General features: G+C 45.8%; 51 protein-coding genes, 1 tRNA gene and 2 pseudogenes (2 of these 54 running past the window's edge). 35 read left to right on the top strand and 19 right to left on the bottom strand.

The annotated features are described in order from the left end of the window. Positions 1-962, bottom strand: the 5' portion of a protein-coding gene (locus QUA43_RS04240) for a cation:proton antiporter (protein ID WP_333371302.1). Its footprint begins 1,354 nt before the window's first position; 962 of the gene's 2,316 nt are visible here — the first part of the coding sequence; its start codon is at positions 960-962; the stop codon falls past the left edge of the window. Between the two features lie 628 nt (positions 963-1,590). Between QUA43_RS04240 and QUA43_RS30790 the strand changes: the two genes are divergently transcribed. The 7 genes from QUA43_RS30790 to QUA43_RS04210 all read left to right on the top strand — a co-directional run bounded on the left by QUA43_RS30790 (position 1,591) and on the right by QUA43_RS04210 (position 8,652). Next, entirely contained in the window at positions 1,591-1,740 is a 150-nt protein-coding gene (locus QUA43_RS30790; protein ID WP_445301947.1) for a glutathione S-transferase family protein, read from the top strand. A 35-nt stretch (positions 1,741-1,775) separates the two neighbouring features. Then, positions 1,776-2,837, top strand: a complete 1,062-nt coding sequence (locus tag QUA43_RS04235) for an NADH:flavin oxidoreductase/NADH oxidase (RefSeq protein ID WP_333371300.1) — start codon at positions 1,776-1,778, stop codon at positions 2,835-2,837. Between the two features lie 480 nt (positions 2,838-3,317). Beyond that, positions 3,318-4,223, top strand: a complete 906-nt coding sequence (locus QUA43_RS04230; protein ID WP_333371299.1) for a D-hexose-6-phosphate mutarotase — start codon at positions 3,318-3,320, stop codon at positions 4,221-4,223. Between the two features lie 332 nt (positions 4,224-4,555). Then, positions 4,556-6,082 carry a phosphomannomutase/phosphoglucomutase gene (locus QUA43_RS04225; protein WP_333371298.1) on the top strand — a complete coding sequence of 509 codons (1,527 nt, stop codon included), beginning with the start codon at positions 4,556-4,558 and terminating at the stop codon, positions 6,080-6,082. A 52-nt stretch (positions 6,083-6,134) separates the two neighbouring features. Further along, the gene (locus tag QUA43_RS04220) at positions 6,135-6,362 is read left to right on the top strand and encodes a hypothetical protein (protein WP_333248460.1); all 228 of its coding nucleotides are present in this window, start codon (positions 6,135-6,137) and stop codon (positions 6,360-6,362) included. A 603-nt stretch (positions 6,363-6,965) separates the two neighbouring features. Continuing rightward, a complete protein-coding gene (locus tag QUA43_RS04215) occupies positions 6,966-7,907 on the top strand; it encodes a M23 family metallopeptidase (protein WP_333371385.1) in 942 nt (313 codons plus the stop codon). Between the two features lie 208 nt (positions 7,908-8,115). Continuing rightward, positions 8,116-8,652: a late competence development ComFB family protein gene (locus QUA43_RS04210; RefSeq protein WP_006631395.1), complete on the top strand. Its 537-nt coding sequence runs from the start codon at positions 8,116-8,118 to the stop codon at positions 8,650-8,652. Positions 8,653-9,061: 409 nt separating this feature from the next. On the opposite strand, the gene psb29 is transcribed toward QUA43_RS04210, so the two are convergent. After that, complete coding sequence (psb29, locus tag QUA43_RS04205) at positions 9,062-9,775, bottom strand: photosystem II biogenesis protein Psp29 (protein ID WP_333371383.1); 714 nt, start codon at positions 9,773-9,775, stop codon at positions 9,062-9,064. A gap of 339 nt (positions 9,776-10,114) precedes the next feature. On the opposite strand from psb29, the gene QUA43_RS04200 reads away from it, so the two are divergent. Continuing rightward, positions 10,115-10,735, top strand: coding sequence for a chromophore lyase CpcT/CpeT (locus QUA43_RS04200; RefSeq protein ID WP_333371296.1), 621 nt, complete (start codon positions 10,115-10,117; stop codon positions 10,733-10,735). A gap of 245 nt (positions 10,736-10,980) precedes the next feature. On the opposite strand, the gene QUA43_RS04195 is transcribed toward QUA43_RS04200, so the two are convergent. Both QUA43_RS04195 and hemF read right to left on the bottom strand, forming a co-directional pair. Next, positions 10,981-11,343, bottom strand: coding sequence for an STAS domain-containing protein (locus QUA43_RS04195; RefSeq protein ID WP_006631392.1), 363 nt, complete (start codon positions 11,341-11,343; stop codon positions 10,981-10,983). 57 nt (positions 11,344-11,400) lie between these two features. Next, on the bottom strand, positions 11,401-12,444 hold the full coding sequence (hemF, locus tag QUA43_RS04190; RefSeq protein WP_333371294.1) for an oxygen-dependent coproporphyrinogen oxidase: 1,044 nt from the start codon (positions 12,442-12,444) through the stop codon (positions 11,401-11,403). A 190-nt stretch (positions 12,445-12,634) separates the two neighbouring features. Between hemF and QUA43_RS04185 the strand changes: the two genes are divergently transcribed. The 3 genes from QUA43_RS04185 to QUA43_RS04175 all read left to right on the top strand — a co-directional run bounded on the left by QUA43_RS04185 (position 12,635) and on the right by QUA43_RS04175 (position 15,029). Beyond that, complete coding sequence (locus tag QUA43_RS04185) at positions 12,635-13,705, top strand: Mrp/NBP35 family ATP-binding protein (RefSeq protein WP_333057242.1); 1,071 nt, start codon at positions 12,635-12,637, stop codon at positions 13,703-13,705. Positions 13,706-13,936: 231 nt separating this feature from the next. Next, positions 13,937-14,128, top strand: a complete 192-nt coding sequence (locus QUA43_RS04180; RefSeq protein ID WP_015175937.1) for an NAD(P)H dehydrogenase subunit NdhS — start codon at positions 13,937-13,939, stop codon at positions 14,126-14,128. Between the two features lie 232 nt (positions 14,129-14,360). Next, complete coding sequence (locus QUA43_RS04175; protein ID WP_333061313.1) at positions 14,361-15,029, top strand: HAS-barrel domain-containing protein; 669 nt, start codon at positions 14,361-14,363, stop codon at positions 15,027-15,029. 192 nt (positions 15,030-15,221) lie between these two features. Here QUA43_RS04175 and QUA43_RS04170 read toward each other — a convergent pair whose 3' ends face one another. Further along, complete coding sequence (locus QUA43_RS04170) at positions 15,222-15,476, bottom strand: peptide ABC transporter substrate-binding protein (protein ID WP_333371292.1); 255 nt, start codon at positions 15,474-15,476, stop codon at positions 15,222-15,224. A 115-nt stretch (positions 15,477-15,591) separates the two neighbouring features. Between QUA43_RS04170 and QUA43_RS04165 the strand changes: the two genes are divergently transcribed. Next, complete coding sequence (locus QUA43_RS04165) at positions 15,592-15,828, top strand: helix-turn-helix transcriptional regulator (protein WP_333371290.1); 237 nt, start codon at positions 15,592-15,594, stop codon at positions 15,826-15,828. A 99-nt stretch (positions 15,829-15,927) separates the two neighbouring features. Then, complete coding sequence (locus QUA43_RS04160; protein ID WP_333371288.1) at positions 15,928-16,230, top strand: Rieske (2Fe-2S) protein; 303 nt, start codon at positions 15,928-15,930, stop codon at positions 16,228-16,230. A 103-nt stretch (positions 16,231-16,333) separates the two neighbouring features. Here QUA43_RS04160 and QUA43_RS04155 read toward each other — a convergent pair whose 3' ends face one another. Beyond that, positions 16,334-17,539 carry an ISAzo13 family transposase gene (locus QUA43_RS04155; protein WP_333371286.1) on the bottom strand — a complete coding sequence of 402 codons (1,206 nt, stop codon included), beginning with the start codon at positions 17,537-17,539 and terminating at the stop codon, positions 16,334-16,336. Between the two features lie 162 nt (positions 17,540-17,701). On the opposite strand from QUA43_RS04155, the pseudogene QUA43_RS04150 reads away from it, so the two are divergent. Further along, positions 17,702-18,043, top strand: a pseudogene (locus QUA43_RS04150) (transposase); the annotation flags it as partial. Positions 18,044-18,807: 764 nt separating this feature from the next. Here QUA43_RS04150 and QUA43_RS30785 read toward each other — a convergent pair. Continuing rightward, a pseudogene (locus QUA43_RS30785) lies at positions 18,808-18,990 on the bottom strand (transposase family protein); the annotation flags it as partial. 397 nt (positions 18,991-19,387) lie between these two features. On the opposite strand from QUA43_RS30785, the gene QUA43_RS04145 reads away from it, so the two are divergent. The 4 genes from QUA43_RS04145 (at position 19,388) to QUA43_RS04130 (ending at position 23,935) form a co-directional block, all read left to right on the top strand. Further along, entirely contained in the window at positions 19,388-21,040 is a 1,653-nt protein-coding gene (locus QUA43_RS04145; protein ID WP_333371283.1) for an AarF/ABC1/UbiB kinase family protein, read from the top strand. 345 nt (positions 21,041-21,385) lie between these two features. Then, positions 21,386-22,330, top strand: a complete 945-nt coding sequence (uvsE, locus tag QUA43_RS04140) for a UV DNA damage repair endonuclease UvsE (protein ID WP_333371281.1) — start codon at positions 21,386-21,388, stop codon at positions 22,328-22,330. A gap of 400 nt (positions 22,331-22,730) precedes the next feature. Beyond that, on the top strand, positions 22,731-23,399 hold the full coding sequence (locus QUA43_RS04135; protein ID WP_333371279.1) for an SOS response-associated peptidase: 669 nt from the start codon (positions 22,731-22,733) through the stop codon (positions 23,397-23,399). Positions 23,400-23,548: 149 nt separating this feature from the next. Beyond that, positions 23,549-23,935, top strand: a complete 387-nt coding sequence (locus QUA43_RS04130; RefSeq protein WP_333196216.1) for a VOC family protein — start codon at positions 23,549-23,551, stop codon at positions 23,933-23,935. Positions 23,936-24,063: 128 nt separating this feature from the next. On the opposite strand, the gene QUA43_RS04125 is transcribed toward QUA43_RS04130, so the two are convergent. Continuing rightward, positions 24,064-24,681, bottom strand: a complete 618-nt coding sequence (locus tag QUA43_RS04125) for a CP12 domain-containing protein (protein ID WP_333371277.1) — start codon at positions 24,679-24,681, stop codon at positions 24,064-24,066. A 495-nt stretch (positions 24,682-25,176) separates the two neighbouring features. Between QUA43_RS04125 and glpX the strand changes: the two genes are divergently transcribed. The 3 genes from glpX (at position 25,177) to QUA43_RS04110 (ending at position 30,887) form a co-directional block, all read left to right on the top strand. Further along, on the top strand, positions 25,177-26,214 hold the full coding sequence (gene glpX / locus QUA43_RS04120) for a class II fructose-bisphosphatase (RefSeq protein ID WP_333371276.1): 1,038 nt from the start codon (positions 25,177-25,179) through the stop codon (positions 26,212-26,214). Positions 26,215-26,359: 145 nt separating this feature from the next. Then, positions 26,360-27,652: a glutamyl-tRNA reductase gene (locus QUA43_RS04115; RefSeq protein ID WP_333371274.1), complete on the top strand. Its 1,293-nt coding sequence runs from the start codon at positions 26,360-26,362 to the stop codon at positions 27,650-27,652. Between the two features lie 223 nt (positions 27,653-27,875). Continuing rightward, on the top strand, positions 27,876-30,887 hold the full coding sequence (locus tag QUA43_RS04110; protein WP_333371272.1) for a UPF0182 family protein: 3,012 nt from the start codon (positions 27,876-27,878) through the stop codon (positions 30,885-30,887). A 157-nt stretch (positions 30,888-31,044) separates the two neighbouring features. Here the strand turns inward: QUA43_RS04110 and QUA43_RS04105 are convergent, their stop codons facing one another. The 4 genes from QUA43_RS04105 to QUA43_RS04090 all read right to left on the bottom strand — a co-directional run bounded on the left by QUA43_RS04105 (position 31,045) and on the right by QUA43_RS04090 (position 35,166). After that, on the bottom strand, positions 31,045-31,713 hold the full coding sequence (locus tag QUA43_RS04105) for a hypothetical protein (RefSeq protein WP_333371270.1): 669 nt from the start codon (positions 31,711-31,713) through the stop codon (positions 31,045-31,047). 228 nt (positions 31,714-31,941) lie between these two features. Further along, positions 31,942-32,889, bottom strand: a complete 948-nt coding sequence (locus QUA43_RS04100; protein WP_333371268.1) for a PIN domain-containing protein — start codon at positions 32,887-32,889, stop codon at positions 31,942-31,944. Positions 32,890-33,129: 240 nt separating this feature from the next. After that, positions 33,130-34,758, bottom strand: a complete 1,629-nt coding sequence (locus tag QUA43_RS04095; RefSeq protein WP_333371266.1) for a site-2 protease family protein — start codon at positions 34,756-34,758, stop codon at positions 33,130-33,132. A 334-nt stretch (positions 34,759-35,092) separates the two neighbouring features. After that, positions 35,093-35,166: transfer RNA gene (locus tag QUA43_RS04090), tRNA-Arg, on the bottom strand. Between the two features lie 940 nt (positions 35,167-36,106). Here QUA43_RS04090 and QUA43_RS04085 point away from each other — a divergent pair. The 3 genes from QUA43_RS04085 to QUA43_RS04075 all read left to right on the top strand — a co-directional run bounded on the left by QUA43_RS04085 (position 36,107) and on the right by QUA43_RS04075 (position 39,546). Continuing rightward, positions 36,107-36,781 carry an Npun_F0813 family protein gene (locus QUA43_RS04085; protein WP_333055855.1) on the top strand — a complete coding sequence of 225 codons (675 nt, stop codon included), beginning with the start codon at positions 36,107-36,109 and terminating at the stop codon, positions 36,779-36,781. 551 nt (positions 36,782-37,332) lie between these two features. Continuing rightward, positions 37,333-38,397 (top strand): hypothetical protein, encoded by a 1,065-nt coding sequence (locus QUA43_RS04080; protein ID WP_333371264.1) that lies wholly within the window; start codon positions 37,333-37,335, stop codon positions 38,395-38,397. A gap of 153 nt (positions 38,398-38,550) precedes the next feature. Continuing rightward, positions 38,551-39,546, top strand: a complete 996-nt coding sequence (locus QUA43_RS04075; protein WP_333371262.1) for a hypothetical protein — start codon at positions 38,551-38,553, stop codon at positions 39,544-39,546. A 14-nt stretch (positions 39,547-39,560) separates the two neighbouring features. On the opposite strand, the gene QUA43_RS04070 is transcribed toward QUA43_RS04075, so the two are convergent. Continuing rightward, positions 39,561-39,836, bottom strand: a complete 276-nt coding sequence (locus tag QUA43_RS04070) for a LapA family protein (RefSeq protein WP_333371260.1) — start codon at positions 39,834-39,836, stop codon at positions 39,561-39,563. 451 nt (positions 39,837-40,287) lie between these two features. Beyond that, positions 40,288-41,721 (bottom strand): phosphoglucomutase/phosphomannomutase family protein, encoded by a 1,434-nt coding sequence (locus QUA43_RS04065; RefSeq protein ID WP_333371258.1) that lies wholly within the window; start codon positions 41,719-41,721, stop codon positions 40,288-40,290. Between the two features lie 239 nt (positions 41,722-41,960). On the opposite strand from QUA43_RS04065, the gene QUA43_RS04060 reads away from it, so the two are divergent. Together QUA43_RS04060 and QUA43_RS04055 are read left to right on the top strand one after the other, a co-directional pair. Next, positions 41,961-42,146 (top strand): hypothetical protein, encoded by a 186-nt coding sequence (locus QUA43_RS04060; RefSeq protein ID WP_333371256.1) that lies wholly within the window; start codon positions 41,961-41,963, stop codon positions 42,144-42,146. A 428-nt stretch (positions 42,147-42,574) separates the two neighbouring features. Next, positions 42,575-43,699: a hypothetical protein gene (locus QUA43_RS04055; protein ID WP_333371254.1), complete on the top strand. Its 1,125-nt coding sequence runs from the start codon at positions 42,575-42,577 to the stop codon at positions 43,697-43,699. A gap of 95 nt (positions 43,700-43,794) precedes the next feature. Here the strand turns inward: QUA43_RS04055 and QUA43_RS04050 are convergent, their stop codons facing one another. Continuing rightward, positions 43,795-44,187: a DUF423 domain-containing protein gene (locus QUA43_RS04050; RefSeq protein WP_333371252.1), complete on the bottom strand. Its 393-nt coding sequence runs from the start codon at positions 44,185-44,187 to the stop codon at positions 43,795-43,797. A gap of 895 nt (positions 44,188-45,082) precedes the next feature. After that, the gene (locus tag QUA43_RS04045) at positions 45,083-45,292 is read right to left on the bottom strand and encodes a hypothetical protein (protein WP_445301946.1); all 210 of its coding nucleotides are present in this window, start codon (positions 45,290-45,292) and stop codon (positions 45,083-45,085) included. Between QUA43_RS04045 and QUA43_RS04040 the strand changes: the two genes are divergently transcribed. Further along, complete coding sequence (locus tag QUA43_RS04040) at positions 45,261-45,614, top strand: hypothetical protein (protein WP_333371251.1); 354 nt, start codon at positions 45,261-45,263, stop codon at positions 45,612-45,614. The genes QUA43_RS04045 and QUA43_RS04040 overlap by 32 nt on opposite strands. 83 nt (positions 45,615-45,697) lie before the next feature. Here QUA43_RS04040 and QUA43_RS04035 read toward each other — a convergent pair whose 3' ends face one another. The 3 genes from QUA43_RS04035 to QUA43_RS04025 form a co-directional block, all read right to left on the bottom strand. Beyond that, on the bottom strand, positions 45,698-46,759 hold the full coding sequence (locus tag QUA43_RS04035) for a mannose-1-phosphate guanylyltransferase (RefSeq protein WP_333371248.1): 1,062 nt from the start codon (positions 46,757-46,759) through the stop codon (positions 45,698-45,700). 145 nt (positions 46,760-46,904) lie between these two features. Continuing rightward, complete coding sequence (locus QUA43_RS04030; protein ID WP_333371246.1) at positions 46,905-47,837, bottom strand: trypsin-like serine protease; 933 nt, start codon at positions 47,835-47,837, stop codon at positions 46,905-46,907. Positions 47,838-47,985: 148 nt separating this feature from the next. After that, positions 47,986-48,597 carry a thylakoid membrane photosystem I accumulation factor gene (locus QUA43_RS04025; RefSeq protein ID WP_333371244.1) on the bottom strand — a complete coding sequence of 204 codons (612 nt, stop codon included), beginning with the start codon at positions 48,595-48,597 and terminating at the stop codon, positions 47,986-47,988. A gap of 322 nt (positions 48,598-48,919) precedes the next feature. Here QUA43_RS04025 and QUA43_RS04020 point away from each other — a divergent pair, with 322 nt between their 5' ends. The 8 genes from QUA43_RS04020 to QUA43_RS03985 all read left to right on the top strand — a co-directional run. Further along, positions 48,920-49,822 carry an undecaprenyl-diphosphate phosphatase gene (locus QUA43_RS04020; protein ID WP_333371242.1) on the top strand — a complete coding sequence of 301 codons (903 nt, stop codon included), beginning with the start codon at positions 48,920-48,922 and terminating at the stop codon, positions 49,820-49,822. 186 nt (positions 49,823-50,008) lie between these two features. Then, on the top strand, positions 50,009-50,170 hold the full coding sequence (locus QUA43_RS04015; RefSeq protein WP_333371240.1) for a hypothetical protein: 162 nt from the start codon (positions 50,009-50,011) through the stop codon (positions 50,168-50,170). Positions 50,171-50,173: 3 nt separating this feature from the next. Continuing rightward, on the top strand, positions 50,174-50,380 hold the full coding sequence (locus QUA43_RS04010; protein ID WP_333371238.1) for a hypothetical protein: 207 nt from the start codon (positions 50,174-50,176) through the stop codon (positions 50,378-50,380). A 237-nt stretch (positions 50,381-50,617) separates the two neighbouring features. Then, positions 50,618-50,896: a hypothetical protein gene (locus tag QUA43_RS04005; RefSeq protein ID WP_333371236.1), complete on the top strand. Its 279-nt coding sequence runs from the start codon at positions 50,618-50,620 to the stop codon at positions 50,894-50,896. Between the two features lie 86 nt (positions 50,897-50,982). After that, positions 50,983-53,541: a sigma 54-interacting transcriptional regulator gene (locus QUA43_RS04000; RefSeq protein WP_333371234.1), complete on the top strand. Its 2,559-nt coding sequence runs from the start codon at positions 50,983-50,985 to the stop codon at positions 53,539-53,541. 218 nt (positions 53,542-53,759) lie between these two features. Beyond that, complete coding sequence (locus QUA43_RS03995; protein ID WP_333319609.1) at positions 53,760-54,527, top strand: methyltransferase domain-containing protein; 768 nt, start codon at positions 53,760-53,762, stop codon at positions 54,525-54,527. A gap of 73 nt (positions 54,528-54,600) precedes the next feature. Continuing rightward, positions 54,601-55,986 (top strand): TIGR03279 family radical SAM protein, encoded by a 1,386-nt coding sequence (locus QUA43_RS03990; RefSeq protein ID WP_333371232.1) that lies wholly within the window; start codon positions 54,601-54,603, stop codon positions 55,984-55,986. A 141-nt stretch (positions 55,987-56,127) separates the two neighbouring features. After that, positions 56,128-57,671, top strand: partial view of a TolC family protein gene (locus QUA43_RS03985; RefSeq protein ID WP_333371230.1) — the 5' portion only. The gene runs 301 nt beyond the window's last position; 1,544 of the gene's 1,845 nt are visible here — the first part of the coding sequence; the start codon lies at positions 56,128-56,130; its stop codon lies beyond the right edge, outside the window.

Below are 57,671 nucleotides of genomic sequence, written 5' to 3'. Positions count from 1 at the left end.
AATAGTCGGACGATCGGCGTTATAATCAAGAATTTGCCGACAAATACTATAAATACCAGTCCCAGAATTACTTCTAGATGGTTCCACAGAAACATCGGGTCAATTAACATTCCGATGGTGACAAAAAATAAGGATGCAAAAATATCTCGCAAAGGCTCAACATAAGTTAGAGTTTGGTCGGCATATTCCACCTCCGAAATCATTAAACCCGCCACAAATGCGCCCATCTCGATCGAAAAACCCAAATATTCTGTCAGCAGTGCAATCCCTAAAGCCAAAACCACAACTCCCAGCAAAAACAGTTCCCGACTTTCTGTTTTCGCCAGGTAGCGCAGCAACTGCGGTACCAGCCAAATGCCCGCGACTACAGCACCGATAGCAAATAACCCGATCCGCAGCAGGGCCCACGCTACCGTCATGCCGATCTCTTCTGCTGGCTGATTGAGTGCCGGCAAAACTGCTAGCATTAGCCCCAAAGCCAAATCTTGAACTACTAATATTCCCAGCATGACTTGACCGTGGGAAGTACCGGATTCATTGCGCTCCATCAAGCACTTGAGTACAACCGCAGTCGAGGAAAGCGACAGAATCGCTCCTAAAAACACGCCTTGAGCGGGCGATTCTACCCAGCCTACAGCCAAGGAAATTGCAGTAGTAATGGCGATCGTCAGCACAATTTGCAAGCCCCCCCCGCCCAAACTAATGGTTTTAACTTTCTGGAGTTCGGCGAAAGAAAATTCCACTCCCAAGGCAAACAACAGAAAGGCAACCCCGAATTCAGCCAGGGTGTCTACCTGAATTAATTCTTTAATCAGCCCCAAACCGGCCGGCCCAACTACGATCCCTCCCAGCAGGTAGCCGAGAATTACCGGCTGTCGCAACAGCGATGCAAAGAGTCCTCCTGCTGCGGCAGCAGCGAGAACTAGAACTAAGTCAACGATCAGTCGGAAGTCTTCTTGCACAACTTTATGAAAAAAATATAAAGTTATATTATAGTATCTAATGTGTGGACTATGTTTGGCGCGTTGACTATAGTTGAGCCACAAGCACAATGGCCACCCTTGACTAAGGTATTTTTTCATGGCACAGAGTTCAAGTCTTCACAAAAAGCTTAACCTCTTGCACGTTTATCGAGGGATTGCGGCTGTGTTAGCGGTAATGTTTTACCTTAACGAGATGAGCGCCGAGAGATTAAATCAAGTTACTTTTTTTAAATTTATTTCAGGCTGGGTGGAGCGGTGTTGATTACTTTTTTGTATTGAGCGGTTTTATCATGGTGTATGTTCACCGATCGGCGATCGGTAAAAAAGACCAGTTAAAATCTTTTTTAGTCAAACGTGTCGTGCGGATTGAGCCGATATAGTGGATAATTACTCAGGCACTTTTGTGTCTTTTTCTAGTAATCCCCGGTTTTGCTAACAATAAAGATTTAGGTTTTAGACAAGTAATTTTGTCGTTGCTCTTGATACCTCAAAATGACTTGTCCATTCGGGATGTAGCTTGGAGAAAGCTGCCGTCGCACCTGTCAAGACTGCACTGGAGGCGATCGACTCCCTAACTGTAGGACACCCGTATTAGCTCGGTGACGAACTGAGCATTGCCGATTTCTACCTAATTCCGGTCTTGACCTACCTATCGCAGGCCCCAGAGTACAAAGCAACGATCGCTCAAACTCCGAAACTGCGGACTTGGTGGAATGAGCTCAGTCAACTTCCCAATGTGAAGAAAGTCTGTACTTGACATCTGTGCATTTTATAACTCACGCATTTACAACCATGTCGCATTTATTTGAGCCATTCGATCAACGTGGCGTTACCTTCCGAAATCGCATTGCAGTTTCTCCCATGTGTCAATATTCAAGCGTTGATGGATTCGCGAATGATTGGCATCTGGTTCATCTCGTCAGTCGAGCCGTAGGAGGGGCAGGGCTGGTGATGACTGAAGCAGCGGCAGTCGAGCCTGAAGGACGAATTACGCCACAAGATTTGGGGATCTGGCAAGACGCTCACATTGAAATGTTGGCGCGAATCGTCGAGTTAATTCACCGCAACGGTGCGGTTGCAGGAATTCAACTTGCTCATGCAGGTCGAAAAGGCAGTACAGCGCTTCCGTGGGAGGGCGGCGATGTGCTTTCGGAATCTCAAGGAGGATGGACTTCGATCGCCCCTAGCGCCATTCCATTTGAACCCGGTAGCCCCGCCCCGATAGCTCTGAGTATCGAAGACATTCAGAAGCAGACGACACTCTTTGTGAACGCAGCCCAACGCGCCCTCGAAGCCGGATTTGACGTAATCGAGATTCATGCCGCTCACGGCTATCTACTGCATGAATTTATGTCTCCCTTGAGCAATCAACGGACTGATGACTATGGCGGAAGTTTTGAGCATCGCATCCGGTTCCTATGTGAAGTCGTAGAAGCGGTGCGAAATATTTTGCCGGATCAAACACCGCTTTGGGTTCGCATCTCTGCAACCGATTGGGTTCCAAATGGTTGGGATATTGAACAAAGTATTGCACTCAGCGATAAATTAAAGTCACTGGGCGTTGATTTAATCGATTGTTCATCAGGCGCAATTGTACCGGGTGAAAAGATTCCGACGGGTGCAGGTTATCAAACTATTTTTGCCGATCGCATTCGACGCGAAGCCAACATCGCCACCGGAGCCGTTGGTATGATTACTGCACCCGCGCAGGCTGACCACATCATCCGTACAGGTCAAGCAGATATGGTATTACTTGCCAGAGAACTGCTGCGCGATCCTTATTGGCCGATGCGGGCTGCGAAGCAACTACGTCAATCCGTTCCTGCTCCTATTCAATACGATCGCGCTTGGTAATTAAGCGAATTTGCGATCGTCGGTTTTACACAAATCCACTAGGAATAAATTTTTTAGTGTTTCTGTAAACCAGTCGCTCAATAAAGGCTTTTTTGATGCGGCCTCAAGTACAAGGCAGGTTCCCATTGCCGTGACGTGATTCGATGCGAACGCTAGCGGATGCAGTCACTCGGATAGCGCTCTTTGGCTTGTTTTAGGCGCATTTCTGGCAATTGTCACCTGAAATCACCCTCGAAGAGATGCGGAGTTTGGCGGCTGCGCCGTGTTTTGATGAACTGCTGCATTAGCTGGCTGACGGAGAACTCAGCAAGGCGATGTGCGATCGAACGCACATCGCCTTGCGATCACTTGGCACTCCCAATTCGTTTCTCTGAGTGCATGATTGTGTTGATCGCACCTTCCCCCGTCCAACCCAACAATCTAATCAATCTGGCAACCATAATATCGGATAATTGTAAAGCAATTAACTAAGCTAACAGCATGAGTATTGACCAGTTAAACACAGACTACGGCATTGCCGGCCACCTCACCTTCGCCATGGGAAACGGTGGTTTCCCGATGATTCACATCGACAACGGTCAAGCCAAAGCCTTAATTTCTGTGTATTCCGGTCAAGTGCTCTCCTTTCAACCAGCCACCGAAACCACAGACTTGATGTTCCTCAGCGACAAAGCCTACTATGCAGAAGGGAAAGCCATCAAAGGCGGTATACCCATCTGTTGGCCCTGGTTTGGCCCAGATCCCGAAGCCTTGGGGCGTCCGAGTCATGGGTTTGTGCGGAATCGCCTCTGGAATGTGCTAGAAACCGCCACAACCCCCGACGGCGCCACCAAAGTCACTCTCGGACTCAAGGATACCGATGAAACTAGAGCAATTTGGCCCCAAGCTTTTGAACTGGCGATCGCAATTACGATCGGCACCAGCCTCAGTGTAGAATTAATCACCCGCAATCTAGGCGATAAAGCATTTCCCCTCACCCAAGCTTTCCACACCTATTTCCAAGTCGGGGATATCAACCGCGTGCAGGTTTTAGGTTTAGAAAATAGCCAGTATCTTGATAAAGCGGATGGTGGTGTCGAAAAAACTCAAGTAGGTGCAGTGGTAGTAACAAGTGAAGTCGATCGCATTTATCTCGATGTCACCAATGAATTAGTCATTGACGATAGCGCCCTCAATCGCCGGATTCGCATTAAATCATCGGGTAGTAAATCCGTCGTAGTGTGGAATCCCTGGGTGACAATTTCTGCAAATATGGCCGACCTTGATGATGCAGATTATCAGCGTTTACTCTGCGTAGAAACGACCAATGCAGCTACAGATATTGTGGAAGTTCCCCCTCATGGTGAGTTCCGCTTGCAGGCAATTTACAGCGTTGAACGCGACTAAGAAATTAGAGCTTAAGCTTAGCGGTGATGGGGCCAAAATTCTCAGTAAGCGGTTCAACATTTCAATTGGATATTTTGGGCGTTGCTCAAATCCCACCCACAAGACTGGGATTGTTTCTTTAAATACAACTTAAATGCCGATTAGCTGATTGAATTGAAAAACTCTGTCACCGTAATGACTAATAATACCAAATCCTAGATTTCTCCCGTCTTTATTTCTTAGTCTGTGAAAGAAGTTCGGCGAAGCTGAGTCGAACCGTCTAGCGGCAAACGAAAGTTTGTACGATCACTTTCTACAGCCGACTCCTATTTTTCTACTAACTATCAATTATTATGCAAATCTTCAACTGGACAAAACTTCAAAATGGATCAGACATTCGCGGTATCGCCCTCGAAGGCGTTCCCAATGAAAAAGTCAACCTAACGCCCGAAATTGCGACAATCTTAGGTAAATCCTTTGTCAGTTGGCTGGTGCAAAAAGTCAATAAACCAGCGACAGAATTAACGATCGCGATCGGGCGTGACAGTCGCCTATCAGGGCCAACCTTAATGCAAGCTGTCATGGAGGGAATCGCCTCAGTTGGTGCAACAGTGTACGACTTTGACATGGCCTCAACCCCCGCCATGTTTATGAGTACCATTACCCCGGGTTTTGATTGCGACGGCGCGATTATGCTCACTGCTAGCCATTTGCCATTTAATCGAAACGGCTTAAAGTTTTTCACTGCCAAAGGTGGGTTACAAAAGCAGGATATTACAGATATCTTAACACTAGCCCAAAGCAATTATTTTCAGCCAGCCTCATCGCCCGGTCAGATTACAAAGCATGATTTTATCTCAGTTTATGCTAACCAATTTGTCACAAAGATTAGGGAATCAGTAAATCATCCCGATAATTTTGAGCAACCACTAACAGGATTAAAAATTGTTGTGGATGCGGGCAATGGTGCTGGCGGTTTTTATGTTGATAAAGTCTTAAAACCTTTAGGTGCAGACACCACCGGCAGTCAGTTTTTAGAACCAGATGGTACTTTTCCCAATCATGTGCCAAATCCCGAAGATAAACAGGCAATGCAGTCGATTTGTCAAGCGGTAATTGAACATCATGCTGATTTTGGGATTATTTTTGATACCGATGTCGATCGCAGTGCGGCCGTGGATCAAGTGGGCAAGGAACTCAATCGCAATCGCTTAATTGCCTTGATTTCGGCGATCGTATTAAAAGAACACCCAGGCTCTACCATTGTCACGGATTCTATCACCTCCGATGGCTTGACACAATTCATCGAACAGGATCTAAAAGGGATTCACCATCGCTTTAAACGCGGTTACAAAAATGTGATTGACGAGTCGATTCGCCTCAATGAAGCCGGACAGGAATCATGGCTGGCGATTGAAACCTCTGGACATGGAGCTTTGAAAGAAAATTATTTTCTGGATGATGGCGCTTATTTGGTCAGCAAATTATTGATTGAATTGGCTAAGTCAAAGCTAGCAAACCAATCTTTGCCAGATTTAATTGCGAATTTAAAAGAACCCGAAGAAAGTGCAGAATTTCGGATTAAACTTGGTGTAGATGATTTCAAGGCTCACGGCGATCGCGTTATTGAACAACTGCAACAATTTGTCTCAACGCAAGCAGACTGGAAAATAGTTCCCAATAACTACGAAGGTCTGCGAATTTCCTGCACGTCACCTAGCGAATCCGGCTGGTTTCTGTTACGCTTATCACTCCATGATCCGGTGATGCCTTTGAATGTTGAGTCTAATGTTAAGGGTGGTGTTGCTCACATAGTGGCTCGGCTTTTAGCTTTTTTCCAAACCACAGAATCCCTGGATTTTTCGGCACTATCGATCTAAGTTTTACTCGTGCCAGACTATTACTAAACCCAACCAAAGGAGGAATTTAATCATGTGGCTTTTAATCATAAAATGTTCTGCTGCAAGCTGGGATACCCATTCCAAAGCTTTCAAAGCGATCGCTGATAAATATCCCGCTACGCCTCTTTCTTCCAAAAAGATGAAAGGCGATGCTCAACGCATTATGGAATATCAGCTTGAGGATGTCAATGATGTAGAGGAATTTATGGAAGAATGCTTGACCTTAAATGGTTTCACCGCTACCTTTGAATCCCTATAAATTTAGGTGATAAGATTATAGCCATTCTCAATTTTTATCTCATACAATTTTAGATGTGAGATTTTAAAATAGGGAATCAATACTATTTTGCCAAAAACAGGCTACAATAGACCTCTTGCAAAAATGCTGAGACCCCTCCCCAACCCTCCCCGAAGTCGCGGGGAGGGAGCCTAATTTTTCTTGCTTCCCCCCGCGGCTTCGGGGGGACTGAGGGGGGTGAGTTTTTGACTTTTGCAAGAGGTCTAATAACTAGAGAGTTTGAGGAACATTCTCGGCAAATAAACGGCCAAGAAAGAATTGATTTAACAGCAGAGGAGTTAAAGATAATTCTGTTGTGGCGCCGTGAACTATAACTAATACCAATTATTAAAAGTTATGCAACAGTAGCTAGGACTGATAAAATATAATCCCATCCGCTTAGAGATGAAGAGTGTTTCTGTTGAAACTTGGGTTCTCCTAGATTTGTAGTGGAAACGGTAGTGTGAGCGTCTAACTGAAGCGGGCTTTCCTCCCCGCACTACAGGAATTTTTATTGCGGATTGCTAAAGTTAGTGTAGATAGTTAAAAATATATCAGCGAGAGAAAGGTTAAGGACTGCTAGTGATGGTAATGACTGTGAATCGAGACAACTGCGGGCCAAGTACGGAAATAATTACAGGTCGGATTTTGCGGTGGGGGCAGTTGAAAGCAAACAAGCTAACCGCCAGTTCGATCGGGGGAATTGTTGCTGGCCTTTTAAGTTTTGCCCTGCCGGTACAAGCTTTGCAGGTAGTTGTGACGCCGGCCAATCCCCAACTGGGAGATACGCTGTCAGTAATGATTCAGGTTGACGGTAACGGCGGGGAAACTCCAACAGTTTCTCTACAGCAAAAAAACTACCCCGCATTTCCGATCGGCAACGGCCGCTTTCGGGCCCTGCTGCCGACGACGCCGGTAGAGAAATCCGGTGCTCGCCAAATCCAAGTCGCAGGTGATGGACAAGTGCAGAACTTGAGCGTGCAAGTGCGATCGCGAAATTTTCCCACTCAATCCATCTGGCTACCGCCTGGGAAAGACGAGGAAGGTACAGATGCCGAATTCGATCGCGTAGACGCATTTAAAGCACTGGTGACACCCGAAAAATTTTGGGATGGCAAATTGTTGCGCCCCAACTCCGGCGAAATTACTACTATTTACGGGGTGCGACGTTATTATAATGGGGTATTTGCTCAAGACTACTACCACCGCGGCGTTGATTACGCGGGTGCTTCCGGTTCCCCTGTAGTGGCACCAGCAGCAGGTCGCGTGTCTCTAGTGGGACGTGAATCTCAAGGCTTCAAAATCCACGGAAACGTGGTTGGTATCGACCACGGTCAGGGGGTAGCAAGTATTTTGATGCACCTCAGCCGGATTGATGTCAAGGAAGGCGATGTCGTGAAAGCCGGTCAAGTAATTGGTACTGTGGGGTCAACAGGGGCTTCCACAGGCCCTCACCTGCACTGGGGACTTTACGTGCATGGGCAGTCCGTCGATCCTGTACCTTGGCGGCTTCAGGGAGTTGAGTAGGAGTTTTTACAGGTTTTGACGGATTTATCAGTCAATTATGGGGTAAGTTTGTGGCTGGGGTGTGCAGATAACTGTGATGGGTTATCAGTATTGAGTTAGGATTTGTATAAAATTTCTCAACTCAACTCTCAAAACTCGAATCTCAAGACGCTAACAATCGCGTCTTCACAAAACTTTATTGATGATGCCGTTGAGCGGGGACGCATATATGAGTATTGAAAAAATTGTTGAACAGGCTTTGCAGGATGGCTATTTAACGCCGTCTATGGAAGCTGAGGTGGGACGGATATGCAATACGGCTTCGGAATTGTCGATCGAAGAGTACATGGCTCTCGATCGTCTGATGGGCTCTTTGTTGACTGGCGAAGTTGTGGTTCTGCCACGCAAACAGTTCATCAACGTGATGGAAGAATTGGTGCTCAGCGATGCGATCGCTAGGGTGGCAGAAATTGAGGCGACGAGCGACCTGAGTCTGGATGTGGGAGATATTGCAGCTTATGCTTTAAATAGGCTGCCACCTCTGTACGCTACGACGGAAGAGGGAGCTCACTTTCAAAGGGCTAGGGCTAAAGAGCAACTTCACGATTTGATTTCCAAAGAAGTCAACGCAGCGATCGCCCGCAACTTGGATAGGCCCGACACCCCAAACCCCACAGCTTTGGGCAAGTCTTCGGGAAACGAAGTTCTTTCACAGCTAAGCACTTGGCTGCAAGCTAACGCCACTAATTTTGAGCCACAGCCTTAGTACCACCCCAACAACTCTATTTTGATTAAGTAGATCCCGCTCAATTCAGAAAGCGGGATTTTTAGTTTCTGAGCCAGCAAGATTCATCTGATATCAATTCCGGTTGCACCGTCCGTGATTGTTGACTGTTGACTGTTGACTGTAGAAGGAGGGGTGGAAAAACTGAATGGTTGAGTGTTAACTGTTGACTCGATTTTATTATTTTGATGCAACCGGAAACGATATGAAGGCAGAAGCCAGAAGGCAGAAGCCAGAATTCAAGAACAAAAAATTAAAATTTAAGAGTTTTCTTTATTTCTTACCTAAAACAAAAAATTCTCTCCTCCTTCTTCCTTCTTCCTTCTTCCTTCTTCCTTCTTCCTTCTTCCTTCTTCCTTCTTCCTTCTTCCTTCTTCCTTCTTTCAAACGATTAATTGCTGCTGTCAGAAGACTCAGCCGAAGGGCCAGCGGTAACTTTTGTCTCTCGCTTTTCGCGTTTTTTCCGTTCCGCTTGGATGACATCTTGAAGCACTATTCGCGCTTGAGCCATTTTTTCCAAATTGCTGCGGTACAAATCTAAATCTTTGCTAACTTTGTCTTCTGGGAGGTGCAAGGCCGCACTGACTTTAGCGATCGCGTCGTTTCGCGTTTCTTGGTCTTTTACTAAGTTAGGGTCAGCTTTTTCTAATAGCGAGAACAAACCGATCGCGAATAAGCGGCTGTATTTAAATTGAGGGTTGGTGGCGATCGCCCCTAAAGACGCTTGCAAATCCGCTGTATCTTCAAAGCTGATCGAGCGATCGAGCCACGAGAGCAACTCTTGCCCGGAAAGTCGATCTGCCAAGTTTTCCAATCGCTGAGCGTCTTGCTTGTAGCGATCTGGATTGTCTTCTAGGGACTTGCACAAAGCGTTAAAAATCGAAAGTCTGTCGGCTTCTGGGGCGTACCCAAGCATGAATCGATCGAAAGCTGTCACTACACCCAAAGCATAAATCGGGTCGTATTGAAAATCGGCATTGGCCGAAAGCAAGTGCATTTCTACCATCAACTCTTCCACCACTCGACGGTAAATTGAGTTGATCGGTCGAGTGTGAATCGTATAGAAACTTCGCTTAGTATCTGAAACAGTACGGTTATTGTTCACCTGAGTCTTATAGATAAATAATTTTGCCGTAGCGGGCGTGCCAGCGCGGCGTGAGTAAAGTCGGGGAGTCAATTCTGCGATCGGGCTGACAAAGATTGCCAGTTTTTTAAGCGTTGCCGCCGGATTGCGAGACAAAATTTTATCAAAAATATTTTACGCGCGATCGGCAGCAACAATTAATATGTCGCAATAGGAGGGTAAAACCCCAGTATCTTTACAATCATAGCTCTTCTGGGATCGCTCATAAATCTAATCTTCTGACTTGCCCAGCCTTGATATGGTCTTACATATCATAACAACTTTTCCTTGTCAACCCTAATCGTGAAAAATCAAACAAACATGACAATTTCTCCTGAATTAATAGCTTTAGCCCAGTACATGGCGGGCGAATTTGACAACCGGGAACAAGCGCTAGCAGAGCCGGCGTGGTACGTCCACCTTCGTATGTGGCAAAGACCACTACCCGTTCCTTTATTTTCCGAACCCAGCATTGCCCTGTTTGCCGAACAAGCCAACATTCTGGAATTAGACAAGCCATACCGCCCCCGCATCGTGCAACTGAGGCACTCACAGATAGCGCCAGGACTGATTGAAGCTCAGTATTATATGTTCAAGGATATCGCAGCCGTCAAAGGAGCCGGTTGCAACCCCGACTTGCTTAGAAAGCTAACGAAGGAGCAAATCCAACTCCTTCCCGGCTGCACCCTCTCGGTTGCAGTGGAAAATTTAGCCTCAAACAGCTATCGATTTCGCGCATCTTTGCCGGAGGGCACTCGCTGCGGCTTTGCCTACGGGGGGCAAAATTACCAAGTAGACTTGGGATTTGAAGCCGCAGGCGAGGAATTTCTCAGCTACGACAAAGGAATAAGCCCCACGACAGGCAAGGCTATCTGGGGAGCTTTAATGGGTCCTTTTAGATTTGTCAAGCGTCAGGATTTTGCTGCTGAGATAGGCGTTTGAAGTAAGAAGCAACAAGAAACAAGAAAGAAAGATTTAGCTATCTAGGATAGAAGGCAAGACTTTACCTTGACCTATTCTTCTACTTTAGTGTTTTGGTGAACCTCTCAACCTTTCTACAAAGGAAGAAAGCATAAGGAAGCTGGCAAGAATTTACCTGCTTCCTGTTCTTGTGCAGGGCTCCGGCGCATTTTGTGAGCCTCAAGCTTAAATTGCGCTTACACCGCAACCGATGCAAGCGGGAGTGGTCAACTTGCGCGCGGCACCCCCTCTAGAGCTTCTTCTTCCGTTTCAAAGATTTCAAACACAGAATCCATCATGGTGACTTCAAACACCAGTTTGGCTTCGGGATGAACATTGCAAATGCGGAAACTTCCCTTAACTTTATCCGCATCCCGCATACCTGCTACAAGTGAGGTCAGGCCAGAGCTATCGATAAAGTTAACCTGACCAAGATTCACTACAACATGGCGGCTAAGTTTGGAAATACACTCTTGCAACTTGAGGCGGAATTGCCAAGCTGTAGTGATGTCCAACCGTCCTGTCGGTGCTAAGACGATAACTGTTGTACCGTCTTGAAGCGTGTGGGTTTTTTGATCAATATGAATCACTGACCCTTCCCTCAAATTTATTATCTATCGCGGTGGTTACTGTCCCAGTAGTTTAACTCAGGTCGGTGACTGCTGAGGCATCCAATTCGCCCAATCTTGCGGTTTTAAGAACTTGGAGTAGAGTTCGGCTTCGGGAGAGTTGGGTTCTGGCTCGTAACAATATTCCCAGCGTACCAAAGGTGGCAGGGACATCAGAATCGATTCGGTGCGTCCGTTGGTCTGTAAGCCAAAGGTCGTGCCTCGATCGTACACTAAGTTAAATTCAACGTAACGGCCGCGGCGGTAAAGTTGGAAATTACGCTCGCGATCGCCGTATTCTTTCGATCGGTGCTTTTCAATAATAGGAGTGTAAGCCGGCAAAAATGCCCGGCCGCAATCCTGTACGAAGGCGAACAGCGACTCCCAAGTTCTAGGTTCCGGCGCCCCAATGTTGTTGCTGCACTCAGCGGCCTTGCCTTTGACATTATGGTCGCGGTAAAGCGCGCCTTGAGCGCTTTGGTAGTCAAAAAACAGACCGCCCACGCCACGGGTTTCTTGGCGGTGAGGGAGGTAGAAATATTCGTCGCACCAGAGTTTAAATGTCGGATAATATCCGGGATGGTGGCGATCGCAAGCCGCTTTCAGAGTTTTGTGAAAATGAGCTGCATCTTCAGCCAACGGGTAATAAGGAGTCAAATCCACACCGCCGCCAAACCACCAAATCGGGCCGGCCTCAAAATAGCGGTAATTCAAGTGAACCGTAGGCAAGTAGGGATTGCGGGGGTGCAGCACCATCGAAGTTCCCGTTGCATAGAAATCGTGACCTGCAGCTTCTGGGTGCTTTGCCAGAATCAAAGCCGGCAAACTTTCGCCCCAGACTTGGGAAAAATTGACTCCCCCTTGTTCAAAAATATTGCCTTCGCGCATGACGCGAGAACGTCCGCCGCCGCCTTCTGAGCGTTCCCAAGAGTCCTCCTTAAATTTGCCAACGCCATCGAGCTGTTCGAGGGATTGACAAATTTCGTCTTGTAGGCTTTTCATAAATTGGCTGACTCTAGCTCTAGAGTCAGCCGGCGGCAAAAACGGGGAAGTGGCTGTTTTAAGTGTTGTAGAAACTGTCATAAAATTTTCTGTTGTCAGATTTGAGTTTTAGATGGGCGATGAATCCCAAATCCAGTCGTCATGTAATTATGCCACCGTAGGTCTGCAAATGATCGCTATGAAGTTACATTAAAAAATAGCAATAAAAATATACTTAAACCTGCGATCGAAAATTCGCTAACCCAATTGCAGAGCTATGGTGGAGAACACAATGCCCAATACACTCGATGTTAGTTCAGTCTTAGAAATCCTGCGACCCGTGCAAGACCCCGAACTTCAAAAGAGTTTGGTGGAATTGAACATGATTCGTAACATAAAAATTGACGGCGGTGTCGTCAGTTTCACTTTAGTGCTGACAACGCCTGCTTGCCCCCTGCGAGAATTTATTGTCGAAGATTGCCAAAAAGCGGTCAAACAGTTGCCAGGAGTCGAAAAAGTGGCGGTGGAGGTGACAGCCGAGACGCCGCAGCAGAAGGGAGTGGTCGATCGCCAAGGCATTGAAGGCGTTAAAAATATTATCGCAATTTCCAGTGGCAAAGGTGGCGTCGGCAAAAGCACGGTGGCGGTAAACGTGGCAGTAGCGCTAGCGCAAACCGGCGCTAAGGTGGGTTTGCTGGATGCGGATATCTATGGGCCCAACGACCCCAATATGTTGGGTTTGGGGGACGCAAAAGTGATGGTTAGGGACGGAAAAAGCGGGGAAAGCCTCGAACCAGCCTTCAACTACGGCGTTAAATTAGTGTCGATGGCGTTTTTAATTGACAAAGACCAACCCGTGATTTGGCGCGGCCCGATGTTGAACGGGATCATTCGACAGTTCCTCTATCAGGTGAATTGGGGCGATTTAGACTATCTGATTGTCGATATGCCTCCGGGTACTGGAGACGCGCAGTTGACAATGGCGCAGGCTGTGCCGATGGCCGGTGTTGTGATCGTGACCACACCGCAGACTGTGGCATTGTTGGACTCCCGCAAGGGGCTGAAGATGTTCCAGCAGTTGGGAGTGTCGGTGTTGGGAATTGTGGAAAACATGAGCTATTTTGTGCCGCCGGATATGCCCGACAAGCAATACGATATTTTCGGTTCCGGTGGCGGGGAAAAGACTGCTGCTGAGTTGGGAGTGCCGCTGTTAGGCCGCATTCCGCTGGAAATTCCCTTGCGGGAAGGTGGCGATTCGGGGGTGCCGATCGTGGTGGGGCAACCGGGTTCTGCTTCAGCTAGGGAGTTGCGGGCGATCGCGGGCCGCATTGCCGGTAAAGTTTCCGTAGCAGCCTTAGCCTAACTCACATCTTGGATTGTTAATCAGCTTTTGATGGGCGGGCGGGATGCCCAACCCCTACTCCCCACAAGAAACCTGTTTAGTTTGTGGAACAGGCATCTTGCCTGTTTAGTTTGTGGAACAGGCATCTTGCCTGTTTAGTTTGTGGAACAGGCATCTTGCCTGTTTTAGCATCAAGTCTCGATCGCCAAGAAAAGGTAAACTGTAAACAGCAAACATAACATTCAAACAATTATGATTTTTCCAGGTTCGGCAGTTCGAGTTAAAGATAAGGGTGAAATTTACTACGCCTTTCAAGGACAAGTCCAGCGAGTTAGCGACGGGAAAGTCGCGGTACTGTTTGAAGGCGGGAATTGGGACAAGCTGATTACGTTCCGCCTGTCGCAGTTGGAACTTGTGGATGCTACGGCTGGTCGCGCGAAATAGTCAGTCGTTATCGGTCATTAGTCATTGGTCATTGGTAATACCAAATCCGGGTTAGAAACCGCTCTTTATAAGAATCGGCGGTTGAAACCGCGACTACACAAACGAAGTCCGCGCAACGCGAGACTCAAGAATAAAGGGGTATTAAAGCCGGATTTGGTATAATTAGTTTCTGCGTAAGTCCTGTGATGACTAATAACTAATAACTAATCACTAATAACTAATAACTAAAATTATGCGTTTACCTTTACCCCAATTTGCTACAAAAGAGCGCCATCCCGATCGCATTGCTGAGGTAATCGAGACGGCAACTTCGGAGTTTTTGGCTCAATGTTTGGAACCGGAAGACTTAAGTTTTCCCGTGATGCCACCTTTTGGCAGTTGGGTGAAGGCCGAGGATGAAGAGTCGAAAAATCAAATTTACGGCGTGGTTTATTACGCTACGACTAGCCCGATCGACTCGGTACACAGAGCTCGCGCTTTGGGTTTGTCGCTGGAAGAGTTGCGGGAGGAACAACCGCAGATTTTTGCGATGCTCAAAACCGAGTTTCGAGTGGCGATTGTCGGGTATGAGGCTGCGCCGGAAAGGTTGAACGGTCACGGCCCATCGAGGGGTAAAATTTATCAGTATTTGCCGCCGCGCCCGCCGCAAATTCACCAGGCGGTTTATCGCTGCGAACCGGATGAAGTGATTGATTTTACGGTGCAGTTGGATTTTTTGAGGACGCTGCTGGGGGTGGCTAATGCGCCGGTGGAGGCGCTGACGGCGGCGGCGATTCGGGAGATTTATCAGTTGCGGATGCGCGATCGATCTTGGTTGGTGGAAGCGGGTAGGAGTTTGAGTGTTTTGCTGAAGGATGATTACGATCGGTTGCGGGTGATTTTGAGTCAGATTCATCCGTAAGGGACAAGTGAATAGTATGTTTGAGGACGATCGTCATATATTGAGGCGATCGCACCAGCCAGACTCTGGTATTTGATCGGCCTTACAATTAAATTGAGAAGGAAGAAACGATCGCACTTAATTTAAAATGCGATCGTCCCCTTCAGTTTTGCAGAACACTGCGTCTGATGTAAAAGAGCATTTTTGCCCAATTTAATCTAAAGAAACATAGCGAATCAAACTCCGCATGAGCTTGCCGATAGTCGGGGCAGGTAAAATCTGCGACCATTCTTGAACTGCTGCAAAGCGACGCAAGTAGAGTGCGCTAACAATTTTATCGATTCCCTTCTGGGAGCCAATCACTAGGATCAGCACAGGTTCCCGGTCTGGTTCAGCAGGCACAGGATTTGGCTGCGATGTCGGGGTTTCGTTGATATCTGTGGAAACAAAAAGCTGTGTTTGAGTCATTGCGGTCTATCTCCTCGATCTAATAGGTGCTAATTGTCAACTAATCGCAGTGTAGCGCATTAGATGACAATCAGCAACGTTTACAGGAGGGTGACTCTCTGACACAATCGGGAGCATGGGAAGAGCAGGTAAAGCCCTCAAAAAAATATTAGAGGCATACGATATCAGTCAATATCAATTGGCGGCAAAGATGGAAATCGATCGCTCAAACGTTAGCCGTTGGGTGAGCGAAGAACGAGATCCATCCGCTGAGGCGGTATTTGCGATTAAGCAAGCGTTGCAGACATTCAATCGGGAGGCGGCTGATGAATTCGTCAGGTTGTACCTGGGAGATGGCGAGGAAAAGGGTTAATTTCTGAGGTGTGGAGAGTGTCGCACCGATCGCCCTTGCTGCATTCAAGGGCGATCGCGCATTAATTTGCAATCATTTATGTAAACCGAGAAAGATTATATGTGGGTAGAGATAACAGGCCTAAATCAAGTTCCCGAATGGGGGGTGTTGAAGGTAAAAGTTGACGAAACTTCAGTGATTTTGAATCGTCAAGGCATGAATGTCACTTGTTACCGCAATGCTTGCACTCATTTAGAATATCCGATCGACATGGGTAAGGTAAATAACGGTATCATTACCTGTCCGTTTCATAAGTATCAGTACAAATTAGATAGCGGTAAATGTTTGAATGCACCGGCCGATTCCCTGGAATCTTATCCGGTAAAGATTGAGGGCGATCGGGTTTTTGTAGACATAGATTAGTTATTCGTTATTAGCTATGAGACAGGGGTTTAAACCCCTGTCTCATAGCTAAAGTCGTCTTTAGACGACTTTAGGAATGAAAATTTAATAACTTTAGCGTCTGCTAAATAGTCGGAACTGCACGATAATTCCATTTTGGTAGATATTCATCAAAAATAATTTTCATTGTTTCTTTAAATCCCTTAGCTACTTTTCGACCAGTTTCATAAATTTTATCGATTACATTTACTACCACAGAAAGCCCGGTTTTAGTATGAGTTTTTGCCATGAGTTCTTTAACTAACTTAAGAGGAGTAAAAATTACTCCTTGACAGGCTCTGGTTACGTGAGGAAATAAACGATGTTCAATCGGATTATACTTCGATGTATAGGGAGGATAGTGTGCGATCCTAATTTCTATCCCTAGCTCGTCAACTAATTTTTGTAAATCCGATTTAAAGATATGATGATTGGAATTATTACTGCCACCACCGTCGCATTTTATCAAAATTGAATTGGCTTGAGGGTAGATAAATTTTCCGTAATTAACCCACCATAATTTTATCGATTCACAAGCAAATTCACTCGTGTCTTTACTGATTCCCAGGTTTAAATATCCTCGGTTATGTTGCAGATCATAAATTCCATGAGGTACTACTTTTCCGTCAGCCAAACTCCAAAAATCATGGTCAAATGTTGTAATAGCTTCCGTAGTATATAGACTTCCTTCTCGATATAGATTTCCAATAAATTCCTTCTTTTTCGTGTCCATACTAACAATTGGATTTCCCTGTAACTCATACTCTTCCGTAATTCGGGCCAGATTTTCAAATTGTTCATTACGATTCTTTGTTACTCCGGTTGTTTGTTTTTTTTGAGCTTGACGTTTCACATATCCATGTTTTTTTAACAGTTTTTTAACAACTGTTGTACTGACTATTGTTTCCTGAGCCTTCAGACCTTCAACTATTTGTTTCTGGGTAAGATTTGTCCATTTAATTTTTTCCGACATTGGATCTCCGGCTGTGTGGTTTTTTAAGACTTCTAAAAAACGCTCATTTAAATCAGGTATCTCAGAATCCCTAGTTTTTCTTCCTCCTCCACGTCGGCGAATTCTCTGCTGATTAAAAGTAGTGTCTGATTCACTTTTTAACTCCTTAATTCCCTTGGCTATTGTATTCCTGTCTACTCCCAAAACTCGGGCTATGTAAATAATTCCACCATGACCAAGTTTTACGGCTTCTATCGCTGCATATTTTCTTTGGTCTTTTTCAGATAAAGACTGATGATGTTTTCGCACTAAATCAGTAATTTCGTCTGAGTAACACATAAATTCAGTTAGTAAGAAATGATTCAAATCAAAAAATTATGGGCGACATAAGAAGAACCAAGTAGGTATAATATTTGACATCTCTACCGAAACATAAACCTATTCATATTCACTCATTTATGTATTATACATCGCTGATGTTATTAAATTTTCATTCCTAAGTATCGTTTAATTAGAAGTTTATTAGACTCTCAAAAATTTCCGGCACAGTTATTAGCTGCCGAATATCATCAACGTTGGGAAGTGGAAAATACAATTGATGAACTCAAAGTACATCTGTTAGAAATAAAAACTCATGTTCGCTCTCAAAGACCCAGAGAAGTAGTACAAGAAATTTATGGCTTATTATTAGGACATTGGGCTGTGCGGTCATTAATTTGTCAAACAGCGCATAGTGCAGAAATTTCCCCATTAAGTATTTCTTTCACGGGTACATTACGAGTTATTCGTCTTGCTGTTCCAAGATTTCAGCGATTAGAATCACAGGAAATCCCTTTTTTTTAACTTGGCTGAATTTGGAGATTCTTGATGCAACTTTGCCGCCAAGAGTGAGCGAGAAACAACCCAAGAGTTGTCAAAAAACCTGTTTCAAAGTTTAAATCCAAAAAAGTAAAACACAGAGGTACTGGAATAAAAACTAATCCTCCTATTTTTAAAATCTTAAAGCCTCCCAAGCCTTAAGTAAACCGTATTGGGTTATAGCAAGCAGCAAGTAGTGTGTTTAGCAGCCTTACCAATTGAAGTGGTGGAATATCAACGAGTCAAATGTCAATGTCATGAATGCGGAGCAGTTGAGCAGCGGTAAGTACCGAAGACCCTTGACTTCTAGGTGGTTGACTTTCTGTAATTTATACGACCTGTCTAAACAAGTTTTTTTGATTGCCTTTAAGAGCGATAATATAATCATTTTTAGATTAAGTAATTAAAGTAGTTGTCTCTTTTTGACAATGCAAAGCATCCAAGGTAAACACGTTGCCTTGATGGGGATAACCCTTTACCAGCTCTTGCGCCTGGCTGATTTCTGAACTTTTTTTGTTTTGAATTTTTTGGACTCTGAGAACTATACCACTGTGCTGACTAAATAAAGACACAATTGATACAGAATTTTGAGAGTTAGCCTGGGAATTTGGGCAGGTACTTCTGAGACACTTGCCATCAATTGACACCCACTCAGTTAAGTCGATTGATGTAGTTAGTTGACTAGCTCATTGATTAAATGCGTCGATTAAATCCGAGGTTTTAACCAACATCATTGCTCGTCGAATAGTCTAATAAGATGGTACTCGATTGGTGGTGAGATGAAATGTTTTAACGAGCAGTTTTTGGTTGAACTTAGCGAAGCTTTCGATATCTCTATATCCCAAATAACCGAACATTGAACCCAGAATAACCCATAGTAATATCAGCCACAAGGGATGTCTTTTTCCTAATTTATTACGTGGATCATTGACTTTTTTAAAAAAATAAGATTAGAGTCAGCATATATGTTTTTTGAGCGATCGCTAAAAATCTTATCAGAGAGCGCGATCGCTTTTACTTGTGGCGCTCGTACCCGAGAATGAAACAGCCCTGGGGCCACTAACGTTATATGGTTCTGAACTATTTTTGGGTACGCCGTCGCAGCTCCAACTCATTTTTGCTACTTTTCTTTTTTACCCTTTTGGGTATTGTACAGCTTGACATCTGTCTTGAGAAAGGTTAGCAGACCAAAAATACGAAATCTTTAAAATACGCTGCAGGGAATCGCACTCTTAGCCCCAAGTTATTCCTCAAGACAATGGTCAGCTTGGTTAACAGCGCTATCCTAGTAGTTATATTGCCCTTAAACCCGATCGACCCGGAGGCCCCTTGTTTAGCCTAGTTCAAAACAATTCTCGCAAAGGAGAAATTCTAGAGGTCGTCTTCCGCAACGGTTGGGACTACATGAAAAGCCTCCTAACTGGCCGCAAAACCGACGCACCCAGTCTCCCAACTCCAGCAGTTCTCCGCAACATCCTCGTCCAATTAGGCCCAGTTTTTGTCAAATTAGGACAATTGCTGAGCACCCGTCCCGACCTTTTACCGGCCAGCTATATCGAAACTCTCTCCACGCTACAAGCGGAAGTACCGCCCGTACCGTGGTCGCAAGTAGAAGCAATCGTCCGCCAGGAACTCACACAATCTCTCGAAAATACCTTCGCCAAATTTAACACTCAAGCCATCGCCGCAGGTTCGATCGCTCAAACCCACAAAGCTACTTTAAAAGACGGCCGCGAAGTCGCCCTCAAAGTTCAGCGCCCCGGTATTGAGATTGTCATCGAACAAGACATCGCCGTGCTCCGAGGTTTGGCAGAACTTGTCATGCTCACAGACTTCGGTCAACAATACGATATTGTCGCCCTAGCAGAAGAATTTGCGATCGCCCTGCGTGCAGAACTAGACTTCATTCAAGAAGCCAGCTATACAGACGAACTGCGCCGCAATTTATCTAAAAGCCGCTGGTTTGACCCCACACAAGTTGTCCTACCAGAAATTAACTGGGAGTTAACTACAAAAAAACTCTTAGTCATGGAGTGGCTGAACGGAGTTCCGATTTTGTTAGGCGATTTGCAAGGAATTCGCCACAAAGGAGATATAAATGCCGAACGCGAAGAAATTACAACGCTACTTTGCCGCGTTTTCTTCCAGCAGTTATATATCGACGGATTCTTTCACGCAGACCCGCATCCGGGCAATTTATTTTATCTAACAGACGGCCGGATAGCTTTGCTGGACTGCGGCATGGTCGGCAGATTAGACCCGCGCACTCAACAGAATTTGACAGAAATGTTGCTGGCAATTGTCGATTTAGACGCTCAGCGCTGCGCTCAATTAACTTTAGAAATGGCAGAATTTGCTCAGCCGACAAGTTTAGTTAATCTAGAGAACGATTTAGCTCGAATGCTCCGCAAGTATTACAATGTGAGCTTGTCACAAATGAACTTGTCGGAAATTTTTTATGAGGTGCTGGGAATCACCCGCAAAAATAAAATTCGGCTGCCCAGCAATCTCGGTTTGTATGCAAAAACTCTAGCTAATTTGGAAGGACTGGCGCGTTCTTTTAATCCCCGGTTTAATATTGTAGAGCAGGTCAAACCGCTGATGACCGATATGTTTCGGCGTCAGTTATTCGGAGATGACCCGATACAAGCTCTGTTGAGAACAGCCCTGGATTTGAAAAGCTTATCTTTGCAATCTCCGCGACAGGTGGAAGTGCTTTTAGACAGGGTTACTTCCGAAACTTTGAAGTGGAACTTGACACTAAAAGAACTCGATCCGCTACGCCGCACTCTGGGGGATTCTGCGAACCGACTTTCTTTTAGTATTGTTGTGGGTTCGCTGATTATAGGGGCGGCAATTATTTCTTCTAACGCACAAACTGCTCAGCTATCTTTTCTGAGCAATGGTTTGTTTGGGGCGGCGAGTTTTTTGGGTTTTTGGTTGATTATTAGCATTCTGCGATCGGGCCGTTTGCGTAGTTGATTGAAAAGAGGAGATGGGGAAAATCAGGAGATATAGCAATCCTTTCTGGAAACGCGCAACTGGCTTTTTTTTTAAACGAACCCCGAAGACGCTATTGACGCGAATTTTGAGAAAAGAAGAGTAAAGATTTCACAATTGATGCGAGGAGTGCTATAGCATCCTCAACTGTGAAGCAACATCTCTGACTTAAGAGAGGCGATCGCCCGCAGCCGCTAAGTCTAAGCTAGAAATTATAGTTAGATCAAGTTTTGAGAGACTTTAGTTCCTCAAAACTTGATAACTAAGGACTGAAGTCCTTATTACAAACCTATTTTGTGATAAAATTAAAGCTAGGTGTTATTTTGAATGAGCAATATTAATCAAGTGTTGGAAAAGGACAAATTGCCAGAATTGGGATTAGTCTGCATTACAACATCCGATGCCGTTCGCTTTCGCACTGTCACGCGTAAGCGACTTTTACAGCTTTCGGAAACTGAACAAGAAACAGTATTGCGCGAGCTTTATACAGACAACTTAAAGCGGCTTGACAAAGCGATCGACTTCTGTTGTGCTAATCAAATTAAGCTCTACCGCATGACTTCAGCACTGTTCCCTTTTGCAGATACAGATTTGGGGGAAGCAGTGCTACACTCCATGACTGAGGAATTGCGGACTACGGGCGATCGCGCAATTTCCCTCAACATCCGTTTGGTACTCCACCCCGATCAATTTGTTGTCCTCAGTTCCGACAAGCCTGATGTCGTTGCAAACAGCATTAAAATTCTCGCCACTCATGCTTTAATTTTAGATATGTTGGGACAGCCCCGATCGCCTTGGGCACTGATGAACATTCACGGCGGCAAGGGCGATCGCACTTCGCAACTCAAATCAGTCATCCGCGATTTACCCGAATCCATTCGATCGCGCTTAACCTTTGAAAATGACGAATACGCTTACAGTTCCTCAGAACTTTTAGAAGTTTGTCTCGATACCGGCGTACCAATGGTTTTTGACGCCCACCACCACGTCATTCACGAACATTTAGAAACTTACGACGATCCCAGCGTTGCCGAAATGCTCGCAGCAGCCCGCACAACTTGGTCTGTTCCTGAATGGCAATTAGTACACATATCGAATGGAAAAGAATTTTTTGCCGACCCGCGCCACAGCGATTTAATTACAGAAATGCCTAATTGCTATTATCAAGCTCCTTGGATTGAAGTAGAAGCTAAATTTAAAGAATTAGCTATTGAAAAGTTGCGCGCCGAATGGTTGTCTGCGAATGTTCCACAATTTAGCAATGTCTCGTAGGGGGGGGTTTTACAAACCATCTTTGCCTAACACGAATAATCTCGAAAACCCGCCCCGCCCAACGGTAAATCCCCATCTACAACCCGCCCCCAGCCAACGGTAAATCGCAAGAACAGGCAAGATGCCTGTTCCACAAAGAATGAATTTTCTTGTGGGGGTGTCCCGCCCGGTTTAGTCCGACATTCCGACAGTCCGACAGGGGTTGAAAACCCCTGTCTCATAGCTAAAGTCCTCTAAAAGAGGATTAAAATAGATAGATATTGAGATCGTATTTCCAGTCGGTTTTAACCGACTTTAGCTTTGAGGCAGGGGTTGAAACCCCTGCCGGACTGCCGGATTACCCGACGAATGCCGGACTGCCGGAATAAGAAAAAACCGCGTTAATACCAACTATAAAATTATGTGCGGAAGATTCACTTTAACTACTTCAGGTCAAATCATCGCCGAATTCTTCAAACTATCGGCAGTTCCCGACATCAAACCGCGATACAATATCGCCCCAACTCAATCAGTTGCCACAGTAACAGTTGAAACAGAAAAAATGCAGCGACAGTTTCAATTTATGCGCTGGGGTTTGATTCCAAGTTGGGCAAAAGACATGAAAATGGGCAGCAAGATGATCAATGCGCGATCGGAAACTGTAGCCGAAAAACCAGCTTTTCGCAGCGCCATCAAGCACAGGCGATGTTTGATAGTCGCTGACGGTTTCTATGAATGGCAACAGCAGGGAAAGAACAAACAGCCTTACTATTTTCAAAAAGCAGACGGCGAACCTTTTGCTTTTGCCGGTTTGTGGGAAAATTGGGAATCTCCAGAAAAAGAAAACATTGTATCTTGTAGTATAATTACTACCGCTGCTAACGAAACAGTGCAGCCGATGCACGATCGAATGCCAGTGATTCTCCCCGACAGCGATTGGGAACAGTGGCTAGATCCTGCTGTTAAAAATGCTCAGGAAGTTTTGCCCCTGTTAAAGCCCTATGCTGCTGCAATGAAAGCAAAGGCGGTAAGTGCGATCGTCAACAGTCCAACTAGAGACACTCCCGAATGTATTAGCGATCGGCAATAAATCATTGCAGCGGACAAAACCGAGATAGTTTGAGTTATGATGTAAAATAATGTTTGAGTTGTAGCTTTTGTTTTCTAAGGATCAGTTTAACTCAGTTGTTATTTGCTCAAACTTTTTTTTATCTTAACATCAGTTAGAGGACAAAAAATATGATTGGATACGTTACAGTCGGCACCAACAATCTTGAACGTGCAGCCAAGTTTTATGATGCTTTGCTTGCTGAAATTGGCGCTCAACGATTCATGGAATTCGACCGATTTATCGCATGGAGCGTTTCTCCAGAGATGCCAGGATTTGCTGTTGCAAAACCCTTTGATGGCAACGAAGCAACTGTTGGTAATGGCGTAATGATCGCACTTCAAGTTGACAGTCCAGAAAAAGTCAACTTAGTTTATAACAAAGCGATCGAACTTGGCGCTAAGGATGAAGGAGCAGTGGGGTCAAGAGGCACGTTACCGGGGTTTTATGTGGGATATTTTCGGGATCTAGATGGGAATAAGCTGAACGTGTTTTATATGATCGCGCCAAACACTTAAGATTTTTATTTTTCGTGAAGCTCGCCGAAAAAACAGCTATTTCCGATCATTAGCTATTAGTTATTAGTGAGCGATCCATAAATAAGAGTTGACAACTAATAACTAATAGCTAATTACTAATAACTAAATTAACTGTCGTAAATCCGCGCTTCAGCAGCCTCTGGATTTTCCTCGCAATACTCGTCAAAAGCCGTTTTCTCAAGTTTCATCGATCGCTGGTGAGAAGCCTCAGCCTGCATTTCCTCTACAATATCCCACGCTACCGCGCACTCTCTAGAAGTAGCGCCTTTTTCGGCACAGATAGTTCTGGCATCCGCGATCGCCTGTTCGATTTCTTCGTCAAATAAAATACTCTTCGGCTTCTCAAGAAAATCGCTTTTTGTCAAGATATCCGTGACCGAAATAATGCCCACTAGCTCGTCCTTAATCACCGGCGCCCGGCGGATGCGGGTGTTCGCGAACAACCTAGCCACGTATTCCACGCCCAAGTCTGGATTTACCGTGATGCACGGTTTGGTCATAATCTCGAAGACACGGACTTTTTTCGGGTCTACTCCGTAGGCTGCTACTTTATAGACAATATCCGTTTCCGTGACAATGCCGTAGGCATCTTGTTCGTGGCGACGTTCCACAATCAACGCGCGCAAACACAAATCGTTCATCATCGCCACCGCTTCAGCTACAGTTGCCGAACCGCGAATGGTAACAACTTCTGTGGTCATAATATCTTGGGCTTTCATCATCATTTTTTCTTCCTTCCCGCTGATAAAGTCTACTGCGTCGCGATTTGGGGCTGTCCATTTGATTTGCGATCATCATTAGGACTTACCCTCAGAAACCGGGTTTCTACCAAAATTTTGGGTTTAGTAACGATAAATCCGGTCTAGCAACCAGGTTTCTGAGAAATCGTGCGATCGCAAACTAATCATAAAACCTTTAACGGTACTCGCGATGACAAGTTGCCTGAAACAGCCCCTCCCTCTCTCGGAACCTCTGGAGTCCGCGATTTAGCGCTCAGACGGGGCTAGCTTGCGATCCTCCAAGCAAGAGTGAAGTATTGGGGCGATCGGATCTTTGAGCTTGTTCGACTCAGATTTTCCAGCCCCAGTATCAAAGAAGCAAAAGTTAACACAAACTAAGCAACTGCTTGCGCTCGCACAGATCCCCGCCTCTGATAAACTTGATGGCTGGGAGTGCAAAAGAGCACAAGGCACGCATCAGCAGTTGGGAGGATCTAGTTCGTGGACAATGTAATCGGTTTAGAGATTATCGAAGTAGTTGAGCAGGCCGCCATCGCCTCCGCTCGCTTGATGGGCAAAGGCGAGAAAGATGAAGCCGACAGAGTGGCTGTAGAAGCCATGCGGGAACGCATGAACAAAATTCATATGCGCGGCCGCATCGTGATCGGCGAAGGCGAACGCGATGACGCACCCATGCTTTACATCGGTGAACAAGTAGGTATTTGTACCCGCGAAGATGCCAAAGATGTCTGCAACCTAGATGAATTGATCGAAATTGACATCGCTGTTGACCCCTGCGAAGGTACTAACCTGGTTGCTTACGGTCAAAACGGTTCGATGGCAGTTTTGGCAATCTCTGAAAAAGGTGGTTTGTTTGCGGCACCGGATTTCTACATGAACAAATTGGCTGCTCCTGCGGCTGCTAAGAATCATGTAGATATTCGCAAAACGCCGACTCAAAACCTCAAAATTATCTCTGATTGTCTCGGCCGCAGTATTGAAGATTTGGTGGTGGTGGTCATGGATCGCCCCCGGCACAAAGATTTAATTAATGAAATTCGGCAAGCGGGTGCAAGAGTTCGGCTGATCAGCGACGGCGACGTTTCGGCAGCGATTTCTTGCGCGTTTTCTGGTTCCAACATCCACGCACTTATGGGTATTGGCGCAGCACCCGAAGGTGTGATTTCCGCAGCAGCAATGCGCTGTTTGGGCGGTCACTTCCAAGGGCAGTTAATTTACGATCCGGCTGTTGTAAAAACTGGTTTGATCGGTGAAAGCAAAGAGAGCAATATCGCTCGACTTAAAGACATGGGCATCACAGACCCAGACAAGATTTACAATGCTGAAGAGTTGGCATCTGGAGAAACAGTTCTGTTTGCAGCTTGCGGGATTACTCCCGGAACGCTGATGGATGGAGTTCGCTTCTTTGGCGGCGGCGCTCGCACTGAAAGTTTGGTAATTTCTTCTCAGTCGAAAACTGCTCGGTTTGTGGATACAATCCATATGTTTGACCAGCCGAAATCTCTGCAATTGAATTAGTGATTAGTTAGGGGTTAACAGTTAAATGTTAACAATTAACAGTTAACTGTTAACAGTCACCGATGATTAGCAATTAGCGATAAACTAAGAACTAATAACAGGTGACTGTTAACAACTAAGAAAGAAATAGTGACAAATCACAGATATGAATATTGCAGTCGTAGGTCTCAGCCACAAAACAGCGCCGGTTGAAGTTCGCGAAAAACTGAGCATTCCAGAACAGAAAGTTGAAGCGGCGATCGCCCAATTGCGCGGCTACCCGCACATTCAAGAGGTTGCCATCCTCAGCACTTGCAACCGCTTAGAGATTTATATTGTTACCAGCGAGTCGGAACCTGGTGTGCGAGAGGTTATTCAGTTCCTTTCCGAATGCAGTAAAGTTCCTCTGCAGTCTTTGCGCCCTCACCTGTTTATTTTGCTGCACGAAGATGCCGTGATGCACTTGATGCGAGTAGCTTCTGGCCTCGACAGTTTGGTGCTCGGAGAAGGACAAATTTTGGCTCAGGTGAAACAAACTCACAAACTCGCCCAGCAGTACAAAGGTGTAGGCAGAATTTTAGAGCGCTTGTTCAAGCAAGCTCTCACAGCAGGGAAGCGAGTTCGCACGGAAACTAGCATCGGTACCGGTGCAGTTTCGATTAGTTCGGCGGCGGCAGAATTGGCTCAAATGAAGGGTCAGCATTTAGCAAGCAGCAAAATTGCAATTATTGGTGCTGGCAAAATGTCGCGGCTTTTGGTGCAGCATTTGCTCTCAAAAGGAGCTAGCCATATTTCGATCGTCAACCGCTCTGTGCGGGGCGCCCTGGAGTTGGCCGGTCAGTTTAAAGATGCTGAATTGCACCTGTATCAGCTCTCGGAAATGATGCAGATAATTGCCAGTTCTGACTTGGTTTTTACCAGTACGGCAGCTACCGAGCCACTGTTAAATAAAGCTAAATTGGAAGCTGTTTTAGACCCGAATCGCCCTTTGATGTTGGTGGATATTTCTGTGCCACGCAACATTGACTCGGATGCGAACGAACTCGCTAATGTGCGATCGTTTAATGTGGACGACTTGAAAGCAGTGGTAGCTCAAAATCACGAAACCCGTCGCAAAATGGCAATGGAAGCTCAGGGCTTGCTGGAACAGGAAGTAGAGGCTTTTGATCTCTGGTGGCGCAGTCTGGAAACTGTTCCTACTATTAGCTGTTTGCGGGATAAGATAGAATTGATTCGGGAACAAGAGTTAGAAAAAGCTTTATCACGTCTTGGTTCGGAATTTTCGGAGAAACATCAAGACGTGATTGAATCTTTAACAAGGGGGATTGTGAATAAGATTTTGCACGATCCGATGGTACAGTTACGCGCTCAGCAGGATATTGAGGCGCGACGGCAAGCGATGCAAACTTTGCAAACACTGTTTAATTTGGATGTGGATGTCAATCAGCAGTACAGCTAGTTGGTCATTAGTCATTGGTCATTAGTCATTAGTCATTTGACAGGAAAGCAGTTAGCCGTTGACCCGAAAGCAGGAGTCATATTATGCCCGGTCAATTACCATGAATAAAAATGCCTCCAACCCTGGCGGCAAAAGCATCATTCGGGAGGGTAAATTGCTCGAACCTGATATCAGTTATCATTCAACCAATAACTAATGACTAATAACTAATGACTAATAACTAATGACTAATAGGCGAATTTATCAAATAATCCTACTGATTGGGGGGCTAGGGCTGGTTTTTGAATTAGCCTCCCGCATGGCTGCAGAAATTCTCTGGTTTCAGGAAGTTGGATATCTTCAGGTTTTTCTGTTAAAGCTGAAAACTCAAGGGTTGCTCGCGGCGATCGCAATTGCTGTTTCTTCTGTCTTTTTGCTCGGAAATTTGGCTTTAGCCCGCCGCCTGCAACATCCCGCAGAAGAAATGAAATCGCCAGTTGTGGGGGCGCTATTCGCTTCACTGAGGGCGAACAACACGGGGAAGAATACCGGGAAGAATTACGAAATACCTGTTGCTAAATCCCAAATTAGCTTTTCCTGGTTGCTGTTGGCAGTATTCGGATTGAGTTCGATCGCAACTTTTATAGTAATTCACTGCGGGCTGTTAGCTGCCAGCAGCATCACCTATTTCGGTATAGCGGGCAATTTACCTGCACCGCCCGTGCAGTTTGGAATTGAGTCAATCCAGCAAATAGCGGTGCAGCTATTTTCTCGCTGGTGGCAGTTGGGCTTGCTGCTGGGGACAATGTTAGCTGTGGTAATTAAGCCTGATTTTTGGCTGCGGGCGATCGCCATTTTTATCAGTTTAGCGATCGGGCTGATTGTCGCCAGTCGCTGGACAAATGTTTTGCAATATTTTCACCCTGTTAATTTTAACACAACCGACCCTCTTTTTAATCAAAATATTAGCTTTTATGTATTTATTTTGCCCATCTTAGATTTGCTAGGATTTGGGCTGACAGTTGTATTTTTGTACAGTTTAGTATCTTGTGCTTTAACATATTTGCTATCGGGAAATAGCCTGAGTCAAGGGAGATTTTTGGGGTTTTCTCGATCGCAGCAGCGACACTTGTACGGGTTGGGTGCAGCTTCCATGCTAGCCATTGCATTGCGCTACTGGTTGGGGCGCTACGAATTGCTGTATGCGCGGGGAGACGTTACTTACGGGGCAAATTATGCTGACGTGACGGTGCGGCTGCCCTGCTATGGATTTTTGAGTATTTTGGCGGGGGCGATCGCACTTTTGATGCTGTGCCAGGTTTACCAATTCAAAATTAAAAATGAACTCCTAAAAAAAATTCTTTTAGCATGGGTAACTTTAACTTTTGTGGGAGGTTGGCTGCTGCCACAAATTGTGCAGCAACTCATAGTTCAACCCAACGAACTAGCACGAGAACAGCCGTACATTGAGCGCAGCATTGCCTTTACTAAAGAAGCCTTTGACCTCAACACAATCGAAATAAAAACATTCGATCCCGCCGGAAAACTTACTTATGCCGACTTAGAAAAAAATCAACTTACTATTAGCAACATCCGCCTGTGGGACAAGCGACCGCTGCTGCAAACAAACCGACAATTACAGCAAATTAGACCCTATTATACATTTCCTGATGCCGATATCGATCGCTACACAATCAAAGCACAAAAGGGAGATGCGGAAAGCCAACAAGTGTTTCTGGCAGCGCGGGAATTAGATTACACAGCAGTTGCCCCCGAAGCTCAAACTTGGGTGAACGAACACCTAGTTTACACTCACGGTTACGGCTTTACTCTTTCTCCCGTAAACAGAGTCGGTGTCGGCGGTTTACCCGATTATTTTGTCAAAGATATTGGAGTTGCAGCCCAGAAAGGAGAGACTGCTTTGGAAGTCACTAGCGATCGAATTCGGGCCAGTATTCCGATCGGCTACCCGCGCATTTACTACGGCGAAATCACCGATACAGACGCCATGACGCCCACAAAAGTCAAAGAATTTGATTATCCCAGCGGCGAAGAAAATGTTTACAATACTTACAACGGTAGGGGCGGAATTGCGATCGGTTCAATATGGCGGCGCTGGCTGTTTGCTAATTATCTCAAAAATTGGCAAATGGCGCTGACGCGCAATTTTACGCCAGAAACTAAATTGCTCTACCGCCGAAATATTAATAAAAGAGTCCGGGCGATCGCTCCTTTTTTGCGCTACGATTCTGACCCGTATTTAGTAGTAGCCAACGCCAATCTTAGCAATGAGGACATAGAAAAAGCCAGGGAGGACAATGGCAACAAGATTAAACCTGCACCCTCCGCTAATGCTAAATCTCCCAACTATCTTTACTGGATTATCGATGCCTATACAGCAAGTCCTCGCTATCCCTATTCTGACCCTGGAAATCATGAATTTAACTACATCCGCAACTCCGTTAAAGTAGTAATTGATGCCTACAACGGGTCTGTAGACTTCTACGTTGCCTATCCCTCCGATCCGATTATTAACAGTTGGATGGCTATCTTTCCCGGACTCTTCAAACCCCTAGCCCAAATGCCTCCGGCTCTCCGCAAACATATCAGATATCCAGTAGATTTGCTGAGCATTCAATCAGAACGCTTGCTAACTTATCATATGGAAGACCCGCAAGTATTTTACAACCGGGAGGATTTGTGGCGCGTTCCCAATGAAATTTATGGGAGCGAACAGCAGCCCGTAGCACCGTATTATTTGATTACGAAACTGCCAACGGAAACAACAGAAGAATTTATTTTGCTCCTCCCATTTACACCAATAAGTCGCAACAACTTAATTGCTTGGATTGCAGGCCGATCTGATGGTGGCAATTACGGAAAATTGCTCTTGTATCTGTTTCCCAAACAGCGATTAGTTTATGGCCCGGAACAAATAGAAGCTTTAATTAACCAAGATCCAGTTATTTCCGAACAAATATCTCTCTGGAATCGCCAGGGATCAAAAGCCATTCAAGGAAACTTATTAGTAATTCCCATTGAACAATCTTTACTATATGTGGAACCTCTTTACTTAGAAGCAGAGCGCAATAGTTTGCCAACTTTAGTCAGAGTTATTGCTGTCTACGAAAACCGCATAGTCATGGCAGAAAATCTTGAATTGGCACTCAAGGCACTTTTTCAGCAAAAATCTACTAATAAATCGGTCATTATTCGACCTGTAGAGGGAACAGCACCAGCTTTAAATAGTGAATGATATCGATTCCGGTTACACTGCTCATGATTGTTGACTGTTGACTGTTGACTGTTGACTGTTGATTTTTGACTGTTAACTCTGGGTCAAAAAACTGAATGGTTGAGTGTTAACTGTTGACTCAATTTTATTATTCTGAGGCCAGCGGAAATGATATAAATTACTGCGATTTCTGTTTGCTAGCAGCCTTAATATCCTGCCACCAAACATCGACATAGGGCCACATCAATCTCTCGTCTCCTCCAGAATCTAGTTTCACTGTCACCTCATAACGGTAAATATGCGTGAGTTCGCCAGTTTTACCATTCAAATACAATTGTTTGGGATTGTCGGTGCAAATTTCTACCCTTTGATTCAACAGCGGCAGCATCTGGGTAGAAGAACCCTGAAACGGATTTTTGCCTTTGATCGCATAGCCACCAATCAAAGACAAGTACATTAAAGCTAGGAAAAATACCGTCAATAAACCCACAATTACCAGTGTTTTTTGTTGTGAAAAACTGGTATAAACGCTTGCATATCCTACGATCATAGTTCCAAAAAACAATAAATTTGGCAGGTACAGTCCATCTTCCAGAAACACGCTACCAAAAAACATCAGGACTACCTGAAAACCAAATAATGCAGCCACCCAACTCCACCCAGTTAGCAACGATGCAGATAGTAGCCAATTCATTGCAACAGTAAGGGCGATCGCTATTGCTATTGCCCCAACTGGTGCTGCATAATCGTACTGTCTGAAGGGAAAAAGAACAAAAAATACTAAAGCATAAGCAAAACCCGCAAAAGCCAGTGCTAATCCACTAATTATTTCGTTCCCGTTCAGCATGGCGATGGATTTTTAGAGCACTAAAGTGAAGCGTTCGTCTTCTGTTTTGATAGTAGCCGTTGAAAATTCCCAGCGGACTAAGGCTAGAAATTATAAGCGTAGGGTGCACCACAAGAACCTTACCGCTATATTTAGGGGAGCGAACCGATTTGTTAATCAAGTGTGCTATTCCAGTTTCCGAAGGTGCAAATCAGCCACATCAGAAGGTGAAATTTTCAGAAAACCAGATTATTTGTCGATCGACTTAACAAATTGTTGCACAGGCTGTGGTAGAGCCGGCACAAAAGTCTTTCTAAAACCCCTAACATCGAACACTCGCCACAAAATACCTACCGCTACCGTCAAGAAAAATAACGCTCCCAAAAAATTGAACACAGTAGACAGAAAACCGCTGTCCCTTTTTTTCGGAGGTGTAATATGTTTCATGCGATATACAGCCGGCTCGTAATCTTTCGACTCCTCGCGACTGCGGGGCGGCGTTTTGGGGCGCGAGCTCGCACTGCGCCTCTCAGTCAAACCCGTTTTATGAGTTTTAGTAAAACTGCTGGGCGACTTTAGCTCAGAAGCGCCGCGGGTTCCCGTTAACTTGCTAGCAGAAGCCCCCGTGTGGCCAACAGCAGCATCCTGAATTCTGCTATTAGGGCGCTGAGTCGATTTGCGTTCGGCGAGGGTACGCATCAAACTTTGCAATTGCTGAGTCGCCGCCGGCGGGCGTTCCCCTTTCCTCGCCCAATTTAACAGCATCGCCCCGGTAATCCCGCAGAGATTCGTAGCGCCTACAGAAGCCAGCCGCTTCAGCAGAGGCTGGCTGTTGGACACAAAAATCACCAATGCGTCCGGGTGTTCGGTCGCCAAACCGTAAACGCACTGAGCCGTCGCCACCACCAGCATTGCTGGCTTGCTTTGATTTTTGATCGAAGGTTCGAGAGCGCGGTGTGTTTCCTGAGCGTCAGTTGCAATCCAGCCGCTGTCGGCAAAAAATCGCATAAACTCTCTAGCTACTTGCTCTTGAGCTTTTTCCACCGCTTGCCCTGTCAGACGATCTATTTCGTCGTACACTACTTCCGGGATATAGCAAGTTCCCACTTTGGAATATTCTTGCCACACTTGGGTTCTGCCAGTCATTAAAACATCTGCATCAAAAGTTACCAATACAGGAGGAAGTTGATTAGCCATGACTTTATCCTATAGGCTCAGATAAGTTATTTAAACTTAATCGATCAAGTTTAAACAAATTTTGGGTGATAAAAAAATCAACTTTTGGTAGTAGATAAATTGCCCTGGGCCGGGAGCTTAATTGGAAATTAGTAGTTAGGAACCCGATCGCCCTTCAGTTCCCAGTTCGATCGGTCAATTCCTAGATTCCACTAATTTACCGCAACCCAAGAGCTTATTACCAAAGATGCCCGACTACTGTTAATTCCCGATTCCCAGACGGCCCGCCAAAGCCGGAGTCAACGGCAACAGCGCAGCAATCATCAAGAACAAAGCTAGCAAACCCAAAGCCGCGCGAGCGTCGTCAGGCTCAGTCAGCTCGTTGAGGCTCGGTCGCTCTAAATTCCGCTGTAAAATCAGAATCACGATCGCCCAATACAGAGCCAAAGGATTAACTAAAGAAACGATAGCCAGCACCACAAAAGTCGCTAAAGTAGTGCGACTGGCTATTTTCCGACCGTAGATGGCTTGCACGATTCTACCCCCGTCCAACTGTCCCGCCGGCATCAAATTAATCGCCGTTATTACCAAGCCCAACCAACCGATAACTACCAGCGGGTGAACGTCAACAATCTGCTGCTGCAACGCCGAACCCAAAACCACTTTTGCCAAAGTTCCCACCAAAACCGAGCCCTTGAAAAATTCTGCGGGAATTTGAAACAAACTGCCGGGGTGAGACAGCAGCAAACCCGTTACCAGCATTAGCACAGAAACTATTCCCCCAGCCGCTGACCCGGCAAAAGCGATGTCAAACAAAACTTTACGGTTGGGCAGCAGCGACTCAAAACGGTCGATCGCTCCAAAACAACCTATCTGCAAAGTTGGTATAAAAAATGGCCAACTCAAGCCAACCTTGTACCGATTTGCCAGCACTCTGCGAGCAATTTCCCCAGAGCCTAAAACCGCCCAAATTCCCGCTGCAATTGGCATAACTTCTAGATATCTAGCCGGCGAGCTAAAGAAATCGAAACCTAGCAGCAAACCGCCTGTCTCTAAGCTAGTAGCAATTGTTGCCAGCAGCAGCACGACTGCTAGGATTTTTTGATACACGGTTGTTGGCTGCGGGTCGTTGGTGCTGGGCAAGATAATAACTACGGGCTTGTCGTCCTGATTTTCTACTAAAAATAGGCGGTAGCGATCGTTTAATCTTTCTTCCAAACTTGCCGTCAAACGTGAGTGTACTTGTTCTGGGTCTCCCCGGAGATTACCTTTGAGAATTACCCCATCTTGATAAGGAATCGTTTCTGTGGCAAAGAAAGTATCAATTCCAAAGATGCCTTTAATTGCCTTGAGGTCTTCAACTGGAACGGGAATTATTTCTGATTCATTATTCGCAGGCGACGAGGTGACGATCTTAATGGTTTCTGGGCCTGGTGGTCGCTGCGACTCAGGGGCAGAGAAAGCATCGCTTTGGGACTTTACCTCAGTCGCATCCGGGCGCGGCAGCACTGTATCAGATGCAGCCTTACGCAATTGCCGACCCAGATAAATGTACAATCCCGTCGATGCCACTAGCAGCAACAATACCGCCACTAGATTGAGGTAAATTCCGGCGGCGAACAAACCAAAAAACAGCAGCCAGGGACTCATCAGCGCAACAGACTGCAACCAAGCCAAAATTCCCAGTTTGCCAAAAGGTCTGGCGCGATAAAATCCCCAACCCAGAATTCCCATAGCAACCAATACGAGCGCAATTGTTGCCGTATTTTCCGATGCAACTATAGGCATTCCGGTTGCTTGCGCCAATAGGGGCTTTAATCGGTCGATCGCGCTGCGGTCGAGTAATAGCATTAAATTTTGGGGAACATTAAATAGAGTTGTTGGGAACATATCCAAACCTGTCGGAAACTAGCCTGATTACTAAGGATAACCTCTGAGGGCTACTCGGCCCACAACCTGCTGCTGGTGCTGTTTGAACATCGCAGGATCTAGGCTATTGACACAATAGACTTTTTATGATATCACATCGGCTGTGTCAAACCTATACTCAGTATCGATCGCCCAGAATCAGGCAGATTTGCCCAGTTTGGCAGGTGGGGCTTTTGCTTCGGATTTGTTTCGGATTCGGGCATCCAAAACAAATCCGAAGCAAATAAGATCTCAGCCTCTCTTTTCTTGGCGGTATAAAAGTGCTGAAACCCTTGATATCATTAAATTTGTGTAACGGGTACGGCAGGACTTGAACCTGCGGCTCGCTGCTTAGAAGGCAGCTACTCTATCCAACTGAGTTACGCACCCAACTCAAAAATTCCTAACAACATTATTGTATAGGTGCAGTGTGCGATCGAGCAAGTAAATTATGTGATGACTTACGCAGAAACCGCTTTGATGTAGAAAAAGACGGCGTGGAGCGCGATGGCCGGGAAAAAAACCAAGGTGATGAGAGTGCCTGTGCGTCCTCTTCCTCTATCTCACCCAAGCTGGAGGGACTCACCGGCAAACAGCACACTTGTAAATTTACCCTCAAAACTAGGTAGGACGTGAGCTCGGGTAACGTATTTAGAGGTCGAGTTGAAACCCAACTATTTGGTCGATCGCATCTCTCCCCAAATTAAGACGGAGCTCAGACAGGACAAGAGCCACAGGTGCTTTTTCTCCGATGTCTATTGGTTAGATTAACATCCGCTAGTGACAAAGCCTAAAACGCTGACCGCATTAGCGAAAAACCAGAGATCGTCCCCTAATTTTAGGTATGAGTTGAGACATAATGACTACTTTGCTGATATTGAGTTATGTTGGCCAACATTCTGCTCGACTTGATATTTGATAAAAATGTGGTAGAACTAGGATTGAAAGACTCAGGTGAAAATCCCTGATGGTACGGAGCCTCTATATAAGCTTCCTCTATGGCATCAAAGCAAAACAGTCAATCGCCCGCTCGGCACGAGCGCGAAAATCAAGCGTTGCCAGTACAGCAGTCGTAAATTGTGCGCGGGGGATTTTCCTTCGTGCATTGATTTATACGCCAAGGCTGAGAGACAATCTCAGCTTAGATATTTGTTAGCATTTGTTAGCAAAAAAGTATCGGAACGCTTGAAAAGAGAACCATCTCTGGGTGATCGGGAGCAATCCTGCTAATTTAAGTGGACTCGCTGAATCAAGAATCCCTTCGCCTTTAGGCATGGGGAGTGTCAAAAGCACAGCACCTCGGCCATGACAGGAGTCAAATCGCAGTGTCATGTTTATTCTGAAACGGCAGGATGTTGAAATAACCAATTTTCAACACCCAAAACGGGATCAACAAATTCCCATTCTCAATTATCAGGGGCAGACTTTTCGCCTGATCAGCGCCTTCAACGGCAAGCAAGCAGAAGACGCCAGAGCCTTGTGGCGGGACTTAACCGACAACCGAGGCAAAGCCTGTGTTCTGCTAGAAGAGCCGGATAGATATAGCGTCTGGGGAAAAGTCCGTTTAGATCAGCTTGCCGGTGAAGAACCGGCAGGGAATGAAGCAGCCAAAGCACCACTGTTCGCGCAGGCTTGTCTGCTGCTACTCCAAGCTGTTTACTTCGATGTAGAAGATCTCTTAGGCGCAAGGCAAGCCACATCGTTTCAGAAAGATATCGCCAAGGTATTTCAGCAGGGAAACTTCCCCCAGGCAGACTCCCCTGATGCGATAAAAAACTGGCTAACCGTTAGTCCCTTGCAAAATCACAAGGTGCCTCCTTGGCAAGAGCAGCATCTCAAGACCTTATTGCAAGAACTGCACCGTTTGGGTAAATCATATTTTGGCAATACAGACTTCGCGGAGGGAGTAAGCGATGTGCTGCAAGATATGCCAGCACCGGATCGGACTCAGTTTCTAGATTGGCTGAAACAATCAGCCCTCAACAAGTTGTGGATCGCAGGATAGAAAATCTGTGACAATTGCTCAGACAATTGGGTCCAGATAATTGAGCTTAGATAATTGCACTGTAGGGGGTACGCGATATACAGGTTGGATGGCCAACTTGTATTGACCAACCAAATTGTTGATTCGGTTTGGATGCCACCTATGGTCTGGCAATTTAACTAAGTTTCGATCGCAGTCCCCACCCAGAATCATTGATATGAGTAGGGGAGTGGGAAAGCAAAAAAAACCGATACCTCAACCTTTGAGGGTAGAATTTTAGAGATAGATTTGGTACTGTAAAAACCTTAAGGGTGGAGACATATACCGCATTTCTATCATTATATTTCCGGGTACAAGATCGACTAACTACTAATTCCTTGAATTAGTAAATAGATATTATTCTTGCTTAGTCTTTCTAGAGTGTACGAGGGCAAAAGTCCCAACGACACGCGCTCGGACGCCAGTTGTTCCGGGAGCGTCAGACAAAGGTTCTTTTGCGAAAGAATCCTCATCTACAATCAAAGATTGAGATGGGGTGCGTTCAACCGCTAGTTAGGTCTCGTGGAATCCCTATGAGTAGCACTTCAGAAAAGTCATCTACATCTCCATCTTTACTGTCAGCTCAGACCCTAGTGATTGCGGGCATTGTCTGGGCTGTAATGGCGCTGCTGTTCTTTTTGCTGTTCAGCGTCCCCCTCTCAGCAGAAGAGGGTTTACCTCTTTGGTACTCGATCGGCACTTATATTTTTGAATGCGGAGCATACTTCGGAGCGGCTTTAGTCTGTTTTAGAAACTGGCAAAGCCCGCACATGGTCAGCGGGCGCAACGTCTGGCTGGGCATAGGTCTGGGGATGCTGTTTTATTTCATAGGTGGCGTGCTGTTCGGGATTTGGGAACTCTATTTCGAGTTAGATCCCGACGTGTCTCCTGCAGATGCGTTTTATCTGGGCAGCTATGTGGTCCTGATCGGGGGCATGGTTGTAGCTGTGACTTCCAAGCGGCTGAATCTAGAAATTTGGCAGTGGGCTTTGTTAGCGGGAATTGCAGCCTTCGGGATTGCTGTAGCTATTTGGGTTGCTGCACCTGACTCTTGGAGGGCCCAGCTAGGAATGGCTCCGGCAGCCACTCAAGAAGAAGTAGTGACATCTGCACCAGCAACGGCTGCCACAGGAATAGCGCCTGATTTGGACAATTCGTCCAAGATACAGGCAAAAGGAGCAGCAGCGACTGATCCTGCATCCGCACTCGAAGAAGCAGAAGCAGAAGCAGAAATCAAAGCTCCGGGATGGGTGATGGCACTTGACAAGCAACTGGCGCCTCACAAAAACGCAATCAATTTGTTTTACATCGTTGGGGACGTTTTTCTGCTGATTATTGCTACTGCATTGCTGCTGGCGTTTTGGGGAGGACGTTTTTCCCAATCTTGGAGAATGATTGCGGCTGCAACTTTTTCGCTTTACATCGCAGATATGTACTTTAAATGGCGCGATACTCAGGCTGAGGGTAGTTATCAAAGCGGCAGTTTGCTGGAAGTCTTTTTTGTTTTCAGTGCCATCCTGTTTGGGATTGGAGCTATCTTGGAACATGACATCTCAACCCGTTCTCGCCAGAGCAGGCGCAGTCGTCGCGCAGCCTAGCGATTTGAGATTAGGGTTGCTTTGGCAAGGGATGGGCCGCGAAAGCTTTTTTGCCCTTGTCGGCATCTCTGAGCTTGAAATCGAAGATGAAAAATCACAGTTCGCTGACTGCTAGCCTGCGTCTTTTTACGTCTTTTTGCTGGAAAACTTGGCATGACGCCTACAAAACTCTCCGATTCCGATAAACGCGAACTCATCAGGCTGTACCGACAGTCAAACGAGAATACTATCACTCTGGCAAAGCGCTACGGAGTGAGCAGTTCGACTGTAAGGCGTATCCTTCAGGGTGCTTTGTCGGAGCCGGAATACGAATTTCTAGTGCAGCAAAAACAAAAGCGTTTGTCCGATCGCACAAGTGTTTCTGAACCGACAGAGGCGACTACTGAGTCGTCGGCAGATGGCGAAATTGATCCTGTAGCTGTTCCCCTGTCGGAGTCAGTCCCTGTCCTGCCGTCAGCCTCAAATTCGAGACCGACGATCCGAAAGCGTTCTGGAGCAGTCCCTGAACCAGTTGCAGAACTCGAAATTCGAGAGAATATAGAGTCGGATTTGGATGTTTCTGATGTGCCAGATGCCCCAGCAGCCAATATTGCCGATCGAAGCCACCGCGCTGTTGTGACTGGTGAACTAAAGGCAATGCTGCCAGCAGAAGGGCTGCTGGCAGGTGAAGACTTTAGGGATTTCGAGGACGACGACGAGGATGAGGAGGATGATGAGGATGATGAAGACGATTTAGATGACGACTTCGACGAAGATGTAGAGGATGAAGACTCTCTGTTTGAAGGCAGTCTGCTGGGTTCACTATCGTCGGGTGAGTCTATCGAGCTTCGGGGTACAGGACTGATTCAAGTTTTGCCTTTAAGCGAAGCATCTCTGCCCAAAATTTGCTATTTAGTGGTCGATCGGGCGGCAGAGTTAATCACCAGACCTCTAAAAGCTTTTGGCGAACTGGGTCAAATTCCGGCGGCGGAAATTCGCGAGAAAACCCTGGCAGTGTTTGACAATCACCGAGTGGCCCGCCGATTTGCTACTCGCAATCAAAGGGTTTTCAAGATTCCTGACAGCAGTATGCTGCAAAAAACAGCACCTTATTTGCGAGCTAAGGGAATTACTCGGCTGCTGATTGACGGTCAGGTATATTCGCTCTAAGGGATCAAATCTATTTAATATTGTATGGTGTCGGATTCTTCTGGATTTGCCTGAAATTTAGGACGCGAGTTTTTGGAATCTGAAAGGTTCCACAGCGGTTGCAGTAGCGCACCTCCGATAAGTCCTGCACTCAGGCTCATTGCCAATACTACCCCTACGGGCATTTGTATCGATTGAAAAAAGATAAAGTTTAAGGATACTGGAGCGGCGTTCTGGACTGAGATAATGCCGATCGCGCTGACTAAAATTGCTACTAAAAAACTAATGGCGAGCAGAGGAATTGTTTTCATAAACGGGTTGACAGGCTAGTAATTTAACTTGTATAGCCTTTCTCAGAAAGATGAGGTACTCATGGGCATAGGGTATAGGGCATAGGGCATAGGGCATAGGGCATAGGGCATAGGGCATACCTCACTTTTTTGATAACCGCTATATAATTATTTTATATTTGAAATATGTGTAAAATTTTTATTTGTGCAAACATCCCATTATTTAATAATATACAATAAGATTAGGGGAAAAGTCAAGTAGATGCGGAAAAAATAGAGAATTTTTTTAAATTAATTAAAAATTTAACAAACATAAATAAATTTACACTTCCCAAGCTTAAACAAATCCAAGTGTATTGCAAATATATAATTGGCCCAGCAGTTATCAAAAATACGTTACGTAAGGTGCGCCGAAGCGCACCTCACAATCCCAAGCGCTACGGGAAAAACCCCCGTTGGAATAGGTAGAAATTTAAACAGGTTCTAACTGAGAAATTACCTTTTCCATGTATTCAGCAACTTTGGTTTCTTTTTCCACAGAATTGGTTTCCATGTAAACGCGCATCAAGGGTTCGGTTCCCGAAGGCCGCAGCAGTACCCAGCCGCCGTCTTCCAGATAAAGTTTAATTCCGTCTTTGCGGCCGATTTCCTTAACGCCGATACCTGCTACTTCTGTGGGGGGATTCTTGGTAAAAGATGCCAAAACTGCTGCTTTGTGGGCTTCTTCTAGGTGCAAGTCCAAACGTTTGTTGTACAGGGGGCCGTTGGCTTCTTTAATGGCTTCTTCGACTAGCTGAGAAAGCGGTTTGCCTTCATAGGCGATCGCCTCAGCAACTAGCATATCAGCCAAAATCCCGTCTTTTTCGGGAATGTGACCCAAAACGCTCAAACCGCCAGATTCTTCGCCACCGATGAGCACCGCAGTTTCCCGCATTTTTTCGCCGATATATTTAAAACCGACTGCGGTTTCGTAGATTGTTAAACCGTACTTGGCGGCTAAATTGTCCAGCAAGTGGGTAGTTGCGACTGTACGGACGATCGCCCCAGTCAATCCTTTATTCTTAACCAAGTGACGCGCCAGCAGCAACAGGACGGTGTTTGGAGTCAAGACATTTCCCAACTCGTCAACAATACCAAAGCGATCGCTGTCACCATCGGTAGCTAAACCCAAATCCGCCGAATCCTTCTTAACAGCTTCCACCAACTCAACTAACTGTTCCCCCTTGGGTTCGGGCATTCCACCACCAAACAGCACATCGCGGTAGGTGTGAAAACTTTCGACATCGCAGCCGCAGTGTTCCAAAACGCCGTCGAGATAGCCGCGAGAAGTCGAGTAGAGAGCGTCGTATTTCACCTTCAACTTAGCAGAGCGAATCCGCTCCACATCGATCAAAGTATAAAGAAACTTCAGATATTCGGGTTTCGGGTCAAAAGTGGAAATTTTATCGTTATGGCTGCCTTTGGCTGGGGCATCAGAAGCACCAGCAATATTTGCCACAATTGTATCAGTAATTTCCGGGGTTGCCGGCCCCGCGTAGTCGGGGATGTATTTGATGCCGCAGTAAGGTGCGGGATTGTGCGAAGCCGTGAACATCAGGGCTCCTGCAGAGTTGAGATGCTTGGCGCTGTAGGCGATGACTGGTGTGGGGCAATCTCGATCGACCACTTTCACCGTCCATCCCAAATCTGCCAATACTTCCGCTGAGGTGCGGGCGAACTCGTCTGCCAGAAAGCGGGTATCGTAGGAGACTAGAACTGGGCGGTCTTTGGTGTAAGCGGTTTCTAGGTAACTGGCGATCGCCCGGGTGACTTTTCGCACGTTGGCAAAAGTAAAGTCATGGGCAATCAGTCCCCGCCACCCATCGGTTCCGAACTTAATTTCTGTTGAATTGCTGCTAGCGCTCATTTTATCCACTTCCTCTCGTCCTACTAATCCTACCCGAAGCCATAGCCTTAAAGACCTACTGACAGTGCTGTTTTTGAGGAGCGATCGCCCGTGGGGCCCGCATCAACCTCATCCTATCGCTGTAGGGGCAGGCTTCGGCCTCCGGCAGAGGACTCGAACCAGTCAGAGTTGGCAAAATGTGGGAGGGATGGGGCTAGTCAGTCGCTAATTCCGCTTTTGAAGGGTAGTTTGCCGATCGAATGGACGACGATCAATTGCGCGCGATTCCCTACGGGATAGCTTCGCTTCACGGGGAAGCTAAACAACTGATCGCAAAAAACGGCCCTGGCAATGGCATTAACGAAATGCACATAAATCTGATTCTCATCTTAAATTTAATTTTTTATTTAGAAAAGCCGATCTTTAAATTTGTTAGGGTTTCTTAACAATCGCCACACTTAAAATACATTTCTAATTCAGCTATAGAAATAAATTAACCAAAGTCATAGCTAGATCGTGCTGTAGCCTAGCTTCTTTAAGAAATTAGGGCGATCGACCAAAGCGCTCCAAAACAAAGATAAAGTATTCCAAGCAGCAGTTTTTTTGAGGCAGATTTGACTTTAATTGTCAGACTTTAAGACAACTTAAATTTATTTCCCGTCTTCTTTATAGGTAAAAAAATAGATTAGGGTCGCGATCACAGGGTGATGGTGATCGAGCGCACAATCAATAATGTTATTAACGTGCAGCTTATAAAAGATGCAGGCAGTCAAGCAAAATGACTTATAGCTTTAAGCGTAATAGCTGATGACTGTCAGCGTACAAATGCAGAAAATTGTAGTTAATAAAGTTAAAAATTAGGGGAATAGATCGGGTGCGAATTAATCAAAAAACCAGGTTTATTATGACGGGTATTTCACAAATATCTTCAAAATCTTTACCAGCAGCCGACCAACTTCAACAGGGCGCAAGTCAGGCGTCCCAAGGTATTACCGGATCGGACACTGACAAACTCCCAAAAGATAAAGGTGTCAGCGTTTCTTCCTTCGCAGTTAGCTGGGCAAAAAAATATTACAGTACAGTGGCGGGACGAGAGAACCAAGCGCCACGCCAAATTCTCCCAAGCCTCGATTTAACTAATTTTGAGGGAAATAGATCCCAAATAGTTGACAAATTGACAGATACCCTGAAATTAGCCAGCGAGATAGCTTGGAGTAGAGTAGAAGCTCTTTTAGGGGAACAAATACAGCGACACGCGATCGATGCAAGCTTAATTAATTCTTTAGAAATTGCTGCCGATTCTCGCACCTTATATCGGAAAGCAATAGACGCTTATGCTGATAGAGAACCTGTTTTCCGCTTGTCAGTGCTGGTGGGAAAAGATCTTATCAAAGTGAGGCGAAAATACTCAGAGACAGATCCGTTAGTGCTGGGATTTGTGACGGTGGAGTTTCAATACATTAGCAAAATTTTGTTAGGATGTCTTTCGGAGTCAGAGAGAGCAGAAGTTGCACCATACTTAAAAGTTATAGACGACTACCTACACATTCCCTACGGAGAGATTAACGAGGCGGCGGCGAATCAGCCCCTGAATTCAAGAGCTCTATTAGCCGTTCAGCATTTGTTGCAGCACACGACTCAGATTGCTAGTGCAGTGTACGATCGAGCTAGTGCCCAGCATCAAGGATACCGCAGCAGCAGCGGCTATTTGAGCGATCGCGAGGTAAAAATTTCTGGTATCCGTGATGTCGAGATTTTTCAAAGCTATTTGTGCTGGTGCGTTTTGGAAGATAGCATTCGCCCGGTACAGCAAGAATTGTTTCCAATTTGCGTGATGTTGTATCCGAAACTTCATGTAAGTTGGGAGTTAGTGCAGGATATGCTGCTGATTTTATTTTGGGAAATATGCGAGCGGCTTCCTGCTGAAGATTTAACGGTATTTGTACCTTACTTGCGTACTTTGACAGAGATGTTTTCCAGGGACGTGTTTGATAATTAGGGAATGGGGCATAGGGCATAGGGCATAGGGCATAGGGCATGGGGTCAAAAAGCGGAACTCTCGCGGAGGGATTTGGCATTGGGAATTGCCAATCTCTATTTAAAACTCCAAGCTGCGACTGCCAAACATCCCCAACCAACAATAAAAGCAACTCCCCCCAGCGGCGTAATTGCACCTAGCCATTTGATGTCAGTCAAACTCAGGGCGTACAAACTGCCTGAAAAGATGATAGTGCCGGCAATAAAAGCCCATCCAGCCACTGCAAACAAGATTTGAGACTCTTGGGCGCGGCTCAAGAGTAAACCGACGAGTAATAGAGCCAGGGCATGGTACATTTGATAGCGGGCACCGGTCTCAAAAATTGCTAAAGCTCGATCGGTCAATTGATTTTTCAAAGCGTGGGAGGCAAAAGCACCGCCTGCAACGGATAAACCTCCGAAAATGGCTGCGGTTGCCAGAAAGATTCGAGTTAAGATTAGTGATGACATATTTTAATGTATTTTATACTTGGCTTGTTCATAGATTTAACCCATTACTTTATGTTTGGCGTTAATGAGTAAGTGACACACCAACATAATTATACCAGAACGCTAAACTTATAGCAGCCTCATGTCCATAAACCGTGCTAAGCGAGTTTTTGTGGTATCTTATATTTGGGTTCATCTGTTTAACAAAAATAATTAGTGTATGAATTGGCGCTTTTATGTCGATCCTGAAACTGATTTACCTCATATCTATGAGCATGGAGTTAACAGGGTAAACGCATCTAAAATAAATTGACAGAAAATCATATTTGTGCATCGCTAAATCTGCTCACAAAACTCTTCTTAAAACTCTTAAATCTGATGCAATTAACAGGTTGAAACCGAGCTTGAAAAACCTGAAGTTTCCAAGCCAAATTAATTGAGATGGGGAATGTGGTTGACTTGTCGAATTTTAACTGGCAGCTTCTAAAATTTGGGCTAAATAATTATGATCCATTCCGGCCAGATATCGTTTCATTTTTAAACTTCCTTTAAACGTTTTTTCTCGTTTCGGTAAATTAACACCACTCGCGACGTAGCAAAGCAAAATTTTCGGGAGAATGATCTTTGCGAATCCGACTCTTGTCTGAGCGAAAATGTCACATCTAATGTCCAATGTAAGCTATTTTTCATGCCTCAATGACTGCGAATTGCTAGAGCGATTTTTTCAGCATTACTGTCTAAACTACTCAAATAAAAGCGAACTTCAGTGGTGGTTTTATTCCACAAACGTCGCTCACTACCATCACAATTGTTTTTAATTCTGTCCATAATGATTCATTGTGAAGCGGTGGTATCTCAGACATATCTACTGTCCAAATCGGTCTTTTCTATGGTCGATGATGTCCCCTTCTACTTGTTAGCAATAGCTATATTTTATGCCTATAAAATCTTCTTTTTGAGCCAATTCAACCCTATTCTTTACATCCTGGTGAAGCAGTTTTTGATTCCCTTTTAGCGCTAAAATATAATCTCCTTTATTCTTGCTGCTCAACGATGTTATCTCTTTTTGGCATCCCGAAGCATCGATAGTTATTATGCTTCCTTCAATTGCCAGCAGTTCTAACAAAGCCGGAATCGCTGTCAGCTCGTTGGATTTATTCTTGACTTTTTTGTATGTGTTTCAGGACGGATCGAAACCCTGTGAACCAATGGGGGAGTTAATGGTGCGATCGAGTTGGGGAATTCCGATCGAAAAGTTTGTGCAATCAGCACCGCAATTTTCGACGAAAAGGGCAGAGAAACAGCCTAAAAATATCAGTTTAGAGCCACCATCTCAGTTGTTGGCTCAGCGGCCAGTGACATCGAATTTAACAGTTGCCCAACCTGTTGGTAAAACGGCTAGACTGATCCAGCAACAGGCGGCGGCTACAAGTTGCACTCAGCTTTAGAAATCAAGACACGCCAGTGCCGTTTCCCTATAATTAATCATTATTTTGGGGTAGGGACACGGCAATGCCGTGTCCTCGGTTGCTTACAATAAATCTTTCAATTTTTCATCTTCTCCCAATACCTTGATTACCTGTTTAATCTCCTGCGTCCTGTCCTTTTTCACAATCAAAGTCACATTCCCATCTCTGACAACTACCACATCTTCTAAACCAATAGTAACAATGACTTCATTCTCATCTGCTGCATAAAAAATGCCGCCTTTCGTATCAATTCCGACGTGTTTTGCTAATTCGACATTCGGCTTATCTCCTTGCAGCAAACGGCCGATCGCATTCCAATCTCCCAAATCGTCCCAGCTAAAGCCTACGGGCAGAACACAGGCTTTTTGCGTCTTCTCCATCAGCGCGTAATCGATGCTAATTTTGGGTAATTCCGAGTAAGCCTGCGCGCCTTTTGTTTCCAAAGCTGCCATCATTTCCGGTACATGATTTCGCAATTCTGTCAAGACAGTTCCGACTCGAAATACAAAAATTCCGCCATTCCAACTAAACTTGCCGCTGGCTACAAATTCCTCAGCAGTGGTGCGATCGGGCTTTTCGGTAAATCTCGCCACCCGATAGGCCGGAAAACCGGCAAAACTGCCAATTTCCTCACCTTGTTCGATGTAGCCGTAGCCGGTGGAAGCATAACTCGGTTTTACTCCCAAAGTGGCGATCGCATCCTGATTTTTCGCCAACTCGGCCGCCGCTTCCAAAGTCTTGACAAACTCCTGTGGTTCCCCAATCCAGTGATCCGCCGGGAAAAAACCCACTACCGCATCCTCACCGTAACGCTTGGCAGTTTCTATAGCAGTCCAAGCCACCGCAGGCGCAGTATCCCGGCCCTCCGGTTCCGCCAGCAAATTTTCCGGGGGTAAAAGTGGCAACTGTTCCCGGACTCCCGCAGCCAACATTTCCGACGTTACCACCCATAAATCGTCCCAGCCGTTACCTAATGTTAATAGTCTTTCTGCTGTAGCTTGCAGCAAACTCTTGCCGCTACCGTCGAGACTCAAAAACTGCTTGGGGCGCTGCTTGCGGCTGAGGGGCCAGAAGCGTTCGCCTTTACCGCCGGCGAGAATTACGGGAATTAAGGTTTTGGTCATGATTTGAAGTTAAACGGTTCTGATCTATTTTGCCTGACACTTGAGGGATTGAAACGATCGTGATATAATTGATAAAACTTATTAATTGTTGGCAGCGTAGCGTTAAGGCGCTAAGCTTTTTATTTAGTAGAAATTTTAAAAAATCCTAGGATGGATTTTGGGTCATCTTGTCAATCCAATTAGCATAAAACGATACCCGCGTGTCGCCGGAAATTTCCCCGAAACTGCCATTGTCGTCAATTTTATCAATATCGGCGATGTTTGTTTTGAAAAATCCCCGATCGCTATAACCCCAAGAACTAATCCCCGCAATCTTGCCCTCGACAAACGAAGGCCCGCCGGAATCTCCGCTAGCCGTAGCTATCTCATTTTTCCCCAAACCTCGATCGCGCAATCTCGGAAAATGCCTCCCCAAAGCATCGTGTTCGCTAGTTCCCGCATCAAAATCAAATATTAATTGACTTCCCACAACCAATTCCGACATATCTGATTCTGTAGCATCTTTCAAAACATCAATTAAAGCATCATACCGATTCTGTCCGCTATATCTTTTGGCCTCAGAATTAGAATTTTCATCTTGTCCCTTTGCACCTAAACCTGTATACCCGTATCCAACTTTTGTCAATACTTTCCCGACTTCATTTTTGTTTCTATTTATCTCGTACTGTTCTATCCTTGGCGGCGCGATCCTTTTCAGCTTTAAAATAGCAATATCGTTGCCAACTTCCGATTCGTAACCAGTCCAGCCCGGATGGATATAATATTTGCTAACGGGGATGCTAACTTCACCCCTAGGCAATTTAAAAATTGCTTTAATTGCCGTTTCAGCAGGAACCTTAACTCCGCCTTCATTCAGACAGTGGGCCGCCGTGAGAAGGTACAACCCTCCCGTTAGCAACGAACCAGTACAGGAAGCGGAATCGAGATAGGCGACACCTGTATATTGATTTAAAGCTAAAGGTTTGCGGGAACTGCTGTCAGGAAAAGCGCTAATTATCGATCGCCCGATTTCTGCTGTTTCTAAAACTAACAACACAGTCAAAACTGCCATTAATAAAACTTTGATTACTGACTGCATTTTTGATATTGAATTGATTGAATAGCTGTTATATCAAATCCGATACTATTGGAATTAATTTTACCCATAATCAGGACACAGCCGTGCAGTTTCCATACAATTAATCCGGGTAGGGGCACGGCACTGCCGTGTCCTCTATTGCAATATTTTACTTCGACAATTCGACGTTGAGTTCGTTCACAACACGGCGTTTTAGCGGGACTGATTTTGCTCTGGGCAGCAAATCAAATACTTTCCGAAAAGCATCATCTACCTGTTCAAAAGGTATTTGTCCTTTCTCATTAAAAACTACTTTTCCCGATTGGTCTAGGATGACAGTTTGAGGGACGAAACCCTCGTAATAATGACTTGGTTCCGTGATTTCTGGTGACGGTTGTGGAGGCAAAGAGTCAATTGTTACGGGGATAAAATCGGCTTCGCGGCCGTAAAATTCTTGGAGTTGAGAGACGACTATCGCGTATTGCTTGGAGTCGCTGCTATCATCAGTGTAAAAAACCAATAGTACAGGTTTATGGCGTTTGAAAGAATCTGCAATCTTGACTTTAGGAGGAACTAGGGAACCGTTGCCGGCGTAGAGGGCAAAGATTGTACCGTCAAAGCGATCGTCGGTGAGAGTTGCTAAGGCGGGTGGCGTGCCGGTTAGCAGTATCAAGCTAAGTGCGATCGCCACTGTTAAAAGACTGGCTGACAAGATTCGCCTCAGCCAGCGGATGCCAGAAGCAGCAGTAACAATTGAATTTTTGTTCTCAGGAAATATCATAGGTTGTGGGCAGTTGCTGTAACGAAAGCGAAATCAGATGCAAAAACTTTCCTAAGTTTATCAGCAAAATGTAGGCAAATGTTGTTGAGTAGGTTAAAGTAGTTTCGGGTCGATGATCGTAAATTGCTGATAGTGGCGATCGACAAGGCGATTCTACAGGCCGAAAATCACTATTTGCGATCGGCTTTTCAGGGGCGGAGTGGAACTGTCCGCGCCACAATAAAATTTATTTGTGGTGGGGTGGGCTTCTAGCTTCCCAGAAGGGTGCAAGATATTAAATTCAACTGATTACTAGAAACTGACAACTGGGAATTTACAACTAATGATAGCTTTGCTTGACGCACTCCTCGCCCAAACACCCGCTGCTGATGTTTCCGGGTCTGCTCAAATTAATCTGGTGCAGGCCCTTGTTTTAGGAATTGTACAAGGATTAACAGAGTTTTTGCCCATCAGCAGCAGCGCTCATTTAAAGGTAGTGCCGATCGCCCTGGGATGGGGCGATCCCGGGGTTGCTTATACTGCTGTTATTCAGTTGGGCAGCATTGTCGCAGTGCTTTGGTATTTCTGGAAAGACTTGACAAATATAACTGTTGGTGCAGTAGAAGCCCTGGTGCAGCGCAACTACAAATCGCATGAGTTTCAAATGGCGGTGGGACTGGTTTTGGGAACAATACCTATAGTATTTTTTGGGCTGCTAATCAAGGCATTGGTTCCAGATTTTGACAACTCGCCACTCAGGAGTTTGGCCAGCATTGCTATTGCTTCGATCGTCATGTCGCTACTGTTAGCAACAGCAGAAAAAATTGGCAAACGCAATCGCACTTATGAAAAGTTAACTGTTCAAGACGGTATTTTGATGGGATTAGCTCAAGCAATCGCATTGATTCCGGGGTGTTCGCGATCGGGTTCCACTCTAACAGCAGGATTGTTCATGGGATTGGAAAGACCCGCCGCCGCGCGGTTTTCTTTTTTATTGGGAATTCCGGCAATTACTCTGGCTGGATTAGTGGAATTAAAGGGTGATTTGGGACAAGGAATCGGCGATGCTGGAGTTGCAGCTTTGATAGTCGGAACGATTTCGGCATTTGTGTTTTCTTATTTGTCGATCGCGTGGCTAATGAAGTTCCTGCAAACTCAAAAGACGTGGATATTTGTGTTGTATCGGCTAGCTTTTGGCGTAGCCATTTTAACGGCGATCGCAGGTGGGGCAGTGAAAAATGCGTAGGTTGTTATAATTACAAGGACAGGCAAGATGCCTGTTCCACAAAACAAGAACAGGCAAGATGCCTGTTCCACAAAGAGTAAATTTTCTTGTGGAACGGGCCGAAGAACCCGTTCATAAAAAGCTTATTAATAGCTGACAAGCTGTTAGCTTTTAACTCAAAGTGAGCGTCGCGGTGAAGGAGGTAGAATGCCCGAAGACAGCGAGCGCCAAAATGCACAATTAGCGCTAATTATGCTGGTTCCTGCTGCTAGCATTGGTGTAGCGATGTCCTTCTTTATCGCTCCCGGAATTGTGGGAACAATAGTATCAGATTTAAAACGGGTTCTCCGTTCAGAATCCCAGTGCTAATATATGGAAGAGTATCGCAACAAAAGCGATTATTTCCCGCACGGCTGGGTTGACAAAAGAGCGGTGTTGTGCTGGCAAAAACAACTAAGCCTGTCAGGAACCAGTCAAAATTTTGAGTTTCATAAATACATATTTTTGATACATCCTCTCACAGCCAAGCTAAATTCACAACCCAGAACTTATCCTGATTCTAAAGGCGATCGACCTTAGCAAAATATGTCAATACCGAAAAAAGGAACCAGAAAAATAATTGTTGATGGGGAGCCTTTCATCTGGCTAATCCGAAGACAAGCTACTTATACGCAAGAATGCTTCGCTGGCGGAAATCTTCATGTTGCTGTCCAACACGCTGAAGAACCGGGTTCGGTGTTATACCAATTTTACAAAAGAATGCAACAGTATTCTTGTCCCCCCCCTTAGCAAGGGGGGGCTAGGGGGGGTCGAAGAGTGTTGCACGATTTTAGAGAAATGGTATTAGTTATCCTCACCGATCGACCTCATCCTCAAGGTTTCACTGCAACTAACGAAGTGAAACCAGTAACACCCTCTGATGCAGCACAATGGATAAGGCAAGCAGTGCAACTTGGATGGCAGCCTCGCGCGATCGGGAATACCTTTAAGGTGAGGATTGCAGGAGGACGTGCAAAAAATATATTAGAGCGGGGAGTGTCGATCGGCTATGCTGAAGACAGAAAATTAACACCACACTCAAACTCAAAATGCTAGTCGTTCCCAGCAGTTAATATTGATGTAGCACAAAAATATATATCCTACACCAACCACCACGATTCGGCTGTCGCCGACGCTAAGCGATGTCTACCGAAACATTAGTTAACTGGCTCGAATCGAGCACCGAATTAGGCATATTATCCCGCGAGATTTTACAGGCGATCGCGGGTGAAATGGAGATGACAACTTTTCCCCCTGGATTTCGAGTGGTAATAGAAGATACGCCCGTCACTAATCTCTATATCCTAGAACGAGGACAGGCCGATCGATACCGCAGCAAACAACCGGGTTTAATGTGGGCGAGTAGTTTATTACCGGGGGCGATCGTCAATTTATCGGCCGTTCAACGATCGCAACCTGCGGATAGTCGAATTATTGCTCGGACAGAGTGTCAATTTTGGGTAATTAGTGCCGATCGCTGGCGTGGTTTGCTAAAAAGATATCCACGCATTACCGAAGCCTACGCTCAACGCTTGGCAGCGAAATTAGAACAGTTAGAAGCAGAAATCGCCTACGAACGCGAGCGTCAAAATGCCCTCCGCAGCTATCTAGTACCTAGGGCGAGACGGGGAGTCATTGGCAATAGTCGTTATGCAGTGAAATTGCGCCAACAAATTCGCACGGCATCGAGTGACAGCCGATCGGTATTAATCTCTGGCGAACCTGGTTTAGAAAAGGATAATTTAGCTGCTTTAATTCATTTCGGTTCCCATCGCCGCAACGAGCCAATTATTCAGATTAAAAGTGCTTTACTTCAGAGCAATGGAGCGGAATTATTCGGGCGGTTGGGCGGCAAACCGGGGCTGTTGGAATGGTTGGGAGAAGGAACGTTAATTTTAAATGACGTGCAAGAATTACCCGCTGAATTATGCCCCCAAATTCAGCAATTATTAACCGATGGAACCTATACGCCAGTTGTCAAGGAAGGACAAATACCGCGACCACCGCGTCCTAGTAAAGCCCGGATAATTTTAATCTCAGAAATTGTGCAGCCCAAGCTAGATAAGCTGACACAACACAAGATTAAAGTCCCATCCTTGCGGGTGCGAAAAACAGATTTAGAGGCACAAGTCAACTATTATCTCAATATCATTGGTCGCAAAAAGAAATTAGTCAAGCCCCAAGTTACACCGGAAGCAATTCGCCGCTTACAAGCCTACGATTTTCCAGGTAATTTGCAGGAATTGCAGGGAATGGTCGATCGCGCCTTAGTTCAAGCACAGGGGAGTCAGGTATTAACGGAAGAAGTGTTTTGGGCCCAGGCGGCGAAAAAACAAAAGTTTCGGCTGAATTTATTAAATATTTATCCAAAATTTCGGCAATTTTTACGGAGCGATTGGTATCCCGATCGCGTGAATTATTGGTTTACCAGTTGGGTATTTGCATTGGTGGTAATTATCCTGTTTGTTGCTCCCCAAGATCGACAACATAATTTTGCCCTAAATATCTTTTGGGCGTGGTGGTGGCCGTTAATTTTATTATTATTCCCCATCATCGGGCGATTGTGGTGTGCTTTTTGCCCTTTTATGATTTATGGGGAAATCGTCCAAAAACTATCGCTAAAAATTTTCCCTCGAACTCTCAATAAATGGCCGCGCCAACAAGCCGAGAAATGGGGTGGCTGGTTTCTATTTGGACTATTTACTCTGATATTTCTGTGGGAAGAGTTGTGGAATTTAGAAAATACCGCCTATTTATCCAGTTGTTTGTTGTTGCTCATCACCGCCGGGGCGGTAATTTTTTCCCTAATCTTCGAGAGGCGATTTTGGTGTCGTTATTTATGCCCGATTGGGGGAATGAATGGATTATTTGCTAAACTCTCAATTATCGAACTTCGCGCCCAACAAGGAACCTGCGCGGCGGAATGCAGCACCTACCAATGTTACAAAGGCGGCCCCGGCTTGGGGGAAGGATTAACTACTAATGGCTGTCCGATTTATTCCCATCCCGCCCAATTAACCGATAATAAAGATTGCGTGTTGTGCATGACTTGCTTGAAAGCTTGTCCGCATAGATCGGTAGAATTAAATCTGCGCCCTCCCGGCATCGAATTATGGACTACCCACGTTCCTCACAGTTATGAAGTTGCCCTGTTATTTCTATTATTAGGCGGTATTTATCTGCATCGCTTGCCGGAGATAAATAGTTGGTTGGGGCTGGGCATCAATTTAGAGCAATTTTTACCTCATTTAGGACTGTCGATCGCAGTGTTAATTATCCCGCCGATGATTCCCATAATGGCCTACGCAATCATGCAGGCAATTTATCGATTGGGACAAGCAGAAACCATGCCATTTACCACCTACAAACCCCTCTCATTTGTCTCTCTCGCCTACGGTTATTTACCCTTAGTCTGGGGCGGTAGTTTGGCTCACTATTGGCGATTGGGTTTGCAGGAAGGCGGTCGAGTGATTCCCGTAACTTTTGCCACTTTCGGACAAATTAGAGACGATTTACCGAGTTTTATTGCCGATCCAGCGGTGATTAGTTTCTTGCAAGGTTTAACTTTGATTGTATCATTATTAGTGACAATATTTGTGACTCAAAAAATTGCTAAGCGCTCAATTAAATCTTTGATTCCACAACATTTAGCGAGTTTGTGCCTGATGGTGAGTTTGTGGTATGCGATCGTAGGAACCTGAGAGGGAGTATGCGCGATATATTACTTTGAGTTTTAATTTTTTACTCGCTCTGACCAATTTAAGAGCAGGCTTCTTGCTGACAGGTACAGCAAAACAACATTAAAAAGATGCCAGAGGAAATGAGTCCCTGGTGAAAACAAAGGGCAAATTGCCCGATCGCCCAATTCAGCCTAGACAAGTTAAACTGTAAACATTCTCCGCTAGCCACATCCTAAACTATGACCGCACATCAGGAATCCATCATCGACCAGTTCACTCGTCAGGCAATTCCCTTCTCTAAATTGTACGCTCACACAAATCAAGAGTCTCTGTACCTGCTGAGAGAAATGGCGAGTGTATCTGACAAAGACACAGTTCTAGATGTTGCTTGCGGTTCAGGTATTGTTAGTTGTGCTTTTGCGGAAGTTGCCAGTCACGTTACTGGCATTGATATCACACCAGCGATGCTCGAACAAGCCCAGATTCTGGCCCAACAGAAAAACTTGATTAATCTATCCTGGCAACAAGGAGATATTGAAACACTACCATTTCCCGATGCTACTTTTTCTGTTGTTCTGAGTCGTTACGCTTTCCATCATTTTTTGCAGCCAGATGTTGTTCTATCAGAGATGGTTCGCGTATGTCGTCCAGGTGGTCGAATCCTCATTGCTGATGTTGCTTTGCCAGCGGATAAAGTGAATGCTTATGACCGGATTGAGAAGTTGCGCGATCCCTCTCATACTCGCGCCTTGACTCTGGAAGAGTTTCCAAAATTAGTCGCAGATGCCAATCTTCAAAATGTTAAATTGGCTTTTTACAAGGTAGAACTTGGGCTAGAACAACAGTTAGCTGCTTCTTTTCCCAACCCCGGCGATGACCAGAAAATCAGAGAAATTTTTACAGAGGATATTGGTGTTGATAGTCTCGGAATTGGCGCGCATTTTCGAGGCGAGGAAATTCATTATGCGGTTCCAATCGCTGTCATAGTTGGCGATAAAATAGCCTAAGTTTTATAAACTCAAAACAAGTGTAATAGAGTTCCACTAATAACAAATAACAAATAACAAATAACTAATAAATATGAGCGACTTATCAACCAGGCCAGCCCTAATCACCAAAGTTATCCCCGACAGCATCTGCGCGGAAATGGGATTTGAACCAGGAGACTCAATCGTCGCCGTCAACGGCCAAAAACCCCGCGACTTGATCGACTATCAATTCCTGTGCGCCGATGAATTTCTCGAACTAGAAGTATTAGACAGTAAAGGCAAAAGTCACAAGTTAGAAATAGAAAAAGAGTATGACGAAGACTTGGGCGTAGAATTTGAAACAGCCCTCTTCGACGGACTAATTCAGTGTAACAATCGCTGCCCTTTTTGCTTTATTGACCAACAACCACCGGGAAAGCGGGAAACTCTCTATCTCAAAGATGATGACTACCGACTTAGTTTTCTTTATGGTAGCTATCTCACTCTCACAAATCTGACTCAAAAAGAGTGGGACAGAATCGAACAAATGCGGCTTTCTCCTCTCTATGTTTCGGTGCACGCTACCGAACCAGAAGTGCGAATTCGGTTGCTAAAAAATCTCCGGGCTGGCAAGATTCTAGAACAAATCAAATGGTTTCAAGAACGCCGCTTGCAAATTCACGCTCAAGTAGTTGTTTGTCCTGGTATTAATGATGGCGAACATTTAGAACGCACTTTGTTAGATTTGGCAAAGTTTCATACTGGAAGTATTCCCGCTGTAGCATCGGTGGCTGTGGTGCCGGTGGGTTTAACTCGATTTCGCCCTGCCGAAGATGAACTAATCGCAGTAACTGCGGAAAAAGCGCGAGAAGTGATCGAGCAAGTGCAGAAAATTCAAGGGCTTTTGAGTACAGGAAAAGGCGGCCAAAAGGCGAAAAAGCAGAATTCAAAATCGCGCTGTATTTGGCTGGCTGACGAGTGGTTTTTAATCGCGGGTTTAGATTTGCCGTCGGCTGCTGATTACGAAGATTATCCGCAAATTGGTAACGGTGTGGGTTCTATCCGCCAGTTTATCCAGCAGTTTGAAACGGCTTTTGAGAAGCTGCAACCGATGCCAGTCGAGCCTGCGCGCAAGTTAGTTTGGGTGGTGGGGAATGCTGTAGAAAAAGCTTTTGAGCCGATCGTACAACAACTAAACCAAATTCCCGGCTTGTCCGTCAACATGGCAGCACTGTGCAGCCACTACTGGGGACAAACGATCACTGTTACGGGTTTGCTCACCGGGCAAGATTTGCTCGAAGCTTTGCAGGGCAGAGACTTGGGAGATGGCATCCTGCTGCCGTCGGTGATGCTAAAACAGGGGGAACCGCGTTTTCTAGACGACATGACCCTCGAACAGCTCGCCAGCTCGCTAAAAACCCGGATTTTGCCGGTGAGCGGAGTAGAGGAACTAATCTCGGCGGCGATCGGTCTGGCAACTGCTGAAGTTAAATTCTAAATTTTGAATCGAACATTCAAAAGTTAAGATGAGTATGGTAATTGTGACTTGTAACCGTCGAGTTCAGGCTACAGACTAGAAACTTGAGACCTCAATCTTGCTCTAAAATTGTCTCTAGGATTGCAGAGTAATTAAAAAATTATGCGTGTTTTTCGTCAAATCATCGTAGTCGGAGTGGGCGCTGCAATTACTTTCAGCAACGCCGCACAGAGTGCTTCAGCACAGTCTCCGACTCAATCTCAGGACAGTTTGGCCCTTAGTAATCAGCTCGAATTAGGGCAGAAGGTTCGATCGACCTCGAACACAGCGGCAGAATCAGCATCACAGGCCGAACAGTCGATCGCCCTTAACCCCCCAACCGGGCCGGAGCAAGCATCAAAGCCTCAACAGGCTGCTCCGGCTTCCCCATCAACTCTGTCTCAGGCCGGTTCAACGCCTCTAAGAGGTTTGGGACCGACAGACGCTCAGCAGCCTTCCCCGATCCCTCCCAACAATGTTCCTGTGCCCAGTTCCCCGGTACCAATTCTCCGGGGCACTCCGAACGAAAGTTTCCCCCCTCTCCCTCCGAGGGGCATTTTAGACACCAAGCCTCCGGCTTCCCTGGAACCAAACCCGAATCCGCTGCTGTTTCCGACAAACCCGGAGGATGTCAGGATCGAGCAAACAGAGTCAATTACCTTGCAGCAGGCGATCGACCTCGCCCGTCGCAACAGTCAAGTTTTGCAAATCGCCGGACAGCAAGTGGAACAAAGCAGATCCGCTTTGCGCGAACAGCAAGCTGCTCTTTATCCAGACCTGAATTTTCAAATGGACGCCAGCCGGTCTGTGAGTGCCGGCGGAGAACTCGGAATCCGGGCTGGGCAGCGCCGCCTCAACGCTCTGGCTAACCGAACCGGGCAGCCCGCCGAGCAAGCCGGCACAAATTTCGGCAACAACAGTCTCAACAGCACTTTGCAGTTGAACTATGACATCGATTTGTTCGGAAGGCGGCGCGCTAACATCCGCGCTGCAGAGGAACAATTGCGCCTTCGGGAACTGGATGTGGAACGCCAAGCCGAGCAACTCCGCTTCGACACTGCTGAGGCTTACTACAACTTGCAAAACTCCGACGGACAAGTTGCCATCCGCCAAGCTTCGGTCAGAAATGCCCAGCAAAGTTTGCGGGATGCCGAAGCCCTGGAACGGGCAGGGGTAGGAACCCGGTTTGCGGTGTTGCAGGCTCAGGCAAATTTGGCTAACGAAGTGCAGCAACTGTCAGTTGCTCGTCGCGATCAGCGAGTTGCCCAGCGGCGTCTGGCTGAGATTTTGAATATCAGCCAGTCGGCGAACTTGACGGCGGCCGATCCGGTAGAGCAAGCGGGCTCTTGGAGGCTGTCTTTGGAAGAGAGTATCGTGCAGGCTTTTAAGAATCGCCCCGAGTTGGAACAGCAGTTGGTGCAGAGGGATATCAGCAAGCAGCAGAGGCGATCGATTCAGGCGGGGCGTTTGCCTCAACTGAGTGTTGGGGGTAGTTACAACGTACTGGGACAAGACCCTGATAACCCCGATCCGTTTGCTGCTCGCGGGTGGGCCGACGGCTATTCGATCCGGGCGAGTCTTACTTGGAGTATCTTCGATGGGGGCGCGGCGAACGCCAGGGTGAAACAGCGGGATGCTGATATTACGATCGCCGAAAGTCGATTTGA

Source organism: Microcoleus sp. N9_B4 (assembly GCF_036701635.1).
In the GTDB taxonomy this organism is placed as follows: domain Bacteria; phylum Cyanobacteriota; class Cyanobacteriia; order Cyanobacteriales; family Microcoleaceae; genus Microcoleus.
The sequence above is the reverse complement of the archived record's forward strand: the minus strand, read 5'-3'. Positions and strand labels throughout refer to the sequence as shown.

What these genes read in the sequence shown, in the direction of transcription:
- QUA43_RS04235 (WP_333371300.1), top strand. Translation starts at nt 1,776, where the DNA reads ATGTCGCATTTATTTGAGCCATTCGATCAACGTGGCGTTACCTTCCGA.
- QUA43_RS04230 (WP_333371299.1), top strand. Translation starts at nt 3,318, where the DNA reads ATGAGTATTGACCAGTTAAACACAGACTACGGCATTGCCGGCCACCTC.
- QUA43_RS04225 (WP_333371298.1), top strand. Translation starts at nt 4,556, where the DNA reads ATGCAAATCTTCAACTGGACAAAACTTCAAAATGGATCAGACATTCGC.
- QUA43_RS04220 (WP_333248460.1), top strand. Translation starts at nt 6,135, where the DNA reads ATGTGGCTTTTAATCATAAAATGTTCTGCTGCAAGCTGGGATACCCAT.
- QUA43_RS04215 (WP_333371385.1), top strand. Translation starts at nt 6,966, where the DNA reads ATGGTAATGACTGTGAATCGAGACAACTGCGGGCCAAGTACGGAAATA.
- QUA43_RS04210 (WP_006631395.1), top strand. Translation starts at nt 8,116, where the DNA reads ATGAGTATTGAAAAAATTGTTGAACAGGCTTTGCAGGATGGCTATTTA.
- QUA43_RS04200 (WP_333371296.1), top strand. Translation starts at nt 10,115, where the DNA reads ATGACAATTTCTCCTGAATTAATAGCTTTAGCCCAGTACATGGCGGGC.
- hemF (WP_333371294.1), bottom strand. Translation starts at nt 12,444, where the DNA reads ATGACAGTTTCTACAACACTTAAAACAGCCACTTCCCCGTTTTTGCCG.
- QUA43_RS04185 (WP_333057242.1), top strand. Translation starts at nt 12,635, where the DNA reads ATGCCCAATACACTCGATGTTAGTTCAGTCTTAGAAATCCTGCGACCC.
- QUA43_RS04180 (WP_015175937.1), top strand. Translation starts at nt 13,937, where the DNA reads ATGATTTTTCCAGGTTCGGCAGTTCGAGTTAAAGATAAGGGTGAAATT.
- QUA43_RS04175 (WP_333061313.1), top strand. Translation starts at nt 14,361, where the DNA reads ATGCGTTTACCTTTACCCCAATTTGCTACAAAAGAGCGCCATCCCGAT.
- QUA43_RS04170 (WP_333371292.1), bottom strand. Translation starts at nt 15,476, where the DNA reads ATGACTCAAACACAGCTTTTTGTTTCCACAGATATCAACGAAACCCCG.
- QUA43_RS04165 (WP_333371290.1), top strand. Translation starts at nt 15,592, where the DNA reads ATGGGAAGAGCAGGTAAAGCCCTCAAAAAAATATTAGAGGCATACGAT.
- QUA43_RS04160 (WP_333371288.1), top strand. Translation starts at nt 15,928, where the DNA reads ATGTGGGTAGAGATAACAGGCCTAAATCAAGTTCCCGAATGGGGGGTG.
- QUA43_RS04155 (WP_333371286.1), bottom strand. Translation starts at nt 17,539, where the DNA reads ATGTGTTACTCAGACGAAATTACTGATTTAGTGCGAAAACATCATCAG.
- uvsE (WP_333371281.1), top strand. Translation starts at nt 21,386, where the DNA reads ATGAGCAATATTAATCAAGTGTTGGAAAAGGACAAATTGCCAGAATTG.
- QUA43_RS04135 (WP_333371279.1), top strand. Translation starts at nt 22,731, where the DNA reads ATGTGCGGAAGATTCACTTTAACTACTTCAGGTCAAATCATCGCCGAA.
- QUA43_RS04130 (WP_333196216.1), top strand. Translation starts at nt 23,549, where the DNA reads ATGATTGGATACGTTACAGTCGGCACCAACAATCTTGAACGTGCAGCC.
- QUA43_RS04125 (WP_333371277.1), bottom strand. Translation starts at nt 24,681, where the DNA reads ATGATGATGAAAGCCCAAGATATTATGACCACAGAAGTTGTTACCATT.
- QUA43_RS04115 (WP_333371274.1), top strand. Translation starts at nt 26,360, where the DNA reads ATGAATATTGCAGTCGTAGGTCTCAGCCACAAAACAGCGCCGGTTGAA.
- QUA43_RS04110 (WP_333371272.1), top strand. Translation starts at nt 27,876, where the DNA reads ATGACTAATAGGCGAATTTATCAAATAATCCTACTGATTGGGGGGCTA.
- QUA43_RS04105 (WP_333371270.1), bottom strand. Translation starts at nt 31,713, where the DNA reads ATGCTGAACGGGAACGAAATAATTAGTGGATTAGCACTGGCTTTTGCG.
- QUA43_RS04100 (WP_333371268.1), bottom strand. Translation starts at nt 32,889, where the DNA reads ATGGCTAATCAACTTCCTCCTGTATTGGTAACTTTTGATGCAGATGTT.
- QUA43_RS04095 (WP_333371266.1), bottom strand. Translation starts at nt 34,758, where the DNA reads ATGTTCCCAACAACTCTATTTAATGTTCCCCAAAATTTAATGCTATTA.
- QUA43_RS04085 (WP_333055855.1), top strand. Translation starts at nt 36,107, where the DNA reads ATGTTTATTCTGAAACGGCAGGATGTTGAAATAACCAATTTTCAACAC.
- QUA43_RS04080 (WP_333371264.1), top strand. Translation starts at nt 37,333, where the DNA reads ATGAGTAGCACTTCAGAAAAGTCATCTACATCTCCATCTTTACTGTCA.
- QUA43_RS04075 (WP_333371262.1), top strand. Translation starts at nt 38,551, where the DNA reads ATGACGCCTACAAAACTCTCCGATTCCGATAAACGCGAACTCATCAGG.
- QUA43_RS04070 (WP_333371260.1), bottom strand. Translation starts at nt 39,836, where the DNA reads ATGAAAACAATTCCTCTGCTCGCCATTAGTTTTTTAGTAGCAATTTTA.
- QUA43_RS04065 (WP_333371258.1), bottom strand. Translation starts at nt 41,721, where the DNA reads ATGAGCGCTAGCAGCAATTCAACAGAAATTAAGTTCGGAACCGATGGG.
- QUA43_RS04060 (WP_333371256.1), top strand. Translation starts at nt 41,961, where the DNA reads ATGGACGACGATCAATTGCGCGCGATTCCCTACGGGATAGCTTCGCTT.
- QUA43_RS04050 (WP_333371252.1), bottom strand. Translation starts at nt 44,187, where the DNA reads ATGTCATCACTAATCTTAACTCGAATCTTTCTGGCAACCGCAGCCATT.
- QUA43_RS04040 (WP_333371251.1), top strand. Translation starts at nt 45,261, where the DNA reads ATGCTTCCTTCAATTGCCAGCAGTTCTAACAAAGCCGGAATCGCTGTC.
- QUA43_RS04035 (WP_333371248.1), bottom strand. Translation starts at nt 46,759, where the DNA reads ATGACCAAAACCTTAATTCCCGTAATTCTCGCCGGCGGTAAAGGCGAA.
- QUA43_RS04030 (WP_333371246.1), bottom strand. Translation starts at nt 47,837, where the DNA reads ATGCAGTCAGTAATCAAAGTTTTATTAATGGCAGTTTTGACTGTGTTG.
- QUA43_RS04025 (WP_333371244.1), bottom strand. Translation starts at nt 48,597, where the DNA reads ATGATATTTCCTGAGAACAAAAATTCAATTGTTACTGCTGCTTCTGGC.
- QUA43_RS04020 (WP_333371242.1), top strand. Translation starts at nt 48,920, where the DNA reads ATGATAGCTTTGCTTGACGCACTCCTCGCCCAAACACCCGCTGCTGAT.
- QUA43_RS04015 (WP_333371240.1), top strand. Translation starts at nt 50,009, where the DNA reads ATGCCCGAAGACAGCGAGCGCCAAAATGCACAATTAGCGCTAATTATG.
- QUA43_RS04010 (WP_333371238.1), top strand. Translation starts at nt 50,174, where the DNA reads ATGGAAGAGTATCGCAACAAAAGCGATTATTTCCCGCACGGCTGGGTT.
- QUA43_RS04000 (WP_333371234.1), top strand. Translation starts at nt 50,983, where the DNA reads ATGTCTACCGAAACATTAGTTAACTGGCTCGAATCGAGCACCGAATTA.
- QUA43_RS03995 (WP_333319609.1), top strand. Translation starts at nt 53,760, where the DNA reads ATGACCGCACATCAGGAATCCATCATCGACCAGTTCACTCGTCAGGCA.
- QUA43_RS03990 (WP_333371232.1), top strand. Translation starts at nt 54,601, where the DNA reads ATGAGCGACTTATCAACCAGGCCAGCCCTAATCACCAAAGTTATCCCC.